Source organism: Marinomonas arctica (genome assembly GCF_003259225.1).
Classification (GTDB): domain Bacteria; phylum Pseudomonadota; class Gammaproteobacteria; order Pseudomonadales; family Marinomonadaceae; genus Marinomonas; species Marinomonas arctica.
In genome coordinates this window covers 1-57,671 of sequence record NZ_QHJF01000007.1, presented here as the reverse complement: position 1 = coordinate 57,671, position 57,671 = coordinate 1, and the positions used below count along the sequence as shown (strand labels likewise).

Annotated in this window: 54 protein-coding genes and 2 riboswitches (1 of these 56 running past the window's edge); of the genes, 36 read left to right on the top strand and 18 right to left on the bottom strand. The window is 43.7% G+C overall.

Annotation, left to right across the window (positions count from 1 at the left end; translation table 11 throughout):
* From DK187_RS05975 to DK187_RS05895, 17 genes are all read left to right on the top strand, one after another.
* Positions 1-1,150, top strand: the 3' portion of a protein-coding gene (locus DK187_RS05975; protein ID WP_111606436.1) for an aminotransferase class V-fold PLP-dependent enzyme. Its footprint begins 68 nt before the window's first position; the window shows 1,150 of its 1,218 coding nt (coding positions 69-1,218); the start codon falls outside the window, past its left edge; it ends in the stop codon at positions 1,148-1,150.
* A 9-nt stretch (positions 1,151-1,159) separates the two neighbouring features.
* Positions 1,160-1,510, top strand: coding sequence for a HesB/IscA family protein (locus tag DK187_RS05970; protein ID WP_111606435.1), 351 nt, complete (start codon positions 1,160-1,162; stop codon positions 1,508-1,510).
* A 4-nt stretch (positions 1,511-1,514) separates the two neighbouring features.
* The gene (sufT, locus tag DK187_RS05965) at positions 1,515-2,045 is read left to right on the top strand and encodes a putative Fe-S cluster assembly protein SufT (RefSeq protein WP_111606434.1); all 531 of its coding nucleotides are present in this window, start codon (positions 1,515-1,517) and stop codon (positions 2,043-2,045) included.
* 117 nt (positions 2,046-2,162) lie between these two features.
* Positions 2,163-2,588: a SufE family protein gene (locus DK187_RS05960; RefSeq protein ID WP_111606433.1), complete on the top strand. Its 426-nt coding sequence runs from the start codon at positions 2,163-2,165 to the stop codon at positions 2,586-2,588.
* A 60-nt stretch (positions 2,589-2,648) separates the two neighbouring features.
* Positions 2,649-3,803, top strand: coding sequence for an IscS subfamily cysteine desulfurase (locus DK187_RS05955; RefSeq protein ID WP_111606432.1), 1,155 nt, complete (start codon positions 2,649-2,651; stop codon positions 3,801-3,803).
* 156 nt (positions 3,804-3,959) lie between these two features.
* The gene (ndk, locus tag DK187_RS05950) at positions 3,960-4,367 is read left to right on the top strand and encodes a nucleoside-diphosphate kinase (RefSeq protein WP_111606431.1); all 408 of its coding nucleotides are present in this window, start codon (positions 3,960-3,962) and stop codon (positions 4,365-4,367) included.
* 145 nt (positions 4,368-4,512) lie between these two features.
* Positions 4,513-5,628 (top strand): dual-specificity RNA methyltransferase RlmN, encoded by a 1,116-nt coding sequence (gene rlmN, locus DK187_RS05945; RefSeq protein WP_111606430.1) that lies wholly within the window; start codon positions 4,513-4,515, stop codon positions 5,626-5,628.
* A 33-nt stretch (positions 5,629-5,661) separates the two neighbouring features.
* A complete protein-coding gene (locus DK187_RS05940; RefSeq protein ID WP_111606429.1) occupies positions 5,662-6,387 on the top strand; it encodes a tetratricopeptide repeat protein in 726 nt (241 codons plus the stop codon).
* Between the two features lies 1 nt (position 6,388).
* On the top strand, positions 6,389-7,441 hold the full coding sequence (locus DK187_RS05935; protein WP_223232320.1) for a RodZ domain-containing protein: 1,053 nt from the start codon (positions 6,389-6,391) through the stop codon (positions 7,439-7,441).
* A gap of 8 nt (positions 7,442-7,449) precedes the next feature.
* Entirely contained in the window at positions 7,450-8,562 is a 1,113-nt protein-coding gene (ispG, locus tag DK187_RS05930) for a flavodoxin-dependent (E)-4-hydroxy-3-methylbut-2-enyl-diphosphate synthase (RefSeq protein ID WP_111606427.1), read from the top strand.
* 9 nt (positions 8,563-8,571) lie between these two features.
* Positions 8,572-9,846, top strand: a complete 1,275-nt coding sequence (gene hisS / locus DK187_RS05925; RefSeq protein ID WP_111606426.1) for a histidine--tRNA ligase — start codon at positions 8,572-8,574, stop codon at positions 9,844-9,846.
* 69 nt (positions 9,847-9,915) lie between these two features.
* Positions 9,916-10,557, top strand: coding sequence for a YfgM family protein (locus DK187_RS05920; RefSeq protein ID WP_111606447.1), 642 nt, complete (start codon positions 9,916-9,918; stop codon positions 10,555-10,557).
* Between the two features lie 3 nt (positions 10,558-10,560).
* Positions 10,561-11,694, top strand: coding sequence for an outer membrane protein assembly factor BamB (gene bamB, locus DK187_RS05915; protein ID WP_111606425.1), 1,134 nt, complete (start codon positions 10,561-10,563; stop codon positions 11,692-11,694).
* Positions 11,695-11,784: 90 nt separating this feature from the next.
* Positions 11,785-13,122, top strand: a complete 1,338-nt coding sequence (gene der / locus DK187_RS05910; protein ID WP_111606424.1) for a ribosome biogenesis GTPase Der — start codon at positions 11,785-11,787, stop codon at positions 13,120-13,122.
* Between the two features lie 208 nt (positions 13,123-13,330).
* A complete protein-coding gene (gene rimK, locus DK187_RS05905) occupies positions 13,331-14,236 on the top strand; it encodes a 30S ribosomal protein S6--L-glutamate ligase (RefSeq protein ID WP_111606423.1) in 906 nt (301 codons plus the stop codon).
* The gene (locus DK187_RS05900; RefSeq protein ID WP_111606422.1) at positions 14,236-15,285 is read left to right on the top strand and encodes a succinylglutamate desuccinylase/aspartoacylase family protein; all 1,050 of its coding nucleotides are present in this window, start codon (positions 14,236-14,238) and stop codon (positions 15,283-15,285) included. The genes rimK and DK187_RS05900 overlap by 1 nt, the downstream gene beginning before the upstream one ends.
* A gap of 169 nt (positions 15,286-15,454) precedes the next feature.
* Positions 15,455-16,057: a hypothetical protein gene (locus tag DK187_RS05895; protein ID WP_111606421.1), complete on the top strand. Its 603-nt coding sequence runs from the start codon at positions 15,455-15,457 to the stop codon at positions 16,055-16,057.
* A 104-nt stretch (positions 16,058-16,161) separates the two neighbouring features.
* Here DK187_RS05895 and DK187_RS05890 read toward each other — a convergent pair whose 3' ends face one another.
* Both DK187_RS05890 and DK187_RS05885 read right to left on the bottom strand, forming a co-directional pair.
* Positions 16,162-18,399: a YgiQ family radical SAM protein gene (locus DK187_RS05890; RefSeq protein WP_111606420.1), complete on the bottom strand. Its 2,238-nt coding sequence runs from the start codon at positions 18,397-18,399 to the stop codon at positions 16,162-16,164.
* Positions 18,400-18,548: 149 nt separating this feature from the next.
* On the bottom strand, positions 18,549-19,187 hold the full coding sequence (locus DK187_RS05885) for a class I SAM-dependent methyltransferase (RefSeq protein WP_111606419.1): 639 nt from the start codon (positions 19,185-19,187) through the stop codon (positions 18,549-18,551).
* A 170-nt stretch (positions 19,188-19,357) separates the two neighbouring features.
* On the opposite strand from DK187_RS05885, the gene DK187_RS05880 reads away from it, so the two are divergent.
* From DK187_RS05880 to DK187_RS05870, 3 genes are all read left to right on the top strand, one after another.
* Positions 19,358-19,552: a DUF2496 domain-containing protein gene (locus DK187_RS05880; protein ID WP_111606418.1), complete on the top strand. Its 195-nt coding sequence runs from the start codon at positions 19,358-19,360 to the stop codon at positions 19,550-19,552.
* Between the two features lie 81 nt (positions 19,553-19,633).
* The gene (locus DK187_RS05875; RefSeq protein ID WP_111606417.1) at positions 19,634-19,993 is read left to right on the top strand and encodes a DUF1304 domain-containing protein; all 360 of its coding nucleotides are present in this window, start codon (positions 19,634-19,636) and stop codon (positions 19,991-19,993) included.
* 66 nt (positions 19,994-20,059) lie between these two features.
* Complete coding sequence (locus tag DK187_RS05870; RefSeq protein WP_111606416.1) at positions 20,060-21,301, top strand: leucine-rich repeat-containing protein kinase family protein; 1,242 nt, start codon at positions 20,060-20,062, stop codon at positions 21,299-21,301.
* A gap of 100 nt (positions 21,302-21,401) precedes the next feature.
* Here DK187_RS05870 and DK187_RS05865 read toward each other — a convergent pair whose 3' ends face one another.
* Entirely contained in the window at positions 21,402-21,890 is a 489-nt protein-coding gene (locus tag DK187_RS05865; RefSeq protein ID WP_111606415.1) for a 6,7-dimethyl-8-ribityllumazine synthase, read from the bottom strand.
* Positions 21,891-22,009: 119 nt separating this feature from the next.
* A riboswitch (FMN riboswitch) is annotated at positions 22,010-22,186 on the bottom strand.
* 266 nt (positions 22,187-22,452) lie between these two features.
* Here DK187_RS05865 and DK187_RS05860 point away from each other — a divergent pair.
* From DK187_RS05860 to DK187_RS05835, 6 genes are all read left to right on the top strand, one after another.
* Positions 22,453-22,806, top strand: coding sequence for an MliC family protein (locus DK187_RS05860; RefSeq protein ID WP_111606414.1), 354 nt, complete (start codon positions 22,453-22,455; stop codon positions 22,804-22,806).
* A gap of 118 nt (positions 22,807-22,924) precedes the next feature.
* Entirely contained in the window at positions 22,925-23,701 is a 777-nt protein-coding gene (gene cobJ, locus DK187_RS05855; RefSeq protein WP_111606413.1) for a precorrin-3B C(17)-methyltransferase, read from the top strand.
* 47 nt (positions 23,702-23,748) lie between these two features.
* The gene (gene cobM, locus DK187_RS05850; protein ID WP_111606412.1) at positions 23,749-24,522 is read left to right on the top strand and encodes a precorrin-4 C(11)-methyltransferase; all 774 of its coding nucleotides are present in this window, start codon (positions 23,749-23,751) and stop codon (positions 24,520-24,522) included.
* A 38-nt stretch (positions 24,523-24,560) separates the two neighbouring features.
* Positions 24,561-25,649, top strand: coding sequence for a cobalamin biosynthesis protein CobW (cobW, locus tag DK187_RS05845; RefSeq protein WP_111606411.1), 1,089 nt, complete (start codon positions 24,561-24,563; stop codon positions 25,647-25,649).
* A gap of 92 nt (positions 25,650-25,741) precedes the next feature.
* Positions 25,742-29,605: a cobaltochelatase subunit CobN gene (gene cobN, locus DK187_RS05840; protein WP_111606410.1), complete on the top strand. Its 3,864-nt coding sequence runs from the start codon at positions 25,742-25,744 to the stop codon at positions 29,603-29,605.
* A gap of 83 nt (positions 29,606-29,688) precedes the next feature.
* Positions 29,689-30,915 carry a sirohydrochlorin chelatase gene (locus tag DK187_RS05835; RefSeq protein ID WP_111606409.1) on the top strand — a complete coding sequence of 409 codons (1,227 nt, stop codon included), beginning with the start codon at positions 29,689-29,691 and terminating at the stop codon, positions 30,913-30,915.
* Between the two features lie 80 nt (positions 30,916-30,995).
* Here the strand turns inward: DK187_RS05835 and DK187_RS05830 are convergent, their stop codons facing one another.
* From DK187_RS05830 to nspC, 3 genes are all read right to left on the bottom strand, one after another.
* Positions 30,996-32,144 (bottom strand): hypothetical protein, encoded by a 1,149-nt coding sequence (locus DK187_RS05830; RefSeq protein WP_111606408.1) that lies wholly within the window; start codon positions 32,142-32,144, stop codon positions 30,996-30,998.
* A gap of 164 nt (positions 32,145-32,308) precedes the next feature.
* Positions 32,309-33,547, bottom strand: a complete 1,239-nt coding sequence (locus tag DK187_RS05825) for a saccharopine dehydrogenase family protein (RefSeq protein WP_111606407.1) — start codon at positions 33,545-33,547, stop codon at positions 32,309-32,311.
* A 37-nt stretch (positions 33,548-33,584) separates the two neighbouring features.
* Positions 33,585-34,682: a carboxynorspermidine decarboxylase gene (gene nspC, locus DK187_RS05820; RefSeq protein WP_111606406.1), complete on the bottom strand. Its 1,098-nt coding sequence runs from the start codon at positions 34,680-34,682 to the stop codon at positions 33,585-33,587.
* 331 nt (positions 34,683-35,013) lie between these two features.
* Between nspC and DK187_RS05815 the strand changes: the two genes are divergently transcribed.
* The gene (locus DK187_RS05815; protein ID WP_111606405.1) at positions 35,014-35,595 is read left to right on the top strand and encodes an NnrU family protein; all 582 of its coding nucleotides are present in this window, start codon (positions 35,014-35,016) and stop codon (positions 35,593-35,595) included.
* 84 nt (positions 35,596-35,679) lie between these two features.
* Here DK187_RS05815 and DK187_RS05810 read toward each other — a convergent pair whose 3' ends face one another.
* The gene (locus tag DK187_RS05810; protein ID WP_111606404.1) at positions 35,680-37,590 is read right to left on the bottom strand and encodes a methyl-accepting chemotaxis protein; all 1,911 of its coding nucleotides are present in this window, start codon (positions 37,588-37,590) and stop codon (positions 35,680-35,682) included.
* A 193-nt stretch (positions 37,591-37,783) separates the two neighbouring features.
* Here DK187_RS05810 and yegD point away from each other — a divergent pair, with 193 nt between their 5' ends.
* Positions 37,784-39,148: a molecular chaperone gene (yegD, locus tag DK187_RS05805; RefSeq protein ID WP_111606403.1), complete on the top strand. Its 1,365-nt coding sequence runs from the start codon at positions 37,784-37,786 to the stop codon at positions 39,146-39,148.
* Between the two features lie 38 nt (positions 39,149-39,186).
* On the opposite strand, the gene DK187_RS05800 is transcribed toward yegD, so the two are convergent.
* Entirely contained in the window at positions 39,187-41,238 is a 2,052-nt protein-coding gene (locus tag DK187_RS05800) for a methyl-accepting chemotaxis protein (protein WP_111606402.1), read from the bottom strand.
* A 251-nt stretch (positions 41,239-41,489) separates the two neighbouring features.
* Entirely contained in the window at positions 41,490-43,208 is a 1,719-nt protein-coding gene (locus DK187_RS05795; protein ID WP_111606401.1) for an OFA family MFS transporter, read from the bottom strand.
* A gap of 259 nt (positions 43,209-43,467) precedes the next feature.
* On the opposite strand from DK187_RS05795, the gene DK187_RS05790 reads away from it, so the two are divergent.
* Both DK187_RS05790 and DK187_RS05785 read left to right on the top strand, forming a co-directional pair.
* The gene (locus tag DK187_RS05790; protein ID WP_223232321.1) at positions 43,468-44,535 is read left to right on the top strand and encodes an FUSC family protein; all 1,068 of its coding nucleotides are present in this window, start codon (positions 43,468-43,470) and stop codon (positions 44,533-44,535) included.
* Positions 44,536-44,684: 149 nt separating this feature from the next.
* Positions 44,685-44,902: riboswitch (cobalamin riboswitch) on the top strand.
* Between the two features lie 66 nt (positions 44,903-44,968).
* A complete protein-coding gene (locus DK187_RS05785) occupies positions 44,969-45,640 on the top strand; it encodes an energy-coupling factor ABC transporter permease (protein ID WP_111606399.1) in 672 nt (223 codons plus the stop codon).
* A 66-nt stretch (positions 45,641-45,706) separates the two neighbouring features.
* On the opposite strand, the gene DK187_RS05780 is transcribed toward DK187_RS05785, so the two are convergent.
* Positions 45,707-46,594, bottom strand: coding sequence for a LysR family transcriptional regulator (locus tag DK187_RS05780; protein WP_111606398.1), 888 nt, complete (start codon positions 46,592-46,594; stop codon positions 45,707-45,709).
* A gap of 147 nt (positions 46,595-46,741) precedes the next feature.
* On the opposite strand from DK187_RS05780, the gene DK187_RS05775 reads away from it, so the two are divergent.
* Positions 46,742-47,947: an MFS transporter gene (locus tag DK187_RS05775; protein ID WP_111606397.1), complete on the top strand. Its 1,206-nt coding sequence runs from the start codon at positions 46,742-46,744 to the stop codon at positions 47,945-47,947.
* 22 nt (positions 47,948-47,969) lie between these two features.
* On the opposite strand, the gene DK187_RS05770 is transcribed toward DK187_RS05775, so the two are convergent.
* Positions 47,970-48,512 (bottom strand): DUF3237 domain-containing protein, encoded by a 543-nt coding sequence (locus DK187_RS05770; protein ID WP_111606396.1) that lies wholly within the window; start codon positions 48,510-48,512, stop codon positions 47,970-47,972.
* A 212-nt stretch (positions 48,513-48,724) separates the two neighbouring features.
* On the bottom strand, positions 48,725-49,126 hold the full coding sequence (locus DK187_RS05765) for an NUDIX domain-containing protein (protein WP_111606395.1): 402 nt from the start codon (positions 49,124-49,126) through the stop codon (positions 48,725-48,727).
* A gap of 111 nt (positions 49,127-49,237) precedes the next feature.
* Here DK187_RS05765 and DK187_RS05760 point away from each other — a divergent pair, with 111 nt between their 5' ends.
* Together DK187_RS05760 and DK187_RS05755 are read left to right on the top strand one after the other, a co-directional pair.
* On the top strand, positions 49,238-49,657 hold the full coding sequence (locus DK187_RS05760; RefSeq protein WP_111606394.1) for a tetratricopeptide repeat protein: 420 nt from the start codon (positions 49,238-49,240) through the stop codon (positions 49,655-49,657).
* A gap of 15 nt (positions 49,658-49,672) precedes the next feature.
* On the top strand, positions 49,673-50,251 hold the full coding sequence (locus DK187_RS05755; RefSeq protein WP_111606393.1) for a 3'-5' exonuclease: 579 nt from the start codon (positions 49,673-49,675) through the stop codon (positions 50,249-50,251).
* A 172-nt stretch (positions 50,252-50,423) separates the two neighbouring features.
* Here DK187_RS05755 and DK187_RS05750 read toward each other — a convergent pair whose 3' ends face one another.
* From DK187_RS05750 to DK187_RS05735, 4 genes are all read right to left on the bottom strand, one after another.
* Positions 50,424-50,921: a fasciclin domain-containing protein gene (locus DK187_RS05750; RefSeq protein ID WP_111606392.1), complete on the bottom strand. Its 498-nt coding sequence runs from the start codon at positions 50,919-50,921 to the stop codon at positions 50,424-50,426.
* A 174-nt stretch (positions 50,922-51,095) separates the two neighbouring features.
* A complete protein-coding gene (locus DK187_RS05745) occupies positions 51,096-51,527 on the bottom strand; it encodes an acetyltransferase (RefSeq protein WP_111606391.1) in 432 nt (143 codons plus the stop codon).
* A 185-nt stretch (positions 51,528-51,712) separates the two neighbouring features.
* Entirely contained in the window at positions 51,713-52,039 is a 327-nt protein-coding gene (locus DK187_RS05740; RefSeq protein ID WP_111606390.1) for a type II toxin-antitoxin system RelE/ParE family toxin, read from the bottom strand.
* A complete protein-coding gene (locus DK187_RS05735; protein WP_111606389.1) occupies positions 52,039-52,314 on the bottom strand; it encodes a type II toxin-antitoxin system Phd/YefM family antitoxin in 276 nt (91 codons plus the stop codon). Before DK187_RS05735 ends, DK187_RS05740 begins: the two co-directional genes overlap by 1 nt.
* 203 nt (positions 52,315-52,517) lie before the next feature.
* On the opposite strand from DK187_RS05735, the gene DK187_RS05730 reads away from it, so the two are divergent.
* From DK187_RS05730 to DK187_RS05720, 3 genes are all read left to right on the top strand, one after another.
* A complete protein-coding gene (locus DK187_RS05730) occupies positions 52,518-52,739 on the top strand; it encodes a TA system antitoxin ParD family protein (protein ID WP_111606388.1) in 222 nt (73 codons plus the stop codon).
* Entirely contained in the window at positions 52,732-53,022 is a 291-nt protein-coding gene (locus tag DK187_RS05725) for a type II toxin-antitoxin system RelE/ParE family toxin (protein WP_111606387.1), read from the top strand. The genes DK187_RS05730 and DK187_RS05725 overlap by 8 nt, the downstream gene beginning before the upstream one ends.
* 166 nt (positions 53,023-53,188) lie before the next feature.
* Positions 53,189-54,199: an IS110 family RNA-guided transposase gene (locus DK187_RS05720; RefSeq protein WP_111606386.1), complete on the top strand. Its 1,011-nt coding sequence runs from the start codon at positions 53,189-53,191 to the stop codon at positions 54,197-54,199.
* Positions 54,200-54,751: 552 nt separating this feature from the next.
* On the opposite strand, the gene DK187_RS05715 is transcribed toward DK187_RS05720, so the two are convergent.
* Together DK187_RS05715 and DK187_RS05710 are read right to left on the bottom strand one after the other, a co-directional pair.
* Positions 54,752-55,570: a pentapeptide repeat-containing protein gene (locus DK187_RS05715; protein ID WP_111606385.1), complete on the bottom strand. Its 819-nt coding sequence runs from the start codon at positions 55,568-55,570 to the stop codon at positions 54,752-54,754.
* Positions 55,571-55,697: 127 nt separating this feature from the next.
* Positions 55,698-56,906 carry a hypothetical protein gene (locus DK187_RS05710; protein WP_111606384.1) on the bottom strand — a complete coding sequence of 403 codons (1,209 nt, stop codon included), beginning with the start codon at positions 56,904-56,906 and terminating at the stop codon, positions 55,698-55,700.
* Positions 56,907-57,671: the final 765 nt, after the last annotated feature.

Below are 57,671 nucleotides of genomic sequence, written 5' to 3'. Positions count from 1 at the left end.
TTTGATATACCTCGATAATGCAGCGACGACGCAAAAGCCGCAATGTGTGATTGATGCTTTGGTGGATTACTATTCGACCTGTAATTCTAATGTGCATCGTGGTGCCCATCGTCTTGCTGATGAAGCGACACGTCGCTTTGAGGATGCGCGCGACATCGTAAAAAACTTCATTAATGCGCCAAAACGTGAAGAAGTGATTTGGACGACGGGCACTACCGAGGCGATTAATATTGTCGCTAATGGTTTGGCTTCTTTGTTGTTGCCGGGCGATGAAGTGATCGCAACAGGCATGGATCATCACGCCAACCTTGTGACATGGCAACAAGCCTGTAAAGCTTCTGGTGCGATTTTAAGAACCGTTCCGGTAACGGATATGGGGGAATTGGATCAGGCGGCTTATGACGACATGTTGAACGAACGTACTAAGTTCGTTGCTTTTCCTCATGTCTCCAATGCATTGGGAACAGTAAACCCAATTAAAGATATGACAGCAAAAGCCAAGCAGTTTGGCGCTTTGGTTCTAGTGGATGGTGCTCAAGGTGCCGCTCATGGTCATGTTGATGTGCAAGACATAGGTTGTGATTTTTATGCCTTTTCTGGGCATAAGATTTACGGACCAATGGGTGTCGGTGTGCTCTGGGGCAAAGAGTCAGTTCTCGCTGAGTGGCCTGTTTGGCGCACCGGCGGCGAGATGATTTCTACGGTGACTTTGCAAGACGCAACTTGGAACGTTTTGCCTTATCGTTTTGAGGCAGGTACGCCTAATGTGGGCGATGCGATTGCGATGGCGGAAGCGATTCGTTGGTTTAGTGCATTAGATCAAGAGGCTGTTGCGGCTCATGAGAAAGCCTTGTTGGACCATGCAACTGAGCTTGCTGAGCAGTTTGAAGGTTTGACAATAATTGGGACTGCCAAAGAAAAAATTGGCGTGTTGAGCTTTGTGATGGATCAGGGGCACCCTGCTGATATCGGGTTCTTGTTGGATCGTCAGGGGATTGCTGTTCGTACGGGTGATCATTGTGCGCAACCACTGATGGCGCGCTTTAATGTGCCAGGTACAGCACGCGCATCGTTTGCGATTTATAATACATTAGAAGAAGTTGACGCTTTGTTTGTGGCACTGAAAAAAGTGCAAACAATGCTGGCTTAGGAGGTTTCAATGACAGTAACAACGTTTGATCCTGTCTCTAGCGTGTCTTTAACCGCTTCTGCACAGAAATATTTTGCCTCTAAATTGGTTAAGCAGCCTGGCAAGTTGATTCGATTGAGCACGAAAGAGAGTGGCTGTACGGGGTTTTCTTATGTGCTGGATATTGTTGATACCGCCTTAGGTGACGATACCGTATTAGAGTTTGGTAACGTGATACTTGCTGTGGATTCACACTCTGTTGCCATGTTGAAGGGCACAGAGATTGACTTAGTGCGCGAGGGCGTTAACGAAGTTGTGAAGTTTAAAAACCCTAACGTTGTAGCAGAGTGTGGCTGTGGCGAAAGCTTTAGTGTGAGTTAACTTCATGCAAAAAATGGTAGTAACAAATCGTGCCTGTCCAGCACGACGAGTACCAAGTGGCGAGCCGGTTAGTATTCCAGAAGGTCAGTTTATTACGATCAATCAGAGTTTGGGTGGCAACTATACCGTCACTTGGCAAGGTAATATGCTGCGCATAGACGGTACCGACGCGGAGGCCATTGGTCAGCAACCAGAGGTCTTGGATTTTGAAGATCTTGGTACTGGTCAGATCAGTAAAGACCAAGTCTGGCAGGCGTTAGATACTATTTACGATCCGGAGATTCCGATCAGCTTGGTTTCTTTAGGTTTGGTATACAAGGTAACGCTCGATCAAGACGCCAAGACGGTTTTGATTAATATGACGCTGACAGCGCCTGGTTGTGGAATGGGGCCTGTGTTGGTGGGTGATGTAAAATATCGTGTCGCTAAAGTGCCCAACGTTGATTCGGTCAAAGTTGACCTGGTGTTTGACCCTCCTTGGTCACGAGAAATGATGAGTGAAGAAGCGCAATTGGAAGCAGGTCTTTTCTTCTGATGTCTTTTTGGGGATAGTTTCGGTCATTCGCTAAAATCGAATACAATAAGAAACGGCCTTGGCATATAGCCAAAGCCGTTTTTGTTTTAATAGGCTTGATGAAAAAAGAGGGTAGTCATGGCTTTACCTAGTACGGAAGATATCGTTGACGATCTGTCGTTCTTTGACGATTGGGAAGATAAATATAAGTACATTATAGATTTGGGGAAGTCATTGCCTGAGTTTGATGAAGTGTGGCGTACGCCGGAGCGTCTAGTGAAAGGGTGCCAGAGCAGTGTTTGGATTCAGCCGGGTAGTGATCAAGATGCGATAAAAGGTGAAGTGCTTACGTTTGCCGTAGACAGTGATGCTATTATCGTTCGTGGTTTATTGGGGTTGGTGCTTGCAGCGCTGGACCACAAAACACCGCAAGAAATTTTAGATTTCGACATTACAGCGTATTTTGAAGAGTTGGATCTTGAAAGACATTTGAGTCCGACTCGTGGTAACGGTTTGCGTTCCATTGTCGGTCGCATAAAAGGTATCGCTCAGGCGGCGGCTTAACTCTGAGCTGTTGAACTATCGGCTTATGCGTACCTGTTTAATTTATATTGGAGAGCTTTAATGAATACCCCGGTTTACCTAGATAACTCTGCAACCACACCAGTGGACCCAAGAGTCGCTGAAAAAATGATGGCGTGTTTAACGCAGGATGGGAATTTTGGCAACCCTGCTTCTCGCTCACATCTTTTTGGTTGGCGAGCAGAAGAGGCTGTTGAAGAGGCTCGGTTACAGGTGGCCAGTTTAATTAAAGCGGATTCACGTGAGATTGTTTGGACGTCGGGTGCGACGGAAGCCAATAATTTAGCCTTGAAAGGGGTTGCTTATGCTTATCGCCAAAAAGGTCGTCATATCATTACTTCGATGATTGAGCATAAGGCGGTTTTGGATCCTTGTAAGCAACTTGAGAAAGACGGCTTTGAAGTGACGTATTTGCAGCCAGACGTGCATGGTGTGATTTCACCAAGTCAGGTGGAAGAAGCGTTGCGTGAAGATACGGTTCTGGTGTCTTTGATGCATGGCAATAATGAGCTTGGCGTGTTGACGGACATTGCATCGATTGGTCGCTTAACTCGATCTCGTGGCGTGTTTCTTCATGTTGATGCGGCGCAGACGACAGGCAAAGTTGAGATAGACGTTAATGTCATGAATGTAGATTTAATGTCGCTTACCGCTCATAAAACCTATGGTCCAAAAGGGATTGGTGCTTTGTTTGTAAGGCGTTCGCCGAAAGTAAAACTGGAGGCGCAAATTCACGGTGGTGGTCATGAGCGTGGTATGCGTTCTGGTACTTTAGCAACCCATCAAATTGTTGGTATGGGCGAAGCATTTCGTTTAGCGGGCGAAGAAATGGAGCAGGATTGTGCTCGTATTAAAGCTTTGCGCGAACGCTTGTGGTCTTCATTGACCGAGTTATCTGGTGTGCACCTTAACGGTGATTCAGATAACCGCGTTGCCGGCGTATTAAATGTTGGTTTTTCTGGTGTGGATGGGGAGGTGTTGTTAATGTCCTTGAGCGATATTGCAGTCTCTTCTGGTTCCGCCTGCACCTCAGCCAGCCTAGAGCCGTCTTATGTCTTGCGCACCATAGGTTTGGCTGATGACTTGGCTCACAGTTCCTTGCGACTTTCTATTGGTCGTTTCACAACGGAAGAAGAGGTGGATTTTGCGGCTGCCACCATTAAAAATGCTGTGAATCGCCTTCGACTCGCCGTTTAGGTGTGAGAATTTAAGCTTTTATTCTTATTAGAATAAATAATATTCGTTTGTTCATACAATTTTAAAGAATTGATGCGTATAATACGCGCGCTGAACTTTTAAGTCCTGGGCCATGCAGAAGGCATCGTCCCTTTAAATTTAATTTGGAGTTATATCATGGCGTTAGAACGTACTCTATCTATCATCAAGCCTGATGCTGTTGCGAAAAACGTAATCGGTGAAATCTACACGCGTTTTGAACGTGCTGGCTTTAAAATTGTTGAAGCGAAAATGATTCAACTAGACGACGAATTGGCTGGCGGTTTTTACGCTGAGCACAAAGAGCGTCCTTTCTACAAAGACTTGGTTGCTTTCATGACATCTGGTCCTGTTGTTGTGTCTGTTCTTGAAGGTGAAGGCGCTGTTCTTCGTCACCGTGAACTTATGGGTGCGACTAACCCTAAAGACGCAGCAGCTGGCACTTTGCGTGCAGATTACGCAACGTCTATCGATGCAAATGCTGTTCACGGTTCTGATTCTGTTGAATCTGCAACTCGTGAAATTGCTTACTTCTTCGGTAAGTAATTGACAGCTAGGACCTTTATGTCCGATCTGTTTTGTAAAAGCGGGCGCTAGCCCGCTTTTTTACAGAGGCTTCTGAAAAGATTTTTCTTTTCAGAGGCTTTTTTCGTTTACACTTAATGCTACTTATAGCAAGCGATATTGAATTATGACTGACATCAAAAAAGTAAACCTTTTAGGTTTATCCCCCGACAAGCTGATTGAGTTTTTTGAATCCATTGGTGAGAAGAAATTTCGTGCCACTCAAGTGATCAAATGGATTCATCAAAAGGGAGCCGAAAGCTTTGAAGAAATGACGGATGTCAGTAAGGCGTTACGTGCAAAACTAGAGCAGATCTGTGAGATTCGTGGGCCCGAAGTGGTGTCGCAGACTATTTCTACTGACGGTACGCGTAAGTGGATTATTCGTACGGAAGGGGGCAAGAACGACTGTGTTGAAACGGTTTTGATTCCAGATGGTGATAGAGCGACGTTGTGCGTGTCTTCACAGGTAGGTTGTTCTCTGGACTGCAGTTTTTGTTCAACGGGTAAGCAAGGTTTTAACCGAAATTTAACGCCTGCTGAAATCATTGGTCAGGTTTGGATTGCGATTAAGTCCTTTGGTCCTATGGATCCAAACGGCCCTCGTCGCGTTACCAATGTGGTCATGATGGGAATGGGCGAGCCTTTAATGAACTTTGAGCCTGTTGTTGATGCGATGATTTTAATGATGCACGACCATGCTTATGGTTTGTCTAAGCGTCGCGTCACCTTGAGTACTTCTGGTGTCGTCCCTAAAATTTATGAGTTGGTGAAACGTACAGACGTATCTTTGGCGATTTCATTGCATGCGCCAAACGATGCTTTGCGCAACGAGCTTGTGCCTATTAATAAAAAATACCCAATTGCTGAACTGTTAGAGGCGTGTCAGTTTTATTTGGCCAACCTGCCAGACAAGCGTCATATCACAATTGAATACACTTTAATGTCCGGTGTGAATGATAACGAAGAACAGGCTTATGAGTTAGCTGAGCTTCTTAAAGATTTGGAGTGTAAGGTTAACTTAATTCCATTTAACCCATTCCCTCATTCTGGTTATGAAAAGCCATCGAATAATCGTACGCGTCGTTTCCAGAAAATTTTGTCGGATGCGGGTTACACTGTGACCGTTCGAACCACTCGGGGAGATGATATCGATGCGGCTTGTGGCCAGTTGGTTGGTGATTTCCACGACAAAACACGTCGTAGTCAGAAATACATTGAGTTGCGAGAAGTGAAAAGTTAATTATTTTCTTTAGTGAATGACAAGGATGTCAGTATGCGGTTGTGTTGGTTGCCACTTTTATTGTGTTGTTTGCTGAGCACCTCTTGTGCTTACAAGCCTGTTTCTTCGCCATTATCCTCAACGTCTGATTCTGAGAGGTTGTTGATGGTTCAAGCGCATCTCTTACTGGGGCAGTGGGCTCTGGCGAAAAAGCAGCTTGATCAGGTTCGTATGTCCGAGCGAGGCAAGGATTATTGGCGATTGTTGAGTTTGTATTGGCTTAGCGTTGATCCCAATGATAAAGCGCTTTCAATACATCATCAGGCGCTGCAAAAATACCCAGACGATGATTTTATCTGGAATAATTACGGCGTCTTACTAGGCTTACGGAAGCGTTGGAGTGAGGCTTGTGATGCGTTTGAAAAAGCAGACAAAAGTAGCTTATTAAAACGTCAATCTGTGCAAATAAATCTATCTAGATGTGCAATACGTCAGAATCAAGTAAACTTGGCGAGAAACTATCTCAAACAGGCAAAAGAAATTGCAGATTTACCTCTGATTGGTTTGATGACCGAGCTCAATCTTGTTTTAATACGGGGTAACAATGACAAGGCTCGCTTAATTTTTAATAATATCCAGGCTGATAAAGAAATTGCCCGAGGATCGGTGCATTTTGATGAGTACAACTGTCTGTCGCGGCATCTAACTGCACGCGAGACTGACCCTACACTGTACTCATCAGCGAGTAATTTTACATGCCTGCATGGCTCAAGGTATTGACATGACAACTGAATCTCAAACGAACGCTTCTGTAAGTAAAACGAACATGGACACTATTAACATTGGCAATAGATTGAAGTCAAAAAGACTAGAGCTAGAGTTTGATGAAAGGTACGTTGCGACCGCGCTGAAAATCCCGATTGATCAAGTGCGAGCACTTGAAGCGAATGATTTTAAATACTTCCGTTCTGTGACCTTTGCACGAGGCTTTCTGAAGAGCTATTGTCGTTTATTGGGTATAGAACACACGGAGATGTTGCATGCCTTCGATAGCAGTAGGGAGTTGGTTGAAACAACCATTAAACCCGTTGATAAGGTGAACAAACAAAAGCATCTTGGTGACCCTATTATTGTGTTTATTTCTATCGTTATTGTTGCCGTTCTTGTGTTTTTGGTTTTCTGGTGGCCGGCTCAGTTCACTACGGTAGCCCTAGAGGAACAGCAAATAGAAGCCAGTGAAAGTGCCTCAATGGTCGAGCCGAATATGGAAGCAGCACAAACGCTTGTTGAGCCGACTGTGTCTCCAGAATCTCCAGAGGAATCATCAGATGTACCTGCTTCGACAAGCGAGAATGCACCAGAAGCCATAGCAAATGATAATGATAGTGATGTGAGCGACAATGCAAGTGATCTAGGCGTCAGTGTCGTTGATGAACAGCCTGCTGAATCGTCACCAGTACGTTCGAGTTCTGTGGTAACTGGATTGTCTGCTGAGACGATGGCCATTTTAGAAGAAGCGGGTGTGCGGCCAGAGGATGTTATAAGAGCAACAGCTGAAGTGCCTTCAACGCCGGTTCCTACTGTGCCGTCTTATACCGATGAGGTTGAAGTGGCATTTAGTGCCGATTGTTGGACAGAAGTGCGTGATGCCACGGGTAAAATTCTATTTTCCGGCGTGAAGACAGCGAGCAGTAATTTGTCTTTGACAGGCAAAGCACCTTATCGCGTTGTATTTGGTTACGCGAGAGGCGTGTCATCTTTGAAATTTAAAGGCGAAGTGTTCGATTTTTCTTCTTCTATTCGTAACGATTTGGCTCGATTTGAGCTCAAGTAGAGACTCTTATGCATTTTGAATCCCCTATAAAACGCCGCCATTCACGTCAAATTATGGTTGGTAATGTGCCAGTTGGTGGTGGCGCACCGATCAGTATTCAAAGTATGACGAATACTGAAACTTGCGATGTTGATGCGACAGTCGCTCAGATTCGTGCCATTGCTGCGGCCGGTGCTGATATTGTGCGTGTGTCTATCCCATCGATGGATGCGGCTGAAGCGTTCAAAAAAATACGTGAAGCGGTGTCGATTCCATTGGTTGCTGATATCCATTTTGACTATAAAATCGCTTTGAAAGTGGCCGAATATGGTGTTGATTGCCTGCGGATTAATCCTGGTAATATTGGTAATAAAGACCGTGTCCGTGCGGTTGTGGATTGCGCTCGCGATAAAAATATTCCCATTCGTATTGGTGTTAATGCGGGGTCTTTGGAAAAAGACTTGCAAAAAAAATACGGAGAGCCGACACCTGATGCCTTGGTGGAGTCTGCGTTTCGTCAGATTCAATATTTTGATGAGTTAGATTTTCATGAATATAAGTTGAGCTTAAAAGCATCTGATATTTTCATGACGGTAGAAGCCTACCGAAAAATCGCCAGTCAAATAGATAACCCATTGCATTTAGGGATAACAGAGGCTGGTGGCTTGCGCTCTGGTACTGTGAAATCCTCCATTGGTCTTGGTTTACTTTTGATGGACGGTATTGGTGATACTTTGCGTGTGTCCTTAGCCGCTGATCCCGTTCAAGAAGTTAAAGTGGGTTGGGATATGTTGCGCAGTTTGAAACTGCGAAATCGTGGCATCAACTTCATTGCCTGCCCAAGCTGCTCTCGTCAGAATTTTGATGTAATTAAGACAATGAATGAACTCGAAGAGCGACTTGAAGACATTGTTATTCCTATGGATGTGGCTGTTATTGGGTGTGTGGTTAATGGTCCGGGTGAAGCCAAAGAGGCTGATATAGGCCTCGCTGGTGGGTCGCCAAATAACTTGATTTACCAAGATGGTAAGCCGAATAGCAAAACTAAGAATGAAACGCTTGTTGATGACTTAGAAAAAATGATTCGTAAAAAGGCGCTTCTTAAAGAACGAGAATTAGCCAATATCATTGTAAAAAATTAAGGATCCATTGTGGCTCGTAAAATTCAAGCGATTAGGGGAATGAATGACATTTTGCCTGATCAATCCTCTGTTTGGTTATATTTAGAAAAAACAGTGGCCGATGTTGTTAAGTCGTATGGGTACCAGCAAATTCGTTTTCCTATCGTAGAAAACACAGATTTGTTTAAGCGTGGTGTCGGTGAAACAACTGACATTGTCGAAAAAGAAATGTACACATTTAATGATCGCAATGGCGAATCATTGACGTTGCGCCCTGAAGGCACTGCAAGCTGTGTTCGAGCTGCAGATCAGGCTGGACTATTGTTTAATCAAACTCAACGCCTTTGGTATACGGGACCTATGTTTCGTTATGAGCGTCCGCAAAAGGGGCGTTACCGTCAGTTTCACCAGATCGGTGTTGAATCTTTTGGCATGGGGTCGGCTGATATCGACGCTGAGTTGATTATTTTGTCCGCTCGGTTGTGGAAAAAACTGGGCTTGCTGGAGCATGTTGAGCTGCAATTAAATACCATAGGTTTTGCATCTGAGCGTGAAACGTATAAAGCCGCCTTGGTTGAATACTTGACGGCCTTTAAAGATCAATTGGATGAAGACAGTCAGCGCCGCTTAGGGACGAATCCATTACGGATATTAGACTCTAAAGATGAATCGACCCAAGCGATACTAAAAGAAGCGCCAAGCTTAGAAGATTTTATTGGTGAAGAATCGCAGGCTCATTTTGATCTTTTACAGGCCATTTTGAAAGCTAATGGAATACCGTATGTTATTAATCGTCGCTTAGTGCGCGGTTTAGATTATTACGGTAAAACTGTTTTTGAGTGGGTAACGACGCATCTAGGTTCTCAGGCGACCGTTTGCGCAGGTGGTCGTTATGATGGTTTAGTCGAGCAACTAGGAGGTAAGCCTACCCCTGCGGTCGGGTTTGCAATGGGCATAGAGCGCTTAGTTTTATTGCTTGAAACGTTAGATTTGATTCCTCAATCGGCCAAATTTTCTGCCGACATTTTTGTCGTTAGTATCGGTGATGATGCCGAAGTGGCCTCTTTTGTTCTGGCTGAGACGTTGCGTGAGGTGAGCCCACATTTGGTTATATTGCGTCATTGTGGCGGTGGTAACTTTAAGAACCAAATGAAAAAAGCAGACAAGTCAGAGGCCCGTTTCACTATTATTTTAGGCCAAGACGAAATAGAGCAAGGCATCTGCCAAGTGAAAGACATGTCAACGGGAGAGCAACAATCTTACCCACTCGATGATGTTATTAATTACCTAAATACTAAATTGTAATTGAATTTTTGGATTTAATGGTGTGCTGCCATTTACGTGATTGGTAGTGCCTTATATGAGGAAAAAAAAGTGTCTGAATTAAAGACTGAAGAAGAACAAATCGAAGCGTTTAAATCTTGGTGGAAAAAGAATGGTGTTATTCTGCTTGTCGCAGTCGCTCTTGCTGTTGGTGGCTATTTCGGCTGGCAAGCTTGGAAAACGAGTCAAGCGAACTACACGAGTGAAGCGTCTGCTCTTTATCAAAATTTGATCCAAGCATCAGCGGATTTAAGTGACGAAGAAAACCAAAAAACAGTTACCTTTATTGCCAAGCAGTTAGCTGATGATTACGGCGACACAGGTTACGCTATGTTTGGTCAGTTGTTTTTAGCACGAGTGGATGCTGAGAATGGTCAGTACGATGCGGCTATTAATGCATTAGACACGGCTATCGCTAAGACTAAGGATGTGTCTTTCATCGCCATTGCGAATTTACGAGTTGCGCGTTTATTGCTTCAAAAAGAAGATTATGCGGGTGCGATGGCTCGTGCTGAGCAAGTAACCGCTGAAGAGTTTGCTGCGCAACAGCAAGAATTAATGGGTGATATTTTAATATCGCAAGGCAAGCGTGATGATGCGCGTGTTGCTTACATGAAAGCAAACGAAGCATTAGGCGTGGGTGTGAACCATCCTCTGCTTGATATTAAACTAAAAGATTTGGTAAAAGGCTAAATTATGAACAAGTCTCTTTTTCTTGTTGTATTATTTTCTGCTCTAGTCATTCAAGGGTGCTCTAACTCTCGTCCTGCTTTACCAGACTTGCCTGCTTTAGACGCGAAAGTGAACTTAAAAACGTCATGGCGAACGGGAGTGGATGGAAACTTTGGTGAATCGAGCGAGCGTTTCAACCTTGTTGCGGAAGATGATGCTCTGTTTTTTGTGACAGAAAAAGGCACTGTTTACGAGCTAGGGCAAGAAAAAGGCAAAAAGAGAAACGCCGTATCGACAGAGTTTAAACCCAGCTCTGGGGTCACGCGTCATGGCGATACACTGTTTTTTGGTACATATGATGCCAAGCTGATTGCTGTTTCTTTGACGAGTAAATCTGTCTTATGGGAAAAAACGTTAAGTTCAGAAGTCTTGTCAGAAGCGGCTTATGCTGCTGGTAAATTAGCGATACAGACAGCAGATGGCTGGTTGAGTGTGCTTGATGCAGAGTCAGGTGATATTCTATGGCGAGCCAAAGAAGATTTGCCATCGTTAACGGTACGTGGTACAAGCGCTCCCATTATTGCGGATGGCAAGGTGATTGCTGGCTTCGCAAGTGGTCGGTTAAAAGCGTTTTCTTTGCAAAGCGGTAATCTACTGTGGTCTTATGAAGTAGGGAAGCCTGAGGGCCGCTACGAAATAGAAAGGCTGAGTGATATTGATGGTCGCTTGGTGGTAAGCAATGGCGTTGTTTATGCTGTGGCTTATAATGGAACGCTTGTTGCGCTTTCTCTTGATAGCGGACGGCCGTTATGGCAACGCAGTATTGCGAGTTCAGTTGGCGTGGCGGTGAAAGGAGAGCTACTTGTTGCTGTTGATATGACGAGCAAGGTCATTGCTCTGAATGCAAAAAATGGCACAGAGGTTTGGGAGAATGCGGATCTTGTTGAGCGAGATTTGATTTCACCCGAGTTCTTCCGAGATTATGTTGCTGTTATGGATCGAGCTGGTTATGTTCATTTACTTGACTTAAACACAGGTGAAATAGCGGTACACAAGGTTGCTGATAACAAGGTGCCACCAGGTAGTCGTATGGTCGCAAATGATAAGCAGCTGTTTATTCTTACGCCGAACTCTAATGTGACGGCATTGAGCTACTGAAATCAAATTTGATTTTTGTTAGCGATTTTTTAAAGAGGCTGCCATCCTTTTTTAGGGTGGTGGCCGCTTTGTATTTTTATAGGTAAAAAAATGATTCCAGTTATTGCATTGGTAGGTAGACCCAATGTTGGCAAGTCAACGCTCTTCAATCAATTGACGAGATCCCGTGATGCTTTGGTTGCCGATTATCCAGGTCTGACCCGTGACCGTAAATACGGTGACGGTAAGCTTGGCGAACATGAGTTTATCGTTATTGATACGGGTGGTATCAGTGGTGATGAGCAAGGTATTGACGAAAGAATGGCACGACAGTCTTTGTTGGCAATCGAAGAAGCCGACACTGTTTTGTTTATTGTGGATGGTCGCCACGGTTTAAACCCTGCTGACGAGATGATCGCCAATCATTTACGTCGCTCGAATAAGCCTGTTTCTCTTGTGGTCAATAAGACAGATGGCATTAACGAAGATATCGCATTAGCGGACTTCTATTCGTTGGGTTTTGGTGAGTTGCACCCGATTGCGGCTTCCCATGGTAAAGGCGTCCATGTCTTAATCGATAAAGTCATGTTGCCTTATGCTGAGCGTGTTGAAGAAGCAAAAAATCAGATTAGTTTAGAGTCTCGCGGTATACGTATTGGCGTGGTCGGGCGTCCAAATGTGGGCAAGTCTACCTTGGTTAACCGTATGTTAGGTGAAGACCGTGTGGTCGTCTATGATATGCCTGGCACGACTCGCGATAGTGTGTATATCCCTTATGTTCGCCATGATAAAGAATACACTCTTATTGATACAGCGGGCATTCGTCGACGTAAACACGTTAAAGAAGCGGTTGAAAAGTTCTCTATCGTGAAGACGTTGCAAGCCATTCAAGACGCCAACGTGGTTATTGTCGTGATCGATTCCCATGAAGACTTGGTTGAGCAAGACCTTCACATGATCGGTTATGTGTTGGACGCTGGTCGCGGTGTGATTATTGCCATTAATAAGTGGGACGGTCTTAAAAAAGATGATCGTGAACACATTAAGAGTGAAGTAGAGCGTCGTTTAGGTTTTGTTCCTTACGCGAAGGTTCATTATATTTCAGCCTTGCATGGTACGGGCGTTGGTGATTTATACGATACCATCGAGAGTACATATGAATCTTGCTATGCCAAATGGACAACCAACCGTTTGACACGGATTTTGGAAGATTCTGTTGCAGAGCATCAGCCTCCAATGGTAAACAGTCGTCGTATTAAATTACGCTACGCCCACCAAGGTGGATCTAACCCACCACGTATTGTGGTGCATGGAAATCAGACAGACTCTTTACCTGGTAGTTATAAGCGCTACTTGGAAAATAAGTTTAGAACGGTGCTCAACATTACTGGTACACCGATTATTTTTGAGTTCAAATCGTCAGAAAATCCGTTTTCACCGAAAAAGTAATCGCTATTTCCTGTTGGACTGTCTACGAATCTCTAAGTGTTTTTGTGATGCAAAGGCGCTTGGAGATTTTTTTATGGAAAAGACAGAAATCTCTTTCTAAATGTATTCTGATTCACTATTCTCGCGCCAATGGTCTTTCTCTATTTATAGACATTTTTTATAAGCATCGTTTGCTCGTGTGCTTTATTTTTCTGTTCAAAGGACATCTATGAAAATCGCAATACTTTCTCGTAATCCTCGGCTTTATTCTACTCGTCGATTGGTTGAAGCCGGTGAGCAGCTCGGTCATGAGGTAGATGTTATTGATACGATGCATTGCTATATGGACATTACCAGTAGCAATCCATCTGTGCGTTACAATGGTCAACCTTTACCAAAATACGATGCCGTTATTCCAAGAATTGGCGCGTCAGTGACTTTTTATGGTACAGCGGTCGTTAGGCAGTTTGAGATGATGGGGACTTACAGTATTAACGAGTCCGTGGCGATCAGTCGTTCGCGTGATAAGTTAAGATCTTTGCAGCTTATGTCTCGCAAGGGTTTGGGCTTGCCTAAAACAGGTTTTGCTCATCACCCTGATAAAATAGGCGACTTGTTGAAAAATGTCGGTGGTGCGCCTGTTGTGATTAAGTTACTAGAAGGCACGCAGGGCATCGGTGTGGTGTTGGCGGAATCTAATAAAACCGCCGAATCAATCATTGAAGCTTTTATGGGGCTAAAAGCGAATATTTTGGTGCAAGAATACATCAAAGAAGCGGGTGGTGCTGACATTCGCTGTTTAGTTGTTGGTGGTAAAGTTATTGCTGCCATGAAGCGTCAAGGTGCTGAAGGTGAATTTCGCTCTAATCTTCATCGTGGCGGAACGGCATCGTTGATTCGGTTGTCACCAGAGGAGCGACGAACGGCAGTCGAAGCGGCAAAAGTGATGGGGTTGAATATGTGTGGTGTGGATATTTTGCGCTCTAATCACGGCCCTTTGATTATGGAGGTCAATTCGTCTCCAGGTCTAGAAGGTATTGAAGCCGCAACAGGAAAGGATGTCGCTTCCATGATCATTCAGCATATTGAAAAGACTGCTTTTTTGAGTAATACAAAAACAAAAGGGAAGGGCTAATGGCGAAGACGGTTTTAACGATTGGCGGTGTGGAGATTCCGTTAGGCGGCACTGCAAGAATAAAGCTGCCAATGGTAAAACTGTACACAGACACAAACATGTCGATGCCTGTTTTTGTTAAACGTGGCAAACGATCTGGTCCAACATTGTTTATTAGTGCGGCCATTCACGGCGACGAACTTAATGGCATTGAGATCATTAGCCGTATTATTCAAAGTAAGTATTTGGAAAATTTGAAAGGAACTCTGATTGCCGTGCCCATTGTGAATGGTTATGGTGTGCTAAGTCAAAGTCGCTACTTACCCGACCGCCGTGATTTGAATCGTTCTTTTCCTGGTTCTCAACGGGGTTCTTTGGCTGGACGCGTAGCCGATCGTTTTTTAAGCGAAATTGTTTCCAAAGCGGATTACGGTATTGACCTTCATACTGGCAGTTTACACCGTACGAATCTACCCCAAATTCGAGCCAACCTTGATGACCCTGAAACGCTCGCCATTGCGAAAGCGTTTGGTGTGCCTGTACTGATGAATTCCAACCTTCGTGACGGCTCATTACGAGAATGCGCAAATGATGTGGGTGCGAAAGTCATTCTTTATGAAGCAGGAGAGGCTTTACGTTTTGATGAGCTGTCTATAAGAGCCGGTGTGAAAGGTATTGTGGGTGTGATGAGGCATTTAGGGATGTTGCCCAAGTCTCGCAGTAAGAAATCGCTATCAGAACCTAGAATTGCTCGCAGTAGTAGCTGGATTCGCGCCACCGATAGTGGTTTTACTACGCATATTAAAGAGCTGGGTGATCTTGTAGAAGAAGGCGATGTGCTGGCTGAAATCAAGGACCCCTATGGTGATATTCTAGATAAGGTGCTGTGCAAAAATGGCGGGATCATTATTGGTAAGCAGAATATTCCATTAGTTCAAGAAGGGGATGCCATGTATCACATTGCACACTTTTTAGCGCCTAATGAAGTGGCGGGGTATGTAGAAAGTATGCAGGATGAGTTAATGGACAGTGAGGCGTCATTAAGTCTTATTGATTATAAATCCTCTTAGCTCTTTCTGGCGATATTATTCGTCGTATTAGTACGCATGTTATGACACATTAATTATAAATGTCATAACATGCGCATAAAACAAGAAATGATAGTGTCATCTTCTTGTAATACATCGTTTTTTCATTTTTTTTCATTAAAATCTCGTTGTTAGAATTCGAGGTTTTTTTATGTTTGTCTTCCGTAGTCTTGCTTATCTTTTTGCTGTGGCTGGTGTGGCTCAATTAATTTCTTTAGAGGGCTATGAATTCCAAACAGCCGCTCAGTACAGTGAAAGTTCACTGACTGAACATATGCAGGATTTCATGTCGTTTTTTAGCTGTATGCTGTTTTTGTATGCGGCGCGTTTGGACGCGAAATTAAACATAGCGGCGACCTTGCTTGGCGCTTTGTTGGCCATGATGTTTGTGCGTGAATCTGATTCTTTGCTGGATATGTATGTGTTTGATGGCGCTTGGCAATGTATTGTTGGTTTGATTTTTGTTTGCGTACTTGTTTTTCTATGGGGGCGATTTTCTTCCATATACGCTTCATTAAAAGACTATTCTCAGCAGCCCAGCTTCGGCACCTTTTTAGCCGGTTTTGTTACTATCGTAGTCTTTTCTCGTTTACTCGGTCGAGGGTCATATTGGCAAGCTATTATGGGAGATTCCTATATTCGCATTGTTAAGAATATTGTTGAAGAGGGCGTTGAAACCTTGGGTTATACCTTAATTCTGATCGCTGCGATTGAGTTAGTCATTGCTTGTCGCCGTAGAGCGTTGATTAAATAGAACATAGCCAATATGTCATTCAATAAAAAATGCGTCATGTTGAAGAAACATGACGCATTTTTTGTGTTTGACGTTTTATATTGAAAATGACGTCTGGTACAGGCTTACTGTTGACGAGATTTTACTTTTGTCTTGCGACGTTTTGTTGGCACTGTTGTCATCGTGTTGCTGTTTTTACGACGTGCCTTTTCTGCCGCAATATTTTTTTCCATCGTTGGTCTGTTTGATGTGTGAGAGGCGCCTGTCGCTTGACCTGGTTTTGCTTTCTGAGGGCGACGATGAACCTGTTTGTCCTTCTCTTCCGCTGGTACTAATTTGTTGTCACCATGACCAATAAGGTCGGTACGGCCCATTTTAATAAGCGTATCGCGAAGATTTTGCCAGTTGCTTGGATCGTGATAACGCAAGAAACCTTTTTGTACAGTGCGTTGCTTAGCGTCTTTAGGGGTATAAACGTCTTCACTCTTATACGTCACAGGCTTTAATGGGTTTTTGCCAGAATGGTACATCGCCGTTGCTAATGACATTGGTGATGGGTAAAACGTTTGTACTTGATCTGGTTTGAAATCATTGGTTTTTAACCAGACGGCAAGGTTGAGCATATCTTCGTCTGAGCTACCTGGATGAGCCGCAATAAAGTAAGGAATCAAATGTTGTTTCTTACCCGCTTCTTTGGAATATTTATCAAACATGCGCTTGAAACGGTCGTATGTTCCCATTCCAGGCTTCATCATTTTTGATAAGGTGCCTTGCTCTGAGTGTTCTGGCGCAATTTTCAGTAAGCCGCCCACGTGGTGAGTGACAAGCTCACGAACGTACTCGGGATCCTCTACAGCAAGGTCATAACGTAAGCCTGAAGCGATAGAAACAGTATGAATACCTTCTACTGCACGCGTCTTACGATACAGTTGTGTGGTTGGGCTATGGTCGGTATTTAAGTTAGAGCAAATAGTCGGATACACACAAGACAGTTTTCGACATGAGGCTTGGACTTCATCGTCGTTGCAGTTCAGTGTGTACATGTTGGACGTGGGTCCACCAAGGTCAGAAATGTGGCCTGTGAATCCTGGTACCTTATCCTTGATGTCTTCAATTTCCTTCAAGATAGACTCGTGTGAACGGGATTGAATCACTCGTCCTTCGTGCTCGGTAATCGAACAAAAAGTACAGCCACCAAAACAGCCGCGCATGATATTGATCGATGTCTTAATCATGTCATAAGCCGGAATGCGGGCTTTTTTGTATTTCGGGTGCGGCACACGCGCATAAGGCAAATCAAACACGCCGTCCATTTCAGGTGTTTCTAATGGAATCGGTGGTGGATTAACCCAAATTTCTTTCTTGCCATGTTTTTGAATCAACGCTCGGGCATTATGTGGGTTTGATTCAAGATGCAAGATACGAGAGGTGTGCGCGTACAAAACGGGATCTTTGGATACTTTTTCAAAAGACGGTAAACGAATATACGTTTTTTCAGGATCAAGCTTTTCACCGCGACGCAGCGGTGCAGGAATCACACGGATTGGCATGACATCGGACTCGTCTTCATCCTTAGTCTGGCATTTTCCTTCTGGAATGTATTCGTAAGGGCTGTAGATCTGATCGACTTTACCTGGCCAATCAACGCGAGTTGAATCAATTTCAGTGTAGCCACCAGGTGGTGCATTGCGAACTATGGTGGTACCGCGAATATCGGTGAGTTCGTCGAGAGTTTTGCCCATGGCCATTTGATGGGTGACTTCAATCATCGCTCGTTCAGCGTTGCCGTAAAGCAAGATATCTGCAGTTGAGTCGATTAAGACTGAGCGGCGAACTTCATCGCTCCAGTAGTCGTATTGAGCAATGCGTCGCAGGCTGGCCTCAATGCCACCAATCATCACAGGGACGTCATGAAAGGCTTCTTTACAGCGCTGAGAGTAGACAATAACCGCGCGATCAGGACGTTTTCCGCCAACGCCATACGGCGTATAGGCATCGTCATTTCGTACTTTCAAATCGGCGGTGTAGCGGTTGATCAAGGAATCCATGTTGCCAGCGGTAACGCCAAAATACAGATTAGGGCGACCAAGGCGCATAAAGTCTTGCGTATTGCGCCAGTCTGGTTGATCAATAATACCGACACGGTAACCTTGTGCTTCTAATAAGCGACCTAATACCGCCATGCCAAAACTTGGGTGGTCCACGTAAGCATCGCCGGAGACAATGATCACATCACAGCTGTCCCAACCAAGGGCATCCATTTCCTCTCTGGTGGTAGGAAGAAAAGGGGAAACACCGTAACACTCGGCCCAATACAATGGGTAAGAAAAGAGTTGCTTGGCGGTTTTATGTCGTTTGATCATTATCTACTCTTGGTATCGGACGTAATGGCGCTGATTGTCGTGTTGCAATTACAAGGATACATGGATTATCGGTGAAAAATTGTGCCGTATTATCCCAGAAAAAACCTAGGGTAGACAGTCTAATCTAAGTCTATTCAGGCTTATATTCTTTAAGGTTGAATGCGCCATACACTTTCCTCAAATATAGTGTGTCCTTCCTCTTTGTGCTGGGGATTTGTCAGTGCTAGGTTTTCAGAGGCGATTTTCTGAATTTGCTCCCCCCAGAGCGATACAACACTATCATCATCGACAGAAAATGGTGGGCCTTGTTTGTCGCCATCATAGTGTAATGAAACTAACAGTACGCTGGCAGTGGAAGACAAGCGTTGAAGGGTGTGCGTGACATACTCAGTGCGTTTTGAGTCTGGCATGGCGATCATAGCAGCACGATCGTAGCAGGCATCAAATTCAGTGTCGTTGAATAAAAAGTAATCACCTTCAACAATACGCAATGGTAAGCCAGTGACGGTATGAATTTTTAATTCGCCTTGTTGATAGGTTTCATAGGCTAAGTCGTTATCGCCAAGAAATTGAATCACGGCCAAGGAGGAGAGTTCAACACCTGTGACCTGATAGCCTTGTTCCGCTAACCAGATCATATCATTGGACTTGCCACACAAAGGCACAAGGACTTTATTGCCTTTTGGTAATGTGGGCCAAAAGGCAATCAGTTTTGGATTGACTCCTTCTTGATGAAAGCCAATGCGTCCCGTTTTCCATCGATCTAACCAGAATTCATTTGTAATCACGGTAACCTCGTTAAATTAGGCTTGTTTATGTTCGATGTGTATTGTATTTGTCTTATTTACGCTGAACAATTGATAATGCCAAAAGCCATTATAGACGGAACAATGGTTTTTAACGGACTATTTGGTGTATTTTACCTATATATTATTGCCGTTTTTCGCATGGAGTTTTTATGTCTTTAGACCAAGCGCCAGATCATATCAAGTTGGCTGTTGATCTTATTGCGTTATTGGAAAGTCACGATATTGAACCCAGTGTCGCCGTAGGTGCGCTGACCATTGCGCTACAAGATTTCCAGCAAAAACTTGCACAAACAGATGAAAAATCCAACGTGCTTGATGAAGTAGACCAGGATAGAGCAAAATAGTTTCTCTGTTTCTTGATTGCAATGAGATAAGAGACTGGGGGAAGTTTGCTTAATGGGATAAAAATAAGAAGGAGAGAGGATATGGCGTTAATCGCAACGTTAGCCACGGTTTTTGTCGCATTTTTGCATTTCTACATCATGTATATTGAGATGTTTCTTTGGGATAAACCTAAAGGCATGAAGATTTTTGGATTGAAGCCAGACTTTGCTAAAGCAAGTAAGGTGATGGCAGCGAATCAGGGGCTTTACAATGGTTTTCTTGCTGTGGGTTTATTGTGGGGGCTGTGGCTGGGTGATGGGGAATCGCATGTAACGATTTTCTTTTTACTCTGTGTGGTTGTCGCAGGCGTGTATGGTGCTATTACCTCAAGCAAGAAGATTTTGTTTGTACAAGGCTTACCAGGTTTGATGGCATTAATTGCGATGTTATTAGCGGGCTAAAAGCCACCATTCAATGTCCAGAATTGGTTATAATGTGTGTCAATTTTATTGAGAAAGAGTTTTATTTTGCACACACTCGACCAACTTAACCGTGGAGAACTGAAAGGCGTAGTTCGCTTACAGTTATCAGATAATTTAACGACTTTTCCAGAGGCTATTTTTGATCTGGCTGATAGTCTAGAAATCTTAGATTTGTCGAATAATAAGTTAAGTGAGTTACCCGCAGACCTGTCGCGTCTCAAAAAGCTTCGCATACTTTTTTGCTCGAATAATCGTTTCACTCACTTGCCAAAGGTTCTAGGGCAATGTGAAAGCTTGGAAATGATTGGCTTTAAAAGCAATCAAATTACGACCGTGTCGTCTGATTCGTTGCCAACACTGACTCGTTGGTTAATCCTCACCGATAACAAAATCGATTCTCTTCCGGAGGATGTTGGAAAGTTAGTTCGCCTACAGAAGCTGGCTTTAGCTGGGAATCGTTTAACCGCATTGCCTGATTCGATTGCGAATTGTCGTAAATTAGAATTGCTTCGTCTTTCGGCGAATCAGCTGGCGGTTTTTCCTGATATTTTATTAACGCTACCTCGTTTGGCTTGGTTAGCATTTTCAGGTAATCCATTTTGTGCTGCACGTGATCCCCATAATGACTTTAAAACAGTGCAATTTCGTGATTTAGAATTACATCAAGTTTTAGGGCAAGGCGCATCAGGTGTTATTTCTTTGGCAACGTGGCGTGAAAATATCTTTAACTTTTCAGACTCTGTGGCGGTTAAAGTATTTAAAGGCGATGTGACCAGTGATGGTTTTCCTGAAGATGAGCTGGATGCTTGTCTTGCTGTTGGTAACCACAATAATTTGGTTCAACCACTTGCCAAGGTGACAGAGCAAAATTGTTCCGCTCTAGTAATGGAACTAATCCCATCCCATTATACAAATTTAGGGAAACCGCCCAGCTTAGAGTCCTGTACTCGAGATACTTTTGCGTTAGATCAGCGGTATTCGATGGATAAAATTGCCCACATTATTGCGCAAGTGGATCAGTTGGTCGCACATTTTTGCGAGAAAAAAGTCAGCCATGGTGACCTTTACGCCCACAATGCTCTGATCAATGAAGAAGGGCATATTTTGTTTGGTGATTTTGGTGCTGCTTCAAAATATGCCAATTTATCAGCTAACCAACAGCATGGGATTGAGCGTATAGAGCGACGTGCTTTGGGCTTTTTTATTGATGATATGTTGGGGTTGTGTATCGAGGAAGACAGAGGCAGTGAGCTTTATAAGTCGCTTCAGTCACATGCCTTTTATTAAATGTTAAGGTATCGTGATTTATCTGAACACAAAAATGCCCCGCAGCAATGGTGCGAGGCATTTTTGCGAACTTAGTGCTTTTAAAGGCTAAAACAATGGCTTATAGCATTTGTTTGGCTTTTTCAGTCAAGCGAATCGTTTGATCACAAGCGTTTGCCAGCTCAATTCCCTTCTTAACAAAATGACGGCTAAAGTAGTCTTTATGTTCGTCGTGTTCATGGAAGTTATGTGGTGTCAGTACCGCGGTAAGAACCGGTACTTCCGTTTCCAATTGAACTTGCATTAAGGCGTTGCAAATAGTGGAGGCAACAAAGTCATGACGATAAATACCGCCATCCACAACCAATGCCGTGCCAGCAATCGCGGAATACTGTCCGCTTTTAGCAAGCAGTTTTGCTTGTAGAGGGATTTCGTAGCCGCCAGGCACGGGAATAATGTCTATTAACGACGCATCGTAACCACGAGAAACAAGTTCTTTAGTGAAGCCTTCCACGCAATTGAGCACGATTTCGGTGTGCCAAGAAGCATGAAGAATAGCAATGCGTTTTGTTGCTGGAGTGAATTCAATATTCGTTGAGCTCTGATTCATTTTATAATCCTAAATATCTAAGGTGAATCAGGGCGAACGGGCAGGCAAATACACCACGTTTAAATGGCATACCTTTATCGGGCACCGTAAAAATACGGTACTGTAATAGGTTTTGTCTGACGCGCTCTCTATCATCCGGACTATGACCGTCGGCTCTGGAGTTACACCAGATCTGCTGACCCTAAAAGAAAAGCTTCTTAAAGGCGCTCGCGGGCTTAGATTTTAGTTTAAACTTTTTAGTTTAAACAAAAATCTTTACCGCCGGTGGGGAATTTCACCCCGCCCCGAGAACGAAGTCGGATACATCCGACGGAGGAAATATACTCGTTTTTGTCAGTGGCTGTCAAAGTCTCAAGTCGGCTCAATTGTGGTGATTTTGTGACAATTCTTTTGTTCATCAATAAATAAAAGAGCGGATTGATGAAAGTAACCACCTCCATCGATGCGGCGGATCTTATTTTCTGGCTAGAGATCGAATGGGGTGTTAAAATTCAAACTACTTAACCATCACTCAGACAAATAAGTGGACTGGAACAAGTGGTTCTAGAATGGAGTCTCGACAATGCGTATAAAAAAAATAGCCTTACACAATACCTTAGTGATCTTTTCTTTTTGGGGGCTGGTGGCCTGCAGTTCCGTTAATACGACTGATGACATGTATGAAGCTGAAAATACCATACAAACCAATTCTGCTGTTTATAACTGCAATGAAAAACCATTAGCCATTCTTTTTCATGCCGACCAAGCTCAACTATCTTGGCAGAAAAAAGAGTATCAGCTAACTCAAGCCGTGAGTGCCTCCGGTGCTTCTTACTTAGGTGAAGGAGTATCTTTTTGGATTCATGGAGATGAAGCGCAACTCGAACTTCGCAGCATGAAAAAATTCCAATGTCAGCTTGTGCGCATTGAGTCTTAATTTTCCTCCTGAAAAGCGTTCATTTGAAATCGTGGTGTTTTCATCCCGTCAGATTTGCAATCCGTGTACAATAGTATTATTCGCGCCTTGTGGCGCATGATTAGATTGTAGAGAGTGCATGAACAAGTTATTTGTAATGGGCATGGGACCCGGTGATTTAGGTCTGGTGGCTCCCAATGCCACTAAAGCATTAGCGGTCTGCAGCGATTGGGTTGCCTATGGTTATTATCTGGATTTGTTGGGTGAACTTAGCGCCGGAAAAACCTTCCATGACTTGCCACTAGGCGAAGAGATTGGTCGTGCCCGATTGGCTTTAGATTTGGCTGCGCAAGGCAAAAATACCGCGCTGATTTCCAGTGGTGATATTGGCATTTATGCCATGGCCACCTTGGTATTTGAATTGCTGGATATGCAATTACAAGGCAAAGAAAATCATCCTGAATGGTTGGGGGTAGACATAGAAGTCATTCCCGGTATTTCTGCCATGCAAGCCGGAGCGAGCCGTGTTGGTGCCATGCTTGGTCACGATTTCTGTACTATTTCACTGTCCGATTTATTAACGCCATGGGAAACCATTGATAAACGTCTTCATGCCTGTGGCGCTGGTGACTTTGTGGTTTCCTTTTATAATCCCGTGTCAAAAAAACGCGATTGGCAATTAAACCACGCTCGTGATGTTTTATTGCAATACCGTCCAGCCAGCACCCCTGTGATGATTGGCCGTCAATTAACTCGCCCGGAAGAAGAGATCACCTTTACGACGCTGGGCGAATTAGATGCCAAAGACGTGGATATGTTTACCATGGTCAGCGTCGGCAATTCTGATACCAAGCACATTGTGAATGGTGAAAAACATTGGATGTACACTCCGCGCGGCTACTCTAAAAAGCTTTAGTTTTTATGGCGTTTGCTCTGTATAAAAAAAGTGATAAGGGAAAATAAATGAAGGTTTACTTTATTGGCGCAGGCCCAGGCGATCCAGATTTGATGACGGTAAAAGCCGTCAAAACCATGGAGCGCTGCCCGATTGTTCTTTACGCCGGTTCTTTGATTCCCCCACAAGTGATTGACAGTGTGCGTGGTTCTGCGGAAGCGATATACGACACCGCCGAGATGAATCTGGATGAAACCACCGCCGTTATCGAAAAGGCGGCACAGGAAGGCAAAGATGTTGCTCGTCTGCAGTCTGGCGATCCGGCTTTGTACGGTGCGATTGGTGAACAAATTCGCCGTTTAGAAGCCTTAGATATTGATTACGAAGTGATTCCGGGCGTCAGTGCTGTTGCCGCTTCGGCCGCGTTATTACGCAAAGAGCTGACTTTATCCGGCGTCTCACAAACCGTTATCATGACGCGTTATGAAGGTAAAACACCTTTTCCAGAAAGAGAGCGCTTGCCTGCTTTGGCGCAAAGTGGCGCAACATTAGCGATTCATCTTGGTATTACGCGTATTCATAAAATTGTTGAAGAGCTGATCCCACACTATGGTGAGGACTGTCCTGTTGCCGTGTGTTATCGCACCAGTTGGCCTGATCAAGATTATGTAGTGGGCACCTTGGCGGATATTGTCGCCAAAGTAAGAGAGAAAAAATTCACTCGCACCAGTTTGATACTGGTCGGGAAGGTGTTAGACACTGAAGATTTTGCGGATTCCTATTTGTACGATAAAGGGCAAGCACACATTTTTCGTAAGATACATAAGCCTAAAAATACCTAACTTAAACATACTATCCCTGAAAGTAAGAAGGATGAATCATGCAATTGAATAAAATTCCTACCACAATTGTGACCGGCTTTTTGGGCAGTGGTAAAACCACTTTATTATCCAATGTGCTAAAGCAAGCCGCAGGCAAACGTATAGCGGTGATCGTTAATGAATTTGGCGAATTAGATATCGATTCGGATCTATTGCGAGCATGCCCGTTAGATTGTCCTGAAGGGGAAGAAGGTGAACAGACGTCACAGCGCAGTGACGACGGCTTTTATGAACTGGCTAACGGTTGTATTTGTTGTACGGTAGAAGAAGAGTTTTTGCCTGTCATGCAGCAGCTTGTGGCGCGCCGTGGTGATATTGACCACATCTTGATTGAAACCAGTGGACTGGCTCTACCTAAACCATTAGTACAGGCGTTTAACTGGCCGGGGATTAAAGAATATTGCACTGTTGATGCGGTTATTACCGTGGTGGACGGCGCCGCTGTCGCCGCAGGCCGCTTTGCTCATGATGAAGATAAGGTGCAAGCGCAGCGAGCAGCCGATGAGAGTTTGGATCACGACCCAAGCTTGCAAGAGTTGTTAGATGATCAGTTAAGCGCCGCCGATCTGGTTGTGGTCAGTAAAAACGACTTGCTCAATGATGAAGAACGCGCCCGTGTACAAGCCATTATTGCTCACGAAGTGCCAAACACGGTCAAAACCGTTTATATCGAAAATGGTGAGGCGGCATTGGATGTTTTGTTAGGCATTGATGCCGCAACAGAAAGCCGAATCGATGAGGTGCATAACCATCACGATCATCATCACGCTCATGGTGCGCATCATGACCATGCTCACGATCATTTTGATTCTTTTGTGGTGACATTGGGTGAAGTGCAGTCTGATCTTTTGCAAGACACCCTGACTCAATTGGTTGAGGAACATAATATCTTCCGTGTGAAAGGCTTTGCGGCAGTACACGGCAAGCCAATGCGCCAAGTGTTTCAGGTTGTGGGAACACGCTTAGATCGCTATTTTGACCGCTTATGGCAACCAGAAGAAGTGCGTAAAACCCAGTTAGTGTTCATCGGTAAAGGCATTCATAAAGAGCAGATTGAGAATATTCTTCATGATGCTTTGAGTGCTTGATCACCGCTCACGGCTACTGTGCTCGTGACGCTGTGAATAATTGTCGAATAACTGAATGACAAGATTGATTTAGTAAAACAATTGGAGAAAGCGTGCACTTATTAGCAGCCAAACCGGGTGGCTTTGTTGACGACGAAGGGATTGTCGATCTTGGGCAAACTCCTGCCGAGCTCGTCATTCTGGCCGCAGCGGATAGTGTGCTCGGTGCTTTGGGTAGTGCTTTAGATCAATTAAATATTGATGAAAGGTCACTACCTTCGGTTCGTCTCGCCAATTGGATGCAGCTGATTAAGCCTGCCGCTTTCGATTTGTATGAACATAAAGTGCTCGATCACGCCAAGGTGGTGGTGGTGTCACTGCTTGGCGGTGAGCACTATTGGATGTATGGTTTTCAGCGTTTGCAAGAGTGGGCACAAGCCAAAACGGGGCGGACCTTAATTCTTGTTCCCGGTGATGACGCTCATGATCCTTCCCTCACTTATGCTTCTAACGCCAGTCCAGAAGACTGTCATCGAGTGTGGCGCTACTTGCGTGAAAGTGGACAAATAAATGCTCAGCAGTTGTTCTATTTTCTCGCAGAGCGTTACTTTGGAAAGCCTTTTTCTTGGCAAGAGCCAGCCCCTTTACCCAGTGCGCTAATCTATCATGCAGGTTATTCGACGGGGTTTGCTCAGTGGCAGAGCCACTATTCAGACTCATTAGCAGACGCTCGTCCTGTCGCTATTCTGGCGTTTTATCGTTCTCATTTACAGAGCGGTAATACCGCTATGTTTGATGGTCTGATTGAGATTTTAGAGCAAGAAGGGCTGGTGCCCTTGGCCGTGGCGGTGAGTTCACTCAAAGATGATGTGTCGGTGGGCCTGATCGAATCATTAGTGGAGCGTACCCAAGCTAAGGTCATTTTAAATACCACAGGCTTCGCGGCGAATCGAGTAGGGAGTCCTGATTTAGCCTCTGAGCCGACAGATTTTCAGTCTGCCTTTGCCTCGCCTATTCCGGTTTTGCAGCTCATTTTGTCTGGCAGCACTGAGGAAGATTGGCAGGCGCAGACCCAAGGCTTACGCAGCCGTGATGTGGCCATGCAAATTGTCTTACCAGAAATGGATGGGCGTATTATTACCCGCGCGTTGAGTTTTAAAGCTTTGAGTCATTATAACGACATTGCTCAAGTCGATTTAGTACGCTACGAGTTGCATGAAGAACGTGCGCGTTTTGTGGCTCAGCTGGCTAAACGCTTTGCCAATTTAGCCAGTAAACCCAACCATGAAAAGCGCATTGCTTTTGTACTTGCTAACTACCCAACCAAAGATGGCCGTATTGGCAATGGCGTAGGATTAGATACGCCAGCCTCGGCGGTGAATCTTTTAAACGCGTTGCAAACCGCGGGCTATCCCATTGAAAATGTTCCTGAGCATGGTAATGCTTTGATTGAAGAGTTACTGGGTGCGGTCACCAATAATCCCAATACTTTGCACGAACGAGGTTGCTGGCAAAGCCTCGCCTTGGAAGAGTACTTAGAATATTTTTATCAGCTGCCGCTGGAATGCCAAAACGCTGTTTGGGATCGCTGGGGCCCTCCAGAAGAGGACCACAAATGCCGCGAGCAAAACGGTCAACGTCGTATTATGTTGGCGGGTATTCGCTTGGGAGAAACCTTTGTGGGGATTCAGCCCGCTCGTGGTTTTAATTTAGATCTCGCCGCAAACTATCATGACCCTGATTTGATTCCGCCGCACAGCTATTTGGCGTTTTATTTTTGGTTGCGCCATGTGTATAAGGTGGATGCTTTTGTGCATGTAGGCAAACATGGCAATCTTGAATGGTTGCCGGGCAAGGGTACCGCTTTGTCCGCGTCTTGCTGGCCAGATATTGCTCTTGGCCCGATGCCACATTTTTATCCTTTTATTGTCAACGATCCCGGGGAAGGTGCGCAGGCTAAGCGCCGCACGCAAGCGGTGATTATTGATCATCTTATGCCACCCATGACTCGCGCTGAAACCTATGGCGACATGGCCGAGTTAGAAAACTTGGTTGACGAATATTACCAAGCCATGGGGATGGATTTGCGAAGAGAAACCTGGCTGCGTGAGCAAATTCTCAAAAAAGTCCAAGAGTCCCATTTGTTAGAAGAGCTTACCAGCGTTGAATCCGGTAATGATGATGCTGTTCTTGAAGGGTTAGATACGTATTTGTGTGAGATAAAAGAAGCGCAAATTCGTCACGGTTTGCATCGCCTGGGAGAGTTACCAGAAGACGACAAACTGGCCGATACGCTGGTGGCTTTGTTGCGTCTGCCGCGTGGTAGCGAGATCACCAGCCAAGGCATCCTACATGCATTGGTAAAAGACCTTTTATTGGAGCAAGACGATTTTGACCCGATGAAAAGTGAGCGCTCACCTTGGTTAGGCAATAAGCCAGAGCGCCTGCAGTCCGTGAGTGAGTCCGCTTGGCGTACCCATGCGGACACTAAAGAGCGTTTAGAGCTACTGGCCAAATCATTAGTGTTGAGCCATCTTGTTGGTGACGATTCTACCGTCGAGTTAACCGCATCATTGCCTCAAACAGCGGCCTTGTTGGCGCACAGTAAAAAGCGCTTATTCGTCGCCTTACAACAAAGTGCTCACGATGAAATTCAAGCCTTAATAATCGGACTGTCTGGCGGTTTTATTCCTCCTGGGCCAAGTGGTGCACCGACTCGTGGACGACTGGATACCCTGCCAACAGGGCGTAACTTTTTTTCCGTCGATAATCGTGCGATTCCGTCTCCCGCTGCTTGGGCAATAGGTCAGCAATCGGCTGAGGCTCTGATCCAGCGACACTTGCAAGAGCATGGTGATTATCCGAAAGACCTTGGTTTGTCTGTGTGGGGCACCGCGACCATGCGTACCGGTGGCGATGATATTGCCCAAGCCTTTGCCCTAATGGGGGTTCGTCCGATTTGGGCGCCGGGGTCAAATCGTGTGACGGATTTTGAGATCCTTTCTTGCATGCAATTAGGGCGTCCACGGGTGGATGTGACCTTGCGTGTATCAGGCTTTTTCCGTGATGCGTTTGCCAATGTAATGCGGCTCTATGATGCGGCTGTGCAAGCCATTGCAGCCTATCAAGAGCCTGGCAATGGTAACGTGATTCGTGCCAATGTGGAGGCGCGTAAAAGCACCTTGCTTGCACAAGGCATGGCGGTGGAAGAGGCGAGTCGTCAGGCGACTTATCGTGTGTTTGGCAGTAAACCGGGCGCTTATGGCGCAGGGTTGCAAGGCTTGATTGATGAGCGCTGCTGGGACACCAAGGCGGATCTTGCTGAAGCCTATGTGAATTGGGGCGGTTATGCTTATGGCTCTTATAGCGATGGTAGCGATAGCAAAGGGGCGGGTGAAGGCGTTGAAGCAAAAGCGGCGTTTATTGAACGCTTGTCGCATTTGGATACGGTGGTGCAAAACCAAGACAACCGTGAGCACGATATTCTCGATTCAGACGATTATTATCAGTTTCAAGGCGGCATGACGAATGCGGTCACCGAGTTTAGTGGGCAAGCGCCGAGCGTTTATCACAGCGACCATTCCAACCCTAGTTCGCCTAAAATTCGCACCTTAAAAGAAGAGCTGAATCGTGTGGTGCGTTCCCGAGTACTGAACCCTAAATGGATCGAAGCCATGCAAACGCACGGCTACAAGGGGGCATTTGAAATGACAGCGACGGTGGATTATTTGTTTGCTTACGATGCGACAACCGATCTGGTGGCAGATTATCAATACGAGCAGGTGACGGATAGATTGTTACTTGATCCAGACAATCAGGCCTTTATGCGCGATAATAACCCCCACGCGCTAGAAGAGATGGGCGAACGCTTATTAGAAGCCATACAGCGTGGTATGTGGCAAAATGCCGATGCGCATCGAGAAAAAATCCAATCCTTGTTGCTTGATTTAGATCAGCAACAAGAACAACGTCAGTGATCTTGGGCAGAAGATTGCTGGTAACCTGGCTGGTAGTGTCTACACTCACTATCGGCTAAGACGATTCAAAGTAGAGAGAAATAATGAGCAATAAAAAACAGGCCAAAAAGGGCATTATGATTTGTGGTCACGGCAGTCGTGATAAAGACGCAGAGCGCGAATTTGGTCTGGTGGCGAAAGGGCTTAAAGAGCGTTTCCCTGATTTGCCTGTCGAATACGGATTTTTAGAATTTTCAGCGCCGAATATTCACATGGGCTTAGACAGCCTCGTTAGCCAAGGTGTGGAAGAGATTTATGCCGTCCCCGGTATGTTATTCGCCGCAACGCATGCGAAAAATGATATACCCTCCGTCTTGACCACCTATGAAGAAAAACATCCAGGTCTTCATATCACTTATGGTCGTGAATTGGGGTTGCAAGATGACATGATCGAAGCCTTTCAAGCGCGTATCTATGAATCACTGGGCCTTGATCCCGATCATCCACCAAAAAACTTGTACGACACTCTATTGGTGGTGGTTGGTCGCGGTACCTCGGATACCTCCGCCAATGCCGAAGCCGCTAAATTGACGCGTATTGTGAATGAAAATATGGGCTTTGGTTGGGCAGATACTGTGTATTCTGGTGTGACTTACCCGTCTGTTGGCGTGGGCCTTGAAAAGCTAATGAAGCTTGGCTTTAAACGCATTGTTGTCGCGCCCTATTTCTTATTTACTGGTCGCCTGATCAAGCGTATTCAAGGCTATGTTGACAAGGTTGCTCAAGAAAACCCAGGTATTGATTTTATTCAAACGCCTTACTTGAATGATCATCCTCGTGTTATTGATGCTTTCCAAAATCGTGTGGAAGAAATCATGCAGGGCGAATTACAAACGGGTGAAGAAACCTTGATGAATTCCTTCAAGCGTCGCCTTGCGGCAGGCGAAGTGGATGTGCATCATCACCATGCCGAATTTGTCGATCCGCAGGACGACACGCAAGGCTTGTCTGAGTTTGATCTAAAGCACGCGGTTATTTCAATGGGCGAGGTGCCCAGTATTAGTGTGTTGAAAAATCACGCTCACGACCATGGTCACGGTCATAGCCATTCTCATGGGCATAGTCATTCTCATGGTCACTCCCACGATCATAGTCATGGACATTCGCACGGTGTGTATAAGCACATTGGTCACCCAATGGGACCACGAACCATGATTGGCGAGGGGATTTGTTGCTGCTTTATGAGCCAGTTTACCGATGAGATCCTGGAAGAAGAGAAAGACAAAATCGACGGTGATTGCACCAAAACGGCGTTTGCCCACCGTCGCTGAATTTCCTGAGTGACAATGACAGCCTAAAAACGAAAAAGCCAGCTTGTGAGCTGGCTTTTTTTGCGCTGATTCAGGCTGTTTTATTTTTTGGCTAGGGCATCAGCCAGTGCTTGTTTCATATCTTCTAGGTTGTTCGTCAGTGTACTGATCTTTTCTTCTAGTAAAACGGAATAGGTTTTCTGGTCTTTTAGTTCCTTACGAAGCTGTTGCTGTGCTTGAAGGGACGCTTCTTGACCTTTTAGGTTGGTTTCTACGAAGCTAACCAATTCTTTGCCTTGCGCTTCAAAAGCGAGGTCTCTACGGTCGTCAGCATTAAGCGCATTGCTGATGGAAAGCAACACTTTTTCATAGCCGACAATGTAGTCTTCATAATCTTTTGGTTGAATTGTTTTTAGCTTTTTAACGGCTTGGGCGATTTGTTTTGCTCTATTCACTGCGAACATCACGTTCTCACCTTGACGTTTGATGTCGTCTATCGCTCTTGGCTGTGTTGCAGCAAAAGCCGTTGCCGCGGTTAGCGCTGTCATGGCCTGAGAAAGTGATTTAGGCGCATGTTGAGTCGCGTCCGTTTTCATCAACTTATCGAGCGCATTTTTGGCATCAGTAAGGTAAATAGCTGTCACCGTTTTTACTTCAAGTGCACGCATCTTAGCGACGAGTGCTGGTTGGGCGCTTACAGCCGATTGAGCTTTATTATTCGCGATTTGGTCAACAAGTTTTTTTAGGTTGTCTTCCAATTCTTGCGCGGCACCAGGAAAGTATTGTTTCGCATTCAGGGTTTTTAACTGAGCACGATAGTCAAAGGCTTCTGGTAAGGTTGATTGTGCCTTGGTTTTTAGGTTAACCGCGTTGGTCATGTGCTCGCTAAATGTCTTGATGGCGGTATTTGCTGCCTCAAGATAGGTGGTTGAACCAAAAAAGCTTGTGCTAGTGCTTGCTTTAGATGGATCAAATTCAAATTTAGAATAGTTCTCTTTTGCTTCTGCTAATGCCTTCTTCGCTTCCTCTATATCTTGAGTGGCGAACCAAGGCAATTCGTTTTCTGTGCCTTTTGCCAAGCTTTTGTCTGCATTATCAATGGCTTGTTTGAGTTCATTGATCTGAATGATGGTTTGCGAATATTTTGCGTCTGCGGCCAAATTGGCAGCGGAATCAGGGTTAGATGCACAACCGGCAAGTGTTAATGAAATTACAGCCGTGATAGCTGCAATTTTGAGTTGCTGTTTCATTATGGAAGTTCCTTTGAGAGAGAATCTCAGGCAGGTGGATTTTGGCGTATTGTATGGACTTTATTGAGATTACGTAAGTAGAGGCGAGAGAAATAAAATGGGTATTTATAAGAATAAATATCAGCGCCCCTCTTGCTAGAAAAGCGCCGATATGAATGAGATTATTAGAGGGTAAAAGGGCGGTCGCCGTTTTCGTCTTTAATGCGAGTTGGCAAGCCCATCTCGTTTAACAAACCTAGGAAAGGTTTAGGATCCAGCTGCTCTACGTTACGCATTTCTTTTGCATCCCACGTGCCGTTTGCAACAAGAATGGCGGCGGCAACAGGAGGAACACCAGCCGTATAAGAGATGCCTTGGCTACCGACTTCGTTATAAGCGTCTTTGTGATCGGCAACATTGTAGATAAAGATCTCTTTGTCCTGACCGTCTTTTTTCCCTTTGATCACGTCACCAATGCACGTTTTGCCTGTGTAAGCTGGGGCAAGTGAAGATGGGTCAGGCAGTACAGCTTTGACCACTTTAAGAGGAACTACTTCTAAGCCTTCAGCCGTTGTAACGGGTTGCTCAGAGAGTAACCCCAAATTTTTAAGTATCGTGAAGACATTAATATAATGTTCACCAAACCCCATCCAAAAACGTACGTTTGGCACATTGAGATTTTGTGAAAGCGAATGCACTTCATCGTGGCCAGTCATGTAGGTCGTTTGAGTGCCGACAACAGGAAGGTCGTCAGTACGGCTGACTTCAAACATACTGTTTTCTTGCCATGCGCTGTTTTGCCATGAATAAACGCGTCCAGTAAATTCTCGGAAATTAATTTCTGGATCAAAGTTTGTGGCGAAGTATTTGCCATGGCTACCAGCGTTCACGTCGATGATGTCAATGGAGTCAACGGAGTCTAAGTAGTCGTTATAAGCAAGCGCGGCGTAAGCATTGACTACGCCTGGATCAAAACCCACACCTAGGATTGCAGTAATGCCTTTTGCTTTACAGGCATCACGACGTTGCCACTCGTAATTGGCATACCAAGGTGGTGTTTCGCAAATTTTGTTTGGGTCTTCATGGATGGCGGTGTCTAAATAAGCCGCACCCGTTTCCATACAGGCTTCAAGTACAGACATATTAACGAAAGCGGAGCCTACGTTAATCACAATTTGAGATTCCGTGTCTTGAATCAATTTAATGGTTGCTGGCACGTCAAGAGCGTCTAGGGCGAATGCTTGAATGCGGCCCTCTACCTTCATGCTGCCTTTGTCGAGGACACTGGATACAATATCGTCGCATTTCGTAACGCTGCGCGAAGCAATTGCGATATTGCCCAGTGTGTCATTGTGTTGGGCGCATTTATGTGCCACAACTCGTGCCACGCCTCCGCCGCCAATAATGAGGACATTTTTTTTCATAGTAACGCTATCTCCAAAGTATTATGTTGAAACAGAATTAAGATAGATTCTGTTCAAAATCGTTGTAGCCGAATTCCCTGACAAGTTCGATGCTGCCATCCAATTGGCGTATGGCAATAGACGGCATTTTGACACCGTTAAACCAGTTCTTTTTCACCATGGTGTAACCTGCGGCGTCTTGGAATGACAGGCGATCGCCTACCTGTAATGCTTTGTTGAACTTGAATTCGCCGAAAATATCGCCTGCTAAGCAAGACTTACCACAAATCATGTATTCATGTTCGCCATCACAAGGTGCCATTTTTGCGTTTTCACGATAGATCAGGAGATCCAGCATATGGGCTTCAATAGAGCTATCAACAACAGCCAAGTTTTTACCGTTAAATAAGGTATCTAATACCGTGACTTCTAACGTTGTGCTCTTTGTAATGCTGGCTTCGCCAGGTTCTAGGTACACTTGAATACCGTATTGTTCGGCAAAGTGTTTCAAGCGTTGGCAGAACTTATCAATAGGGTAGCCTTCACCCGTAAAGTGAATGCCACCACCTAGGCTCACCCACTGTACTTTTTGGATCAAATGACCAAAGCGTTCTTCAATGAGAGTTAGCATCTCATCAAAGCGTTCAAAGCTGTTGTTCTCACAATTGTTGTGGAACATAAAACCAGAAATATCGTTGATCACTGTGGCGATTTTTTCTGGGTCCCATTCACCAAGTCTGCTGAACGGTCTTGCTGGATCGGCAATTAAAAATTCAGAAGTACTTACTTGTGGATTAACACGCAAACCACGAGTTTTGTCTTGACTGGCTTCTTTAAAGCGATTGAATTGACCGATGGAATTGAAAATGATCTTGTCTGAGTGTTCTAACACTTCGACAATTTCATCGTCCGAATAGGCCACGCTGTAGGCATGGGTTTCGCCTTGAAATTTTGTTTTTCCAAGTTTTACTTCGTACAAGGATGAAGATGTGGTGCCATCCATATAGTCTTGCATTAGGTCGAATACCGACCAAGTAGCAAAGCATTTCAGCGCCAGTAACGATTTAGCTCCGGACTGTTGACGCACGTAAGCGATCTTCTCTAAATTCTTCAAAAGAGCCGCTTTATCGATAAGATAATAAGGTGTCTTGATCATGGCAACCTGCCCGTTAGTCAAAACCGTGTATTCTAGAGCAAAGAAGGGGGCTTTTTCTAGCTCGAAAACGTTATATTACAAGGCTTTTTGTGACATTTTGACGACTTTTACTGGTTAGTCAGTGTTATGGGTCTTTTGCCTCTCTTTTTCAGATATAGCTGGTTAGGGGAATCGTGTTGTGTATGCATTTGAATTAAGATCGATGATACATAATGAACAATAGGCCTCTTGGTGATTTGGCACTATAATCCGCAACCATTGAAGCAGAGTAATATGACTCAGCGTGTAGATCGTGACTGAATTTTTTTAAGTGTATGAGGAACATCTTAGTATGTTGATTTTAATAATGGGGTTAGTGATTTTCTTTTGTGTGCATTCTGTGCGTTTAGTGGCGCCAGAGTGGCGCGCGTCAAATATGCTACAAAACGGTGCTATGCGTTGGCGTATACGTTTTGGGATGATTACTTTGTTAGCCACCGCTTTTATTATTATGGGCTATATGCAAATGCGCATGGCGCCGGTTTGGTTATGGTTTCCCCCCGTTTGGACTCGTCATTTAGCGGGTTTGCTGATGTTGGTTGCCTTGTTTTTTGTGGGATCGGCTTTGGTGCCGAATACAACCATGAAAAAGAAAGTCGGTTATCCAATGCTTATCGCCGTAAAAATTTGGGCCTTTTCGCATTTGATCAGCAATGGTAATTTAGCGGATATTATTGTGTTCGGCAGCTTTTTGATTTGGTCTATTGTCAGTTTTGCTGTTTATCGTCGTCGTGATCGAAAAGCTGGCGTGGTACGTGATCAAGAATCTGGTGTGCAGTTTGATCTAGCGGCCTTTACGTTTGCCATGGTGTCTTGGTTTATCATGGTGTTTTATCTCCATGAGGCTGTGATCGGGGTTTCTCCCTTGGTTTAATGTCATACCAAAGAAAATGCCCTGCTAGTATCTACTAGCAGGGCGTTTTTTTGTCATACGTAAAGTGCTTAAGTTTTGAAGTGCTTAGGTTCTAAAGTGATTAATGTTTTGCGTCAAATCTTCTGCCAAGCGTTTTAACTCTTCTGCGCGTGACGCACTTTCTGTTGCCAGAACGACTAATTCGGTTGAGCCTTGCTGAATATCAGATGTGTTCTTATTGACCTCTGCGGTGACACTGGTTTGCTCTTCGGTCGCGGTGGCAATTTGCGCCGCTCGATCATTGATCGTGGTGACCGATTGCTGAATTTTATCTAAGCTGTCCTTCGCTTGATTAACGTCTTCTACGCTGTTATTGGCTCTATTATGGCTTAGCTGGATTTTGGCAACCGCATCTTTGGTGATGGTTTGCAAAGATTCGATCATTTTTTGAATTTCTTCTATTGAGCTGTAAGTGCGTTGTGATAACACTCGAACTTCATCTGCGACCACGGCAAAGCCACGTCCTTGTTCGCCGGCCCGTGCGGCTTCTATAGCTGCGTTTAATGCCAATAGGTTGGTTTGCTCTGCGATGCCAGAGATGGTCGTTAAAATGGCGTTAATACCATCCGCATTTTTGCTCAGATCATTAATGACATGAGCCACTTCTTGGATGTCATCAGCAAGGGCTCTAATACTGTCTTGGCTTTTTAGCGCTTGTTTTTGACCCACATTGCTAGCCGCAACGGCTTCGTCCGCATTCGCAGCCGTATTGGTGGCGTTGCCAGCAATTTCTTGAGTAGCTTGAGACATCTGGTGGATGGCGGTCGCAACCATAGCGATATTGTGCTGCTGTTCTTCTAGTTTTTTGGCGCTGTTTTGCGAGGAATCGTAGGCATCGTTCGCTTGTCCTGCTAACTCATGACCAATTATTTTCAAATGAGACACTGTACTGTGTAACAAGGCGACAAATTGGTTGAAATTGCCGACCAAAACCGCAATTTCGTCTTTGGAACTGGCGGTTAAACGTTGGGTTAAATCGCCGTCTCCTTGCGCTACTTGCGCCATACTATCAGACACACGACGTAAATCTCTTAAGAGGAAGCGAGTAAGTTGAACTACGATTAGAGAAGCGATTAATAATAAAATAAATACGCCAATAACAAGGCTGGTTCCAAGATTAACAAGAGGGGCATTTAATACGTCATGATTCATCATTAGCCCTAACACCCAAGGGTTTCCTTGAATATTACTGGCGTACATATTGATATTTTTGCCATCCAGTTTTAGCCTAGTAAAACTGTCTTGACGCTGTGTCGCAGCAAAAAAGTTTTTATTCAACGCGGGTGACAGTTCAGCGGCGTCTTTCAAAATCAGTTTTCTATCTGGATGAGCAATGATTTTACCATCCCCATCAAATAGGGTGCTGTAACCTTCACCAGCAACATTCATCGCCATGATGGTTTCCATTAGATTGTCGAGAAACACCAGACCGCCAATGGCACCAATAAATTTGCCATTGACGATAATGGGTTCTACAAACGTCATGGAAAGCTGCTGTGTGGAGGCCGAAACATAAGGCGCGGTCACATAGGCACTGTTTTTTGCTTTCGCATCAATATACCAGCTACGGCTTCGTGGATCATAATCGGCACTGTTTAAAGAAGGGTCGTGGCGGTACATAGCGCCATTTTCTAACCCTAAAAACGTCATACCAAAATTTAAGCTGGTTTGAGCTTGTTGAAGAATATTGAGAATGTCCTTTTCATTCACATCGGGATTTTCTTGCAAGGAGGCTTCAATTTTTTGCTTCACCGCTTGCATGGTGCTGATTCGGTCTGTTGACCAACTATTAATGTAGGTTGAAATGGCCGCGGCTTGTGAACGGGCTTCGGATTGTATACGTGCATCACTGTCTGTTTTAAAGGCATAAAAAGAGACACTGCCGACACTGATAGCAACAATAATTGCCACAATGATCGACTGAAGGGTTATTTTGGTTTGCAACGAGAAGTGCATCTTTTTTCTCCTGGGTATTTTATATAAGAGATTCTTACTTATATTTTTGTCTAAGTATGTTGTTATTCTGCAATTTTCGGTTATTGAACGTAAGATTTCTAGGACTATACCAAGGGGGAATAGTTTTGATACTTTTGAATCTTTCTGTTATCGTCCGCGCCCCCTTTGATTATCGATATTAGGTGTAGAATAAATGATTTGTGGATTTGATTACGGAACATCGAATTGTGCTTTAGGTATAGTGCAAAATTCGCGTGTACGCTTGGTTAATTTAGAAGAAAACCATGCGTTTCTTCCTTCCACTTTATATGCACTAGATCGAGACTTAATCACGGAATCTGTCGTCAGAGGCATGCGTGATATTCATTCAAGACAAGCGTTTGCTGAGCTGCGTCAAAATGCCTTAACGCGAGCCAAACGTGCTCGCTATGAAGAAGACATTGCGGATGACGATCAAACGTTGTTTTTTGGACGTGCGGCGTTTGATGAATACTTTCAGTGGCCAGAAGAAGGCTATTTTGTTAAATCACCAAAGTCCTTTTTAGGTGGGGCAGGGCTGCGCGCAGAACACATTCATTTTTTTGAAGATGTGGTCACCGTGATGATGCAGAATATCAAACAGCGTGCTGAGAAAAGCTTGGGCGCAGAGATTACCCACACGGTTATTGGGCGCCCTGTGAATTTTCAAGGATTGGACGCAGAGGCCAGTAACCGTCAAGCTTTAGACATCTTAACAACGGCCGGTAAAAGAGCCGGTTTTAAAGAGATTGAATTTCTTTATGAACCGATTGCAGCGGGTTTGGATTTCGAAGTCACTCTGACAGAAAACAAGACAGTATTGGTCGTGGACATAGGTGGTGGTACGACCGACTGTGCTATGGTTCGGATGGGACCGGATTATTTAACAAAAGAAGACAGACGAAATGACTTTTTAGCGCACACGGGAGAACGTGTTGGCGGTAATGATTTAGACATACAAATTGCGGGTAAGCATTTTATGCCGCTATTTGGCATGGATTCTTTACTGAAAACAGGATTACCCATGCCGACTCAGTTGTATTGGAATGCAATTACAACCAATGATGTGTCTGCTATTGCGACATTTAATAGTATGGAAACTAGGCATCAGATCAATCAGTTGCGTTTAGAAGCGGCACAGCCCAAATTGATCGAACGGTTTTTACGGATGCGTGAAGAAAAGCACAATTATCACATAGTGCGCAGTGCGGAAGAGGCTAAGATCGCCTTGTCTGATGCGTCGCAATATCTTGCTTCTTTGGATTATATTGAAATAGACCTAAGCGCTTCCATTAGCCGTGAAGAACTGACTAAGTCAATTTTTTCACCCTTAGAAAAAATGCTGAATTTGATGACGGCGGCCATAACACAAGCGGGCGAGAAACCGGATTTGATCTACATAACTGGTGGGTCAGCCAAGTCACCAGTGATTCGCGAGGCGATTCAACACCGGCTTGGTGATATTCCTGTGTTAGATGGCGATCACTTTGGCAGTGTGGCGGCTGGTTTAACCGTTTGGGCTGAACGTATTTTTCGATAAAAAAGCGAGCCAACAAGGTTGGCTCGCTGGATAGCGTATTACAGAGAGAAGCGATCAATGGACGACTTCAATTTGGTTAATACCTCTGACAGTGTTTTAGTGGTTGCCATCATGTCGTTGACACCATCGGCTGTTTGATTAGAAAGGTCGCGTATATTTTCGAGATTTTCATTCACGCTCGCAGCAACGGCAGACTGTTCTGTGATGGAACTGGCAATGTTAATCGACATGGAGTTAATCAGGCTGACTGACTGGGTTACCTTCATTAATCCTTTGCTTGCCGCGATGGCTTTCTCCGCATTGCCGGCAGCTTGATCTCGACCATTGATCACTTCCATAGACGCTGTTTTCGACAGTTTCTGCAGTTGGGCTATCATGCCTTCAATTTCTGCAGTAGCGTCTTGGGTTCGAGTTGCCAGTGTTCTGACTTCATCCGCCACCACCGCAAAGCCACGGCCTTGTTCTCCAGCTCGCGCCGCTTCAATCGCAGCATTAAGCGCAAGCAGGTTAGTTTGCTCAGCAATACTGCGAATTACGTCTAGCACGGAACCTATGCTAATACTTTCCTTCTCAACCTCTTGCATCACTGTAGAAGCATGCCCAATGACATTGGCCAGACCTTGCATATCCGAGGCGACGTTGTCGACGACTTGGGTGCCGGATTTCGTTTCTTTGTCCGCTTTCTGAGTTTCGTTGGTGGTGTCGTTGACATTCTGCGAGACGTTCTCTACAGCGATAACCATCTGACTCATCGCGGTCGCCACTAAGTCTGTTTCTCCCTGTTGTTTGCTCATGCTTTTAGACGCGAGATTGGCGGTTGACTGTACTTTTAAACTCGCGTCCGTAAGGAGCTCCATGCAAGATCTGACTTCTAATTGCATGGATCTTAGTTGAGTAATGGTATTTCGACCATGTTTAAATAGCACATCGATTTCGTTTTGGCTTTCTGTTTGGTGATGTGAATGACGATGAAATAAATTGGTAGAGAGATCGCCATTACCCAAGGCTTGCAAATCTTGCCCTGCTTGTTTTAGTGGGGAAAGTACGCGTTGTGTAATGAAAGAAATCATGATGACTAAGAGGATAGCGCAAAGAATAGAAACAAGGATTAGGCTGTTTTGAACAGACTTAGCAACCACAGTGAATTCTTTTACAGGGCCACCAGTAAGGATCGCCCAGTTCCATTTTTCGGCGCGACTAAATGCCATGACGATGTCTTGTTCTTTTCCATTGATTGTTTGTTTGGTTTGAAATACGCCATTCTTTTGCTGTTTTATCAGTTCTAAATATTTTTCAGCCTCTTGCACATTAATCTCAGAGAAGAGTTTGTCTTTATTCTGCGAGTCAACGACAATTCTACCAAAGTCTTTGCCATCTTGAAGATTAATGACGGTGGCTTTTCCTGTTTCGCCAAATGATAGGCTATTTATTTCTTTTTCTAAGTTTTTTAGTCCTTCTGTGTAATCAAAGCCGATGTAAAGTATACCGATGACTTTTCCTGTTGAATCTTTAAAGGGAACGTATTTTGTCATGTAGTTACGACCAAATAAGGCCGCAGGGCCAGAATAGATCTCACCGTTAATCAGTGTTTGATAAGCGGGATGTCCTTTACCTAACAAGGTGCCGTAGGCTCGAGTGCCATCGGCTTTTTTGAGAGAAGTACTGATACGTAAAAAGTCATCACCATACCGAATAAACACCGTCGCGGTGCCGCCCGTCATCTTGGTGAATTGATCTGGTTTATCAAAATTTAGGTTGATTACTTCGCCCGAATTGGTGGCTAAAGGGCTGTCATATTCACCAATTTTAACGGTTTCTGAATCACTGACTGTGATGCCGTTAGGGAACAGTGTGAAAAATATGTCGGCTAATCTATCCGTACTACTTTCTAAGTTCTCGTTATAAAAATCGAGCAACATACTGCCTTGACCAGAACTGGTTTGTAATTCGTGCTCTATGCTTTCTATAAAACCATTGTAAGATTTACTTGATGTTAGCCAAGTGAGTATTCCAAAGCAGGTAATAGAGACTAAAAATACGACGATGGCTAATTGTCGAGTGATTGGCATGGTTCTAATAAGCTGTATCATGGCGTGTTCCTCTGTTTAAAGGTGTGCTTTGTAATCAAGTCAATACAGCTGCAAATAAAGCTATTATTATTGTAATTGTTTTTATGTTTATTGCTAAACAGTGACTGAAAATAAGTTTTAGAAGATTTTAGCAATCGAAGAAAAACGGGCTTATTCTAAGATTGATCAAATCGCCTTACATAAAGAACAACAAGATAATTTTTGTTTTGTTGTTCTTATTTTTGTAACAAATAGTGAATTTAGGTCAATAGTTATAAATTTGGATGTGTTTTTTCCACATGATGCTTTTCATTTACTGGACGTATCATGAGATTTGCAAAAAAGCCAATAACCAACAAACCCGCCATGGCATACATGGTGGTATTATAAAGGCCAGATGTGGGATCTATGGTGCCTATAGGCGCAATGTCCATCAAGTTGCTTACCGTGACTGTTTTTGCTGCAATTAACTCGTTTAATTGTGAGATAGATGCGTTGAATTTAGCTTCAAAGGCTGCTGGGTCAATTTTACTGGCTAAATCGTGAATGGCACTTTCCACTGACATGTTTCTTAAGTAAGTAATAACAAATGGCCCTAAGACTCCGGCTGTTGCCCAAGCGGTAAGCAATCGACCATGTATGCCACCAACGTGTAGGGTGCCAAAAATATCCGCCAAATACGCAGGAATAGTGGCGAATCCACCGCCATACATGGTGAAAATTATCATGCTAGCCCCATAAAACATGATTAACCAAGTGATCGAGGGATCAGCGCTGACCGCTGAGGCAGCGAACGGAATGGAAAGGTATAAAAGTGTGCCAAGTACAAAAAAACAATGATAAGTGTTTTTCCGACCGATGAAGTCTGAGGTTGACGCCCAAAAGAACCGACCACACATATTAAAAACCGAAATCATCAAGACATAGGTGCCTGCAAAGCTGGCTGTGGCAATGGTTGGTAATGTGGTACCAAATATTTCTGTCATCATGGTTTTTGCGATACCGATCACACCAATACCTGCGGTCACGTTGAAACAGAGCACAATCCACAACAGCCAAAATTGCGGCGTTTTTAAGGCTTGATCAATGTGCACGTGATTACGGCTAATCATGCTATTTGTTTTATCTTTGGCTGGTGGTGTCCAACCTTCAGGCTGCCAATCTTTAGGGGGGACCCGATAAGCAAATGCTGCGACCATCATAATAACGAAATACACGATCCCAAGGGTAAGGAAGACGCTAGCGGCACCTGTATTCCCCGTGCCTACAACATACACACCAGCTTCCCCTGGAATAGGGAGTTTTGAGGCTTCGGAAGCACTGGCCACGACGACTTCAAGCTTACCATTTGCCATTTCAGCGAAGCGTCTTCCACCTTCGGTAATAAGATTTACCGCCGATTCTGGCCCAAGATAGGTCGGTGCGATGGCAAATTTCTCTAGTAAAAACGTTTTTAATGGGGCGCCAATCATAGCGCCTCCGCCGAACCCCATGATCGCCATACCTGTTGCCATACCGCGTTTGTCTGGGAACCAACGAAGTAGAGTCGATACGGGGGAAACATAGCCAAGCCCTAAGCCACAGCCGCCTAATACACCATATCCCAAATAGACTAGCCATAACTGATGTGTTGATATCCCTACGCTGCCGATAATAAAGCCACCGCCCCAGAGAAAGGCTGCGGTTACGCCAACGCAGCGTGGGCCGACTTCTTCTAACCATTTGCCAGCAACAGCAGCAGATAAACCAAGAAAGACAATGGCTACAGAGAAAATCCATACTACACTGCTGAGACTCCAGTCTTCTGCTGCGCTGCTAACCACACCAAACTCTTTGGTTAAAGCTGGGTTAAAAATACTCCAAGCATAGACAGAACCTATACATAAATGAATGGCAATAGAAGCGGGGGGAACTAACCAGCGGTTAAAGTTAGTTGAAGCAACAATTTTGTCCTTCATTAAAAAAGATAAGAGCGTGCGAATGAGGTTCATAATCTGTGTCCTTCAGAAAATTGGTAGTAACAACATCGAGCAACAAAATATTATAAAAGACACTATAATGTTTTTTTATGTGAAAATATAAAAAAAATTTATAGTTTTGTTCGCAAGCGCACTTTTTTTAGTTTCGAAACAATATTTATCCTGTTAAGTGGTGAGTAATCTTGCTGTTTTGTGTGTTTTTTTCATTATTGATAGTCAGGAATGATGGTAAAATGTTTATCTATTAAACAGATTTTTACGGAGTATCTACTTGATAAAAGCCTTATTGATTCAGTTAAGAGACCTTTTCTCGTGGAGTGACATTAAACGCCCTTGGCATTTGGCTGTGCTTGCTGCCCTATGCGTTGGTATCCCAGCATTGATAGGCGCGGCCACAGATCAGTTTGCGATAGCAACGCTATCAAGCCTAGGGACAATGGTTATTTTGTACTTGCCTAAAACGCGAACAGCGCATCGTATGGTGACGCTGGCCATGTGTTCATTTGGCTTTATGGTCTGCTTTACCATTGGATCGCTTTCTAGCTTTAATCCATATTTAGCGGCTTTAGCTCTTGGGTTGTTGTCCTTCGGCGCAATTGTTATTACGCGTTATTACCGTTTGCCGCCTCCGGGTAGTTTTTTCTTTATTCTCGTTTCTGCTTTAGCAATCTACCTGCCTTTTGACTTAGGTAAATGGGCATCGAATATTGGCATGGTGGCTTTAGGTGGGATCTTATCCTGTGCTTTAGCCTTTGTTTATAGCTTAATGACTGGCGCGAATGATTTGCCAGCAACAACAGTCGAAACCGATCCTCAGGTTAATGCGATTATCTTAGAAGGGGCGTTAGTGGCTTTTTTTATCGCTTTTTCTTATTTGTTCGCTCTATGGTTAGCATTACCTAATGCTCTTTGGGTGCCGATTTCCTGCGCCGCCATTTTACAAGGCGCGACTTATCGTATGATTTGGCACCGAAATGTTCATCGTATTGTTGGAACCGCAATTGGTATGGGGGTCGCTTGGTGTTTGTTCTCTCTGCAGCCAAATTATTGGGTATTGGCCCTTAGTATGATTCTTTTCCAATTCTTAGTGGAATTGTTGATTGTGAAGAACTACGGTGCGGCTGTTATTTTTGTTACACCATTGACCGTGATTATGGCGGAGTTTACCAGTGCGAATATGAGCACAGATGTGTTGTTGCTGCATAGATTAGTGGATATTTCTATTGGCAGTATTATTGGTATTGTCGGCGGGACTATTTTCCATCGCACTTCTCTCCTTAAACATATTGAATCAAGAATGAATGCGCGTAGCTCCTTATCGGGTCGACGACCTTCTTAATATTTTTTAATGTCGCTGTTTACTATGAATACCTTTCTTCTTTGGATGAAAGGTATTTTTTTATCTACTTTTATTTATCGCCTGTCTGTTGCGTAAAAGCTTGTTAAAACGTAGGCTTCGAGATTCTGATAGCACGCTGTAAAGCCGTGATAATCAGTTCTTGTGAAGGTGCCCTAAAGGGTGAAACGGGAAACAGGTGCGTTTAATTCTTGTAAGCAATCCCTGTACTGCCCCCGCAACGGTAAATAAGTGGTGTGTTTCTTCTTACTTCCACTGTCTTTATAGACGGGAAGGAATGAGAGTCTTCGAAATACAGCTCTTCCAAACACTTATCAGTCCGGAGACCGGCCTTCATTAATCCGGTTTTTCTAAGCAGAAAAACCATCAATTTGAATCATACGGGTGAGTATGAAGCATATTTTGGAGGCACATAGTGCATATTGAACCTGGCGTCGTTGATGGCGCAAAAATTGTTTTGAGTTACGCTACCGCTTTGGCGGCGTTTGGCTTTTCTGCGAAAGCATCTATTGAGATGATCAAAAAAGAGGGTCTCATGTCTTTGATCGGTCGCAGCGCATTAACCACACTGCTTGTCTTTGCCTTCTTTGAACTCTTTCCTCATCACGCGGTTGGTGTATCGGAAGTGCATCTTATCTTAGGCTCAACGCTGTTTCTTATCTTTGGTCCTGCGGCTGCTTCTATTGGTTTGATGTTAGGCTTATTAACGCAAGGTGTTTTCTTTGCCCAATTTGATCTACCTCAATACGGCATGAATGTCACAACCTTGTTATTACCTCTGTTTGCTATGTCGGCCGTTGCGCGCCGAACCATTGCTGAGAATACGGCTTATGTCGATATTAGCTATAAACAAGCATTGAAACTGTCCCTAACTTACCAAGGCGGTATTGTCGCTTGGGTGGCTTTTTGGGCGTTTTATGGACAAGGTTTCGGTGCCGAGAACACCGCGGCCGTGGCGACCTTTGGTATTGCGTATTTAAGCGTTGTGCTGATTGAACCTGTTTTAGATCTTGCTGTATTAGCGGGTGCGAAAAGCCTGCATCGCTTTAAGAACTCGTCTTTGTTTGAAGCGCGTTTATTTAACTAGTTAGAAAGCGTAGTTCTAAATGCCTACTCTGTTCACTGATAATACCGTAAGCAGAGTGGGCATTTTTTATGTTTTGCGTTTATATCGACCATGTTCACTAACAAACTCTAGGAAAGCACGATTGGCTTTTGATAGATAACTGTCTTTGCGCCAAGCAATACCTAGATCTAGCCAGATTGGTGGATCAAAAGAACGAGTGATCAGTTCATCGTCTTCTTCGATAACCATGGCGAGTAGGGTAGAAATACCAAAACCTTGTTGAGTGATGGATTTGATAAGCGGAATTAAGTTGGTTTCGAAACCAATCTTAGGTGTCCTGTTACAGGCTTTGGCCAGCTTATCGACAATGCGCCGATGAAAATACCCTTCTTTGAACATGACTAATTCTTCTTCGAAAAATGCTTCAGGGGAAATTTTCGTTAGCTGGCTAAAAGGGTGATCGGTCGCCACAGTCACCAGCATTTCTTCTCGAATGAGGGCTTGAGTTTGTAGACTATCGGGAAGTGTTTCAGCAACGATAACGCTCAGGTCCAATTCGCCACTTTCGAGCATTTTTTGCAATTGCCAAGTTCCCCCTTCGATGACTCTTAAGGTAATAGTGGGGTATTTATGGCGAAATGCCATCAGAATCGGTGGAAAGTAATAAGAGCCCAGCATGCTGGGAATGCCCACACGAACCTCACCTTGGCTCAACCCTTTTAGCTCACTCATTTCTAACAAGGCATCGTCTGTGGCTTGAATGATTTTTTCAGCATGAATCAGCAGTTTTTTGCCTTCGTCGGTGAGTCCGATATTTCGATCTGCTCGATGAATTAAGGTTAAGTCCAAATCCGCTTCTAGCTTTTTGATGGCCATGCTGACCGCCGGCTGTGCTACGCCTAGCTGTTGGGCGGCTTTGGTAAAGCTCTCTGTCTTGGCTATCGCAATAAAATAACGCAGAGGTTTAATGTCCATCAATAACCTTTATGGATTGGATAAGATGGATATATTTTATTGATTATTTGGCTGGGCGTATAGTGTAACTATAAAAAAGCATTTTTTGTTGGGTTTATCATCGGGCTGCGTCCCGTGGTGTGTTACTGTGATTCGTGGAGAGTGGTTGTGATTGAAGTGGGCAGTTCCGTATTTTGGCGAGGCACCGTGGCGCTTATCATTGGTTCTTTTATGATTTTTGCCAATGTGTATGTGACACAACCCTTGTTGCCTATGATTGCCAATGAGTTTGCCATTACCCCACTGCAAGCCAGTGGTAGCTTTACCATTACGACACTGACCTTGGGTATATCTTTGCTTTTCTACGGTCCAATTTCAGATGCCTTAGGCCGCAAAGGCATTATGGTGATGACCATGGCTGGTATCACCTTGACCACTTTCTGTTTATCCCTAGTACAAAGTTACGAATCATTATTGGCATTGCGGGCTCTGCAAGGTTTCTTTCTCGCCGGCTTACCTGCTATTGCTGTAGCTTATTTGGGCGACGAATACACACCGGAAGCCTTAATGGTGGCCGTTGGTTTATACATTAGCGGCAACACACTGGGCGGCATTGGTGGTCGTCTGATTGGCGGTTTTGTTGGCGAATGGCTAGGACGCTCGGCAACGTTTGGCGTCATGAGTGTGATTAGCTTAATTTGTTTATTGGCCTTTTTTGTCCTATTACCAAAATCCCAACACTTCGAGCCCAAGCCTCTGCGTGTTGGTCATATCCTGATGAACATGAAAAGCCATCTGCAGAATCGTCGCTTACTAACTAGTTATTTCATTGGCGGTTTTAGCTTCTTCATTTTTATCAACCAATACAGCTACGTGACCTTCGTTTTGGAAGCCGCGCCTTATAACTTAACCGCTAAATACGTTGGCCTGCTTTTCCTTACCTATTTGTCTGGTACATTGGGTTCAGCTATTTCGGGCAAACTTGCCAAACGCTGGAGCCAGCCAAACATCATGGTACTAGGCACTTGTATTTTCATGTTTGGTTCACTCGTCACATTAGGGGGTTCTTTATTGGCGATCATCGCGGGCTTATTGATAAACAGCTTTGGTTTCTTTTTATGCCACTCAACGGCGAGCAGCTTTGTGAGTCGTAATGCCAAACACGCTAAAGCCAGTGCTTCTTCCTTATACTTGGTGTTTTATTATTTAGGGGCCAGTCTTGGTGGGTTTTATCTTGATCCATTCTGGCAAGCGGATGGTTGGACGGGCGTCATCATGGCATCTTGGCTAGTGTTGGGGATTGTTGTTTTGGCTGAAGTCAGCTTGGTTCGACAAAAAAGAGTTGTAAACGAGCTAAGCTCCGATAACGTTTAAGCATCGGAGCTTAAGAAAAAATTTAGAGAAGTTGCCACACTCGAATGATAACCGCTGGATTTTCGTTGTAGTTATCTGCTCTGTCTAACGTGCCTAGAAAAACAGATTTATTCATCCATTCATAGGGGCTGCCGATCGGTGCTTCGAAACTTAATACGCTTCGGGCATAACGATTATTTGGGTCTTCTTTAGTGGGTTCTGGGCTAATGGTTACCTTGTTTTGAACTAAGATTACAAAGCCATCGTCGGTTTTTAGTGCGTATTTTGCATCTAGCTCTCTGCTTCCGTCAGGTCGGCCAAGCTGCCAGTCACCGCCGCCTGGTATGATTTTGCCTTTCATCGATGGCCCTGCAAATTCGCCACCTGTTATCCAAACAATACCTCGTTCACCATATTTGCTTTGTCCAACGGTGACGCGTTCTTTATCTATCGTCACGCGAGACTCGTAGACAAATTTTGTTGTAAAACGGTCGTCTCTATTCGGGTTTTCATCGGCGGCTGATGCAGCAACACTGCTTAGTAAAAAGATTGAACACATCGCTATGTTGTTCATGATTTTAAACATACTTGTTCTCCATTTTTATTGTTATTGCCCTTGTAATCTAAGCACTGCTTTTATAAAAAAAGCATTTTGAGAATAGAGGTATGATGTTTGTCTTTGTAATTGTTTAATCGATAAATGATATTGATTTTTGCGATAAGCGAAATATCCCCGTAATTAATCCCTTAGGTTCAGCATTCACTCGAAAGGGTCTTATTTTACGTCGTCGTATGAATTTACAGGATTATTAATGACAAGCTGAGTCTTCGATACTCTGCCAGTGCCACTTTATCCGCCTCGATATCAAGTGGGTTTGCTTCAAGCGAATGCCAAGCGACTTCGTCCGCTTCTAGCGAAACGATCGTGCCTGTCCATTGTGTAATGACATAATAATGGATGAGTTGAAGCTCTCCTGTTGGGTGATACAGAGAACATAAATACACATAAGACGTTGGAACGATATCCAGCTCTTCTTCTAGCTCTCGAAATAGGGCTTGTTCTCTTGTTTCACCGTGTTCCATATGACCACCGGGAATCGCGATCAAATTGGGATCGTACTCTTTGTCTTGGGCGCGTTTTTCTAACAACACCTGATTGTCTTTTAGTAATATAAAAGACACACATTCATGAACTTGCATCGAGATAACTCCCATTATTTTTCAAGATCCCAGTGAAAAGCTGTCATAAATTCTCTATTAAAATTACCATACTCGCCATGACATAATCGAATGCAGCAAACAGAGTGAAATATGAACACCAAAATATACAAAGAAGTGCTTTCTCTTGCGAAAGTGCTTATGACTTGCGCCAACAAAAAAGACCAAGTTGGCTTTGATGCATCTTATCAAACGTTGCTGAGACTCTGCGAAGAGAACGACGGTACTGACAAAGACCATCCGGTTCAATGGGAAACCCTTGCCGATTTTACCGATGACTTGGAGCAGGCCATTGCTCTCTATGACAAAGCCCTAGCAAAAGCCACCGCAATCAACGCCAAAGATTATCTCTCTTCCATCGGCTTTTCTGTCGCTCAACTAAAAGTAGAGCTAGGCGATAACGCTGGTGCTATTGCATACCTAGAACAAGCTAAAATTCACAGCAATAAAATCATCGACAAAGAGCTCAAAGCGGACATCCGTGATTTATTAAAAGCACTCAAAGGCGTCTAAAAAAAGAGATAAGAAATGGAACGTCCCAGCAAGGAACAAATCAGCGAATTACCCTTGTACATTGGTCTTGGTCTTTCCGATATTTACATCGTTGAGAACGAACTTGACGCAGCACAAGCCATAGAAGCCCTAAAAAACGAAACCAGCCTAGGATTCGATACCGAAAGCAAACCGATCTTTCAAAAAGGAGAGGTCAGCCCCGGCCCATCGCTTATTCAACTGGCGACAGAGTCCAAGGCGTTTCTCTTTCCGGTTCGATTTGCTGTCGCCGTTGCAGCGGCCAAGGAAATTTTAACCAACCCAAACATCAAGAAAATCGGTTTTGGTATCAAAGACGATAACAAAGAACTGCGAAACAAGCTCAACATCGACATAGTCAATACGCAAGACTTATCGATGACTTTGAAACGTCTTGCTGGAGAAAAAAACAGCATTGGTGCCCGTGCTGCTGTCGCCATGGTACTGGGGAAACGTCTTGGCAAAGGCGCCCAGAAATCCAACTGGGGCGCTTATCCACTGAAAGAAAATCAGATTCTGTATGCGGCGAATGATGCTCATGCTGCCATATGTGTGGAGAGGGCATTGAGTAAATGAAAAAATAAAAATGTTTTCTTTTTACTATTTTATTTAAAGAAAGTTCTATTATCTTTAATGGTTTTATAAGGGATGGGTGCTTGGTATTAAAATACCAAAAACACAGAAGGAATAAAGAATATCCCTCTGCGTTTTTAAATGGTATTAAATATTTACTATTACTTAGGACCTATTATTTAGGCAGTAATACGGTATCGATTACATGAATTACACCATTGCTTGCTTCAACATCAGCAATAACGACTTTGGCATCATTAATCATCACATTCCCACCACTTGATTTAATCGTCACAGCTTGACCTTGAACGGTAGTTGCACTGTCAAGTTTTACCACATCTGCTGCAGTAACTTTGCCAGCCACCACGTGATAGGTTAATACAGCAACGAGTTTGTCTTTGTTTTCAGGCTTTAACAGCATTTCTACTGTGCCTGCAGGCAATTTTGCAAAGGCTTCATCGGTTGGTGCAAAAACAGTAAATGGGCCTTCACTTTTTAGTGTGTCAACAAGACCACCCGCTTGAACAGCCGCAACCAGTGTCCCAAATGATCCATTTTCAACTGCGACATCAACAATATCTTTTTTCATACCATGGTGATCCGCATGGGCAGCTGGCATAAACATAACGCTAGCAGCGATAATAGGTAATGTTGCAACTAATTTTTTTAACATAATAATGTCCTTTAAGGTTAAATAATAGTTTGGTGTTTCAGTTTGTGTTCAACATGATTATTTACGGAGCTAATAAAAAAGCGGATCAAAGTAATGTGAAAAAAATTAAAAATAATAAATCTGAGGAGGGAAGTGTTTTGAAAAACTGAGGGGATGCGCTGTTTCGCAGAATGTTTATAGCGCCATATGCAACAGCGGATATGGCTTACCCTGACCATCTACTGGTGACCGGCCTATCACTTTAAAGCCAATATGCAGATAAAAACCCAGTGCTTGCTCATTTTGTTCGTTTACATCGACCTTTGAAGCGCCCAGCTCATGGATAGCATTGGCCGTCAACATGGTACCAATGCCTTTTCCGCGAGCAGCAGGCGAGATAAACAGCATCTCAATATTACCGTCATGGACACCACAAAAACCTTGAATTTCACCTTGCGCATTTTTAGCACACCTCAACTCAACGGCATCAAAATACTGCTCTAAAATTAACGGCTTTAACGCTTGGAGATCCTCTTCGACCAAAAAATCATGAGTGGCCCTGACTGAAGACTCCCAGATTTCTATTAGCTTAAGATAGTCTGCTTTTTCTACGGTTTCGATATTCATGATCAAACTCGATTAAACATTGAATAGTTAAGGGTCACATAGTGGTGTCGCCACAGCTATGACGCTCTGTTTAGTGGTGGTGTTTCTACAGGAACGGATTGGTCATCACACGTCAGAGAAATCACAACTAGATGGCTGATTTTTTTAATTTTTCATCTGACCCTTTATTCCGACCCTTTATTCCCTTAGGCTTTGAACAAGCGGCGTTCGATAAGAGACTGCATATCACGATGACCATCAGTGATCACCATGACATAAACAGACTGCGAAATGATTCGATAAATAATACGGTAGGGTTTGAAATAGATTTCTCGATACTCCCGTAGGCCGATTGCTAGCAACTCATTTGGATAAGTCCCGCGCTCGGGATTATCGGCAAGGCTTAAAAATGCCTCTTCAATTTTGTCTAGAACGTAATCTGCTTTCTCTGGTGCATCATGAGTTTCGATATACTCGTATAGAGCCTCAAGATCGTAAGCAGCATCATCAGTGAGAAAAAACCGATAGCTCATTAGCGGCTTTTACTCCGGTTACGAAGCTTGGCGACAACGTCACCAGCAGGCTGAACTTTACCTTCTTCTATCTGACGTTGACCCAGAGCCAATATCTTAAGTAGCGCCATAGTCTCTTGAGTTTGCTCATAGCTTTTGATGTCTTGTATAACAGCCTTAGCCTCACCGTTTTGAGTGATCACCATCGGCTGCATGTTAGTAGACAGGTTACGCACGACCTCAGCAGCATGAGCTTTCAAATAGCTAATAGGTTTGATTTGATCTGATAACTTCATAAATACCTCTTCGTTATGACCAAATATAGTCTTTAAACAGGTCGTCGGTCAATGAGGGTAGTCGTGATAACGCGGGGTTTAGTTTCTTCCTTTTTTTAATGGAAGGGCAGATATGTGAAGTATTGGGGGGGTTGTTGTGATGCGCATTGCTACAAATGTGGTATTTTGCTACAGTTCTTATACAACACTAAGGAGATTTTATTATGTCTACAGCAAGTATTCGACTTGACCAAGAACTGGTTGATAAAGCGGCCATCATGGCGAAAGCCTTAAACCGTACAACACCTAAACAAATTGAACACTGGGCGAAAATCGGCGAAATGATGGAAGATAACCCCGATTTACCCTATGAGTTCGTAAAACAAGCCATCATTGCCCAAGCGGAAAAAGAAGCCGGAAAACTTGAGGCCTACAGCTTTGGCTAACATTACTCAAGTTCTTCAAACAACCACATTTAAAAAAGCGGTCAAAAAACTGCATAAAAATCAAAAAGCGGATTTAGATAACGCGATCAGAGAATTGATTGAAGATCCGCTTCTAGGGCAGCAAAAGAAAGGCGATCTATCTTTTCTTCGTGTGTATAAATTTAACATGGTGAAACAACTTACATTACTTGGTTACAGCTATGAAGATGGCACCCTTACACTCGAACTCATGGTTTTGGGTACACATGAAAACTTTTATCGTGATGTGAAAAATATCGTCTGAGCGGATATTGATCATAATGGTTAAGCCCGTTCCAATTTCTTAGGCTTGGAAAAAAGGCCTAATTTTTATCTGGCCTAATTTTCATCTGAAAATCCTCAAGTCAGCCTCCGAGCCTGTGTTCAGCTATGCTGAATGGTGCTCAAACCATCACAAACTGGAGGCTGTTATGTCACTTTACTGCGGTATCGATTTACATTCAAATAATCATGTTGTGGTTGTAATTAATGAAGAGGATAAGAAGGTTGTGGATAAGCGTATCGACAATAATTTAGACGCCACTATTGAATTACTTGCTCCTTTCAAAGAGCAAATAAAAGCCGTTGCCATTGAATCAACATTCAATTGGTATTGGCTCGTTGACGGGCTGATTGAAAAGGATTATCAAGTTGAGCTCGTTAACACGGCCGCTGTCAAACAATACGACGGACTAAAATACAGTGGCGATCATCAAGATGCGTTTCATTTAGCCCATTTGATGCGATTAGGCATCTTGCCCACTGGCCATATTTACCCACCAGAATTCAGACAAGTACGTGATTTATTACGCCGTAGAAGACAATTGGTTAAACAGGCATCTAGTCATATGGTGAGCATTCAAAATCAAATATGGCGCTCATTAGGGTATCGAGTCAGCTGTACAGATATCCGCAAAGCTTCTTTTATACTACCTTTTGAAGTAGGAAGTTTTTTATTTCATTCTGCTCATAGCAATCTCATGATGCTCAAAGCCTTAGATTTACAAATAGACCTTATAGAACAACAAACACTGAGTGCCGTTAAGCTCAAAGACGAATTTAAACTATTGACTGGCATCACGGGGATTGGTCCTATTTTAGGGCTAACCATCATGTTGGAAACAGGCGATATCAATCGATTTTCTGCAGCTGGCAACTATGCCTCTTATTGTCGTTGCGTTAACAGTATTCGGGAAAGTAACGGCAAAAAGAAAGGCGCAGGCAACCGTAAAGCAGGTAATAAATACTTATCATGGGCTTTTTCCGAAGCGGCGCACTTTCTAGTTCGATTTGATAAAAAAGCAAAGCGTTTTTATGAACGGAAAAAGCAAAAGCGCAATGGTATTGTGGCTATAAGAGCCGTTGCTCATAAACTCGCTCGAGCTGTATTTCATATGTTAAAAAATAAGCAGGCGTTCGATATTGATCGTGTGTTTAGTTAGTTTTCCGGTGTCATTCAGCCAGTATTTGGGGTTGGATAATAAGCCAGTGTTCCTCTGAATGGAGGGTGATACCGGATCTATTTTATTCGCCCGCATGTTAAGCCATTTCGGGTCTGGAAGGTGAAAACCTAGCCACCAACTCTGTGCGTTTATCGCATTGGATAACATGGGGAACTGACGTTTTTGTGGCGCACTAAAGTGCGTGGGAATTTGGCTTTAATTAGCCAAGGACTAGATCCAGATGGGTGACTGTTGCGGATAATTTATCCAGCACAACCAGTAGAAAAACATATTAGCGAATGAAGTCCGGAGCACGCCATAGAGAACATAACAAATTATGTTCGTATAAAAGCGATCCGAACTTTATCGCCCCATTGACACCGGCTGACTTATGGGTGACCCCAATTGTTTATAACTTCAAGACTCACCTTTGATTTATAACGTCGCGGAGGCCTGTCCGACTCAAACGCGCTTGTTATAAGCCAATATGCTCGTTGACAATACATTTTTACCTAATTAATATCAGTGATAATCAGGATGCGGGTCACCAAGTCATCGACTTGGGTCGGGGTTCGATTCCCCAGCTGATATTGCCCTCACATTAAGCTTCATATCCGGCCTTAGGCGAAGAAGCCCACTAATAATCTCATCATCAGCCTTTATGTAATCTAAATCATTTGCCTTAGCCAAAGATTCTAGATCAACATTTGCACACATTTTAATATTTGCGTTCCTTAACGAGGCATCCTGAAATACCGCCTTCTTCAAATTGGCTTGCCTTAAGTCAGCGGCTTCCAGATTTGCACTGTTGAATTTTGCACGAAATAAATCAGCTTTTCGCAGATCAATACCAGTCATTTCAGTATTTGAGAAATTCGCATTTTTAAATAACGAACCACTCAAATTACACCTTTTAAATGATGACTCGGAAAACTCACCAGAGTTAACCTTGGAATTAATTAGTTCAAGATCAAATATGTTGCAGCTTTTTAACTTAAGACCAAATAATTTGGATTCTTTGAATACAAAGCTTTTTAAAGTTACGTCTTCTAACAATAAGTCAGTGACATCGATTTTATGAATATTGGCATCATTTAACCTTTTTACACTTCCAATTTTTTTCTTTATTACTTCCTTTTCTTGGAGAGTATTCAGATCCCAAAGGTGCTCCATGTTTCTTTCAATATGCTCCACCTTCTGTCTTCTTGAATCTAGCCACAGTACAATAAAACCTATTACAAATATTTCAAAGAGAAGGCCGTGGGCCTCAACTAGTACATTCTCCCAAAATTCTCTGTTGTATAGCCCCCATGACGCATTTGGAAAAATAATTTCACTTACATTAGGCCAAAACCCTGTAATCCCAACCACGAGTACAGATGTAAAAAGAAAAATTACGCCTGAAATCCGTAAAGGGGTTTTTATTAACCAGCTAATAATATCTCAGTCCTCTTTTGGCTTATAAGGCTCGCGTAATAGGCGCGAGCTTGCGAGCGTCCTAATTGACGCGCTTGTTAAATTCTTCATCTTCAAATTTGGGAAACATATCTACAAGATGGGAGGGAAACAAAATCCCTGGTCTTTTTGTGGATTCGTTCCAACCAGGATCTTTGGTTTCCAAAAACCGACAAACTTCAGCTCTTATATTGTCCTCAAGACATATTAAAATATGTGCGATCAAATCTTGAACCACTTGATAATCACCAATTGCTAGATCTGGTGTGACATTTCTGATTGATGCTTCCCATGAATAAAAACTGAAATTTCTATAGTCATTAAATAATGGTATCTTTCCGTCAAAGTAGACTGTTTCATATGCAAGTTTTTTAGGATCCACATTCCCGTGTAAAAGATCGTTTCGGTTATTCATTAGTGTATGAAACGCTTTACATGCTTCGGTATTATTATAATCAACAGCCTGAAAGAACCCTTTACAGTTCCTGTGAAGTCCTTTGATTCTAATATCTATTTGTTGGCGAACAATGGAGTCATACATCCTCTTGTCAGTTTTTATATCATCCTCAGCAAGTAGAAATATTATTAAGTTAATGAAGGACTCAGCATATACAGGTGCGAGCATTCTGATATTTAATCCTAATGCTGTTGCTTCTATATATAGCTCTCCAGCGTGATTCATCCTATCCTTCAGCTTTTCCAAATCTTCTGCTGAGCTAGGGTAAGATAATGGTTCTAGCTCCTCAATTTTTAATGCTTCAAGTTTTTCTAATTGGTGCTCGATAACGCTTTTAATTCTAAAAAATGGGTTAATGAATAACTGCCATTTTTCAATTTTATCTCTGAATTTTGATATGTTTTTTCCATATACAGAGAAATCTTTTTTAAGGTCTTTAATAAACTCTACTTTTGCATCTGAGGGACTATCAAATTCGATACTGTGTATAATTTCTAGTCGAAATGTCATGCACATAATTTCTATTGTTTCGTCTTTATAATTAAATGTGTAATGCCAATGAATGAGATTGTCAGAATCGTCTGAACGAAAAAGCATTTGTATACCATTCGGAGGGCCAAATCTAGCATTTAGGTAACAGTAAAGTTCTACAGGTGTAATTCCCTCTCGAATGACCCAAATCCCACCTTTCATTGCGGTCTTAGGTTTCTCACCGTTTTGGGCAAGTTGACTCATATTCTCTGCAACTTCTTTCATTGAAGGATAAGATAATTGCGAGACATCAATAGACTTCATGACTCCCCCCTAGAATTTAACATTTTGTTAATGCGCATGCGCGTTTACACCTTTATCCACAGCTTGTTATTTCTGTGCTGTAGATCCTTATTCATTGATATTAGTGGGCTTTCTTGCTTCCTGCCAGTACAAATACGCAAAACACGACTATTTAAAACTGGCAAACCGAGCCAAAATTTGGCAACTATATAAATAAATTGTATATGCACCCATAAATTACGTTTTAAAATTCAGTCAAAAAAAGGTAGTTTCTTATCCTAGCCCATAAGAGATCGATTCCCGCCTTCGCGGGAAGGACTTATTTTTAGTGGGAATAATGAAAGCTTCGCTTTCAGCGGCACATTACGCTGCGCTCATGATGCCCTACGGGTAGGTGGGATTATAGTCGAAAAGAGATTAACCCCATCCTCCGCCTTCCCCTTGAAGACAAAAGGGGAAGGGACTTGGTGATTTGTAACCATTACCTTTTATCTTTGAAATACCGATAAAGTCAGTTCGACGCGACGAAGTTGCGCGACTTTATGGCGTTTCAGAGTCCGTTAAAAATATCTTCTCTCAAGCCTGCAAAAAACAATCTATGCCTTACGATATAACGAGCGTAGGGGAACAGTCATGTACCTCTGACGAAAGTCAGGCATTAAAGATCTTAAAGAGACTTTTTGGTTACTTTTGCGGATCTGGGCAAAAGTTACCCGCTCAGCAGAGCGGAACCCAGTTTGCAAACTAGGAAGCGTTGATAAGTAACAAATATACTTGAAGATCCAA

Coding starts and splice junctions, on each gene's coding strand:
- DK187_RS05970 (WP_111606435.1), top strand. CDS start 1,160: ATGACAGTAACAACGTTTGATCCTGTCTCTAGCGTGTCTTTAACCGCT.
- sufT (WP_111606434.1), top strand. CDS start 1,515: ATGCAAAAAATGGTAGTAACAAATCGTGCCTGTCCAGCACGACGAGTA.
- DK187_RS05960 (WP_111606433.1), top strand. CDS start 2,163: ATGGCTTTACCTAGTACGGAAGATATCGTTGACGATCTGTCGTTCTTT.
- DK187_RS05955 (WP_111606432.1), top strand. CDS start 2,649: ATGAATACCCCGGTTTACCTAGATAACTCTGCAACCACACCAGTGGAC.
- ndk (WP_111606431.1), top strand. CDS start 3,960: ATGGCGTTAGAACGTACTCTATCTATCATCAAGCCTGATGCTGTTGCG.
- rlmN (WP_111606430.1), top strand. CDS start 4,513: ATGACTGACATCAAAAAAGTAAACCTTTTAGGTTTATCCCCCGACAAG.
- DK187_RS05940 (WP_111606429.1), top strand. CDS start 5,662: ATGCGGTTGTGTTGGTTGCCACTTTTATTGTGTTGTTTGCTGAGCACC.
- DK187_RS05935 (WP_223232320.1), top strand. CDS start 6,389: ATGACAACTGAATCTCAAACGAACGCTTCTGTAAGTAAAACGAACATG.
- ispG (WP_111606427.1), top strand. CDS start 7,450: ATGCATTTTGAATCCCCTATAAAACGCCGCCATTCACGTCAAATTATG.
- bamB (WP_111606425.1), top strand. CDS start 10,561: ATGAACAAGTCTCTTTTTCTTGTTGTATTATTTTCTGCTCTAGTCATT.
- der (WP_111606424.1), top strand. CDS start 11,785: ATGATTCCAGTTATTGCATTGGTAGGTAGACCCAATGTTGGCAAGTCA.
- rimK (WP_111606423.1), top strand. CDS start 13,331: ATGAAAATCGCAATACTTTCTCGTAATCCTCGGCTTTATTCTACTCGT.
- DK187_RS05900 (WP_111606422.1), top strand. CDS start 14,236: ATGGCGAAGACGGTTTTAACGATTGGCGGTGTGGAGATTCCGTTAGGC.
- DK187_RS05895 (WP_111606421.1), top strand. CDS start 15,455: ATGTTTGTCTTCCGTAGTCTTGCTTATCTTTTTGCTGTGGCTGGTGTG.
- DK187_RS05890 (WP_111606420.1), bottom strand. CDS start 18,399: ATGATCAAACGACATAAAACCGCCAAGCAACTCTTTTCTTACCCATTG.
- DK187_RS05880 (WP_111606418.1), top strand. CDS start 19,358: ATGTCTTTAGACCAAGCGCCAGATCATATCAAGTTGGCTGTTGATCTT.
- DK187_RS05875 (WP_111606417.1), top strand. CDS start 19,634: ATGGCGTTAATCGCAACGTTAGCCACGGTTTTTGTCGCATTTTTGCAT.
- DK187_RS05865 (WP_111606415.1), bottom strand. CDS start 21,890: ATGAATCAGAGCTCAACGAATATTGAATTCACTCCAGCAACAAAACGC.
- DK187_RS05860 (WP_111606414.1), top strand. CDS start 22,453: ATGCGTATAAAAAAAATAGCCTTACACAATACCTTAGTGATCTTTTCT.
- cobJ (WP_111606413.1), top strand. CDS start 22,925: ATGAACAAGTTATTTGTAATGGGCATGGGACCCGGTGATTTAGGTCTG.
- cobM (WP_111606412.1), top strand. CDS start 23,749: ATGAAGGTTTACTTTATTGGCGCAGGCCCAGGCGATCCAGATTTGATG.
- cobW (WP_111606411.1), top strand. CDS start 24,561: ATGCAATTGAATAAAATTCCTACCACAATTGTGACCGGCTTTTTGGGC.
- DK187_RS05835 (WP_111606409.1), top strand. CDS start 29,689: ATGAGCAATAAAAAACAGGCCAAAAAGGGCATTATGATTTGTGGTCAC.
- DK187_RS05830 (WP_111606408.1), bottom strand. CDS start 32,144: ATGAAACAGCAACTCAAAATTGCAGCTATCACGGCTGTAATTTCATTA.
- DK187_RS05825 (WP_111606407.1), bottom strand. CDS start 33,547: ATGAAAAAAAATGTCCTCATTATTGGCGGCGGAGGCGTGGCACGAGTT.
- nspC (WP_111606406.1), bottom strand. CDS start 34,682: ATGATCAAGACACCTTATTATCTTATCGATAAAGCGGCTCTTTTGAAG.
- DK187_RS05815 (WP_111606405.1), top strand. CDS start 35,014: ATGTTGATTTTAATAATGGGGTTAGTGATTTTCTTTTGTGTGCATTCT.
- DK187_RS05810 (WP_111606404.1), bottom strand. CDS start 37,590: ATGCACTTCTCGTTGCAAACCAAAATAACCCTTCAGTCGATCATTGTG.
- yegD (WP_111606403.1), top strand. CDS start 37,784: ATGATTTGTGGATTTGATTACGGAACATCGAATTGTGCTTTAGGTATA.
- DK187_RS05800 (WP_111606402.1), bottom strand. CDS start 41,238: ATGATACAGCTTATTAGAACCATGCCAATCACTCGACAATTAGCCATC.
- DK187_RS05795 (WP_111606401.1), bottom strand. CDS start 43,208: ATGAACCTCATTCGCACGCTCTTATCTTTTTTAATGAAGGACAAAATT.
- DK187_RS05780 (WP_111606398.1), bottom strand. CDS start 46,594: ATGGACATTAAACCTCTGCGTTATTTTATTGCGATAGCCAAGACAGAG.
- DK187_RS05770 (WP_111606396.1), bottom strand. CDS start 48,512: ATGTTTAAAATCATGAACAACATAGCGATGTGTTCAATCTTTTTACTA.
- DK187_RS05765 (WP_111606395.1), bottom strand. CDS start 49,126: ATGCAAGTTCATGAATGTGTGTCTTTTATATTACTAAAAGACAATCAG.
- DK187_RS05760 (WP_111606394.1), top strand. CDS start 49,238: ATGAACACCAAAATATACAAAGAAGTGCTTTCTCTTGCGAAAGTGCTT.
- DK187_RS05755 (WP_111606393.1), top strand. CDS start 49,673: ATGGAACGTCCCAGCAAGGAACAAATCAGCGAATTACCCTTGTACATT.
- DK187_RS05750 (WP_111606392.1), bottom strand. CDS start 50,921: ATGTTAAAAAAATTAGTTGCAACATTACCTATTATCGCTGCTAGCGTT.
- DK187_RS05745 (WP_111606391.1), bottom strand. CDS start 51,527: ATGAATATCGAAACCGTAGAAAAAGCAGACTATCTTAAGCTAATAGAA.
- DK187_RS05740 (WP_111606390.1), bottom strand. CDS start 52,039: ATGAGCTATCGGTTTTTTCTCACTGATGATGCTGCTTACGATCTTGAG.
- DK187_RS05735 (WP_111606389.1), bottom strand. CDS start 52,314: ATGAAGTTATCAGATCAAATCAAACCTATTAGCTATTTGAAAGCTCAT.
- DK187_RS05730 (WP_111606388.1), top strand. CDS start 52,518: ATGTCTACAGCAAGTATTCGACTTGACCAAGAACTGGTTGATAAAGCG.
- DK187_RS05720 (WP_111606386.1), top strand. CDS start 53,189: ATGTCACTTTACTGCGGTATCGATTTACATTCAAATAATCATGTTGTG.
- DK187_RS05710 (WP_111606384.1), bottom strand. CDS start 56,906: ATGAAGTCTATTGATGTCTCGCAATTATCTTATCCTTCAATGAAAGAA.